Here is a 57671-nt window from a genome sequence, read left to right on the forward strand (position 1 = left end):
GCCCCGGACCATTGGTCCGGGGCTTCCGCCGTCGAGACGATGCTCAGCGCGCGAAGTTGCCGCGATAGTACTCGTAGACCCAGCCGACGAGGCTGATCACGCCGATGCCGACCGCGATGAAGGAGATCCAGAAGCCGACGGCGAGGCCGAGGAACATGAGCGCCGCAGCGCCGGCGAGCATGATCGGCCACCAGCTCCACGGGCTGAAGAAGCCCAGCTCGGCGTCACCGTCGTCGATGTTCGCGTCGAGACGGTCTTCTGGAAGCTCCGCACCCTGGGCGCTGTGCACCCGGCCGAGGTAGAACGCGATGAAGGCGGCGAGGATCGCGCTGAGCGTGATCGCGATCGAACCCGCCCATTCGGGCTGGCCGTACTCGAGCGTGGTCCACACCCAGTAGACCCCGGCCATGATCAGGAAGAAGACCGCGAGGATCCAGAACAGGATGACGTTGGCGCGCATTACTTGATCTCCTCCGTGGCCGCGTCGTACGTCGGCGCCTCAGGGGCGTCCTTCGCCGGTCCGATGCCGACCGGGATGCCGGCCTCGGGGTGGTTGAGGTCGAACGCCGGGCGCTCCGAACGGATGCGCGGGATCGACGTGAAGTTGTGGCGAGGCGGCGGGCAGCTGGTCGCCCACTCGAGCGAGCCTCCGTACCCCCACGGGTCGTTCACGGTGACCTTCGGAGCCCGACGGGCCGTGATGTACACGTTCAGGAAGAACGGCACGAGCGAGATCGCCAGGATGCCGGCGCCGATCGTCGACAGCTGGTTCATCCAGGTCACGTTGTCTTCGGGCAGGTACGAGAAGTACCGGCGGGGCATTCCGACGACGCCGATCCAGTGCTGGATGAGGAACGTCGTGTGGAAGCCGATGAACAGCAGCCAGAAGTGCCACTTGCCCAGCGTCTCGTTGAGCATCTTGCCGGTCCACTTGGGCCACCAGAAGTAGAAGCCCGCGAACATCGCGAACACGACCGTGCCGAACACCACGTAGTGGAAGTGGGCGACGACGAAGTACGTGTCGGACACGTGGAAGTCGAGCGGCGGCGACGCCAGGATGACACCGGTGAGGCCACCGAACACGAACGTGATGAGGAAGCCGAGCGACCAGATGAGCGGCGTCTCGAACGTGATCGAGCCTCGCCACATCGTGCCGATCCAGTTGAAGATCTTCACACCCGTCGGCACCGCGATCAGCATCGTCATGAGGGCGAAGAACGGCAGCAGCACGGAGCCGGTGACGTACATGTGGTGCGCCCATACCGTGACCGACAGGGCCGCGATCGCGATCGTCGCGTAGATGAGGGTCTTGTAGCCGAAGATCGGCTTGCGGCTGAACACCGGGAAGATCTCGGACACGATGCCGAAGAACGGCAGCGCGATGATGTAGACCTCGGGGTGTCCGAAGAACCAGAACAGGTGCTGCCAGAGGATGACGCCGCCGTTGGCCGGGTCATAGACGTGCGCGTCGAAGATGCGGTCGGCACCGGCCGCGAGCAGGGCGGCCGCGAGGACCGGGAACGCCATCAGGATGAGGATCGACGTGACGAGCGTGTTCCACGTGAAGATCGGCATGCGGAACATGGTCATGCCGGGTGCGCGCATCGTGATGATCGTCGTGATGAAGTTCACGGCACCGAGGATGGTGCCGAAGCCCGAGAGGCCGAGGCCCAGCATCCAGAGGTTGCCGCCGACACCCGGCGAGAACGTCGTCGAAGCGAGCGGCTGATAGGCGAACCAGCCGAACGATGCGGCGCCCTGCGGCGTGAGGAAGCCTGCGACCGCCATGAGCGAACCGAAGTTGAACAGCCAGTAGGCGAACGCATTCAGACGCGGGAACGCCACGTCGGGAGCACCGATCTGCAGCGGCATGAGCACGTTGGCGAACCCGGCGAACAGCGGCGTCGCGAACATGAGCAGCATGATCGTGCCGTGCATCGTGAACAGCTGGTTGTACTGCTCGCGGGTCTGCAGCAGCTCGAGACCGGGCTCGAAGAGCTGGGCGCGGATGATCAGCGCCATCACGCCGCCGATGCAGAAGTAGATGAAGGAGGTGATCAGGTACATGTACCCGATGACCTTGTGGTCGGTGGAGGTGATCCACTTGACGAGGACGTTGCCCTTGCGTTCGACCTTGGAGGCGCCGAACGGCAAGCTGCTCGACTGCGGCCGAGCCGGTGCGGTCGTGGTGCTCATTCGGCTTCTCGCTCTTCCTTCAGTTCGGGTGCGCCTGCGCCGGGCAGGTTCTGGTTGCGGTCGTACTCGCTCGACAGCTGGCCCTCCTGGCCCGCGTCGCGGAGTGACTGGATGTAGTCGTCGTATTCGGCCTGGGAGACGACCTTGACGTTGAAGAGCATGAGCGAGTGGTACTCGCCGCAGAGCTCGGCGCACTTGCCGGCGTAGGTGCCCTCGCGCTCGGGGACGAACGACATGTAGTTCGTCTTACCCGGGTACATGTCCTTCTTGTAGAGGAAGTCCACCACCCAGAAGGAGTGGATCACGTCGCGCGACTCGAGCTCGATCTCGACGTTCGCGCCGACGGGCAGGTAGAGGGTCGGCAGTTCCGACTGCACGAGCGAGCCCTTCGGGCCCTCTTCGTCGAGCTGTCCCTGGATGCCGGGCGAGTAGACGTCTTCCTTCACGTAGTTGAAGTCCCACGCCCACTGCTTCGCGATGACCTCGACCTGGACGTCGACGTCGTCGGCGGCGAAGCGCTGCTCGATCTGCTCCTGGTCGCGCGCGGTGAACGCGAAGAACCCGAGCACGAGGATGAGCGGGACGATCGTGTAGAAGACCTCGATCGGCATGTTGTAGCGCAGCTGGACGGGCAGACCCGTCTGCCCCTTGCGCCGGCGGTACGCGATGACCGCCCAGATCGTGAGGCCCCAAGTGATGACGCCGACGATCAGCAGCACGACCCACGACGTGACCCAGAGGCCGCGAACGGTGTCGGTGTGATTCGTGACCGGTGCCTCGCCCTCGACGAAGCCGGGGAGGAATCCGTTGAGCTGCGCCTGCGTGCAACCGGCGAGCACGAGGCTGAGAGACGCTGCGATCGGGATAGCAGCCCATCGGAGACGGCGATTGTGGCGCACCGGTGACCTTTCGGGAGACTCGAAGGCGCTTCACAGTGAAGCGCGGTGATCGATGTCTAGCCTACTCCGACTCGGCACCCGAGGTGTGCATCCACGGCCGATGTCGGGCGCGCCGCGGGGCGGAATCATCGGTGGATCGGCCCAAATGCACGAAAGGGGGCCGCAAGATGCGGCCCCCTCTCAGGAAGATGCGGTAGCGCTCAGTGGAACGAGTCGCCGCACGCGCAGCTGCCCTGCGCGTTCGGGTTGTCGATCGTGAACCCCTGCTTCTGGATGGTGTCCTCGAAGTCGATCGCCGCGCCGTCGAGGTACGGCACGCTCATCTTGTCGACCACGACCTCGACGCCGTCGAAGTCGACGACGGCGTCGCCGTCGAGCAGGCGCTCGTCGAAGTAGAGCTGGTAGATGAGGCCGGAGCAGCCGCCGGGCTGCACCGCGACCCGCAGGCGCAGGTCGTCGCGGCCCTCCTGCTCGAGGAGGCTGCGCACCTTGTCGGCGGCGGGGTCGCTCAGCTTCACGCCGTGCGTGGTCTCGGTGATCGTGTCGCTCATGTCTCTCCTCGATGCGTCAGGAACGCGGAATCCTCGTTCCATGGTAACCGTCGTGAGCACCGCGACGGCTGTGAGTCGTCATCATTCCGTCGTGCGGGCGTCCAGTCGCGCGAGGAACAGCGTCTCGGCCAGCACCGAGCGCCGGAAGACGCCGAGGTGCAGCGACTCGTTCGGACTGTGCGCGCGCGAGTCGGGGTCCTCGACTCCGGTGACGAGGATCTGGGCGGCGGGGAACTCGTCGACGAGCTCGGCGATGAACGGGATCGAGCCGCCGACGCCCATCTCGACGGGCTCGCGCCCCCAGGCCTCGGCCATCGCGGCGCGAGTCTCCGCCACGGCCCAGCCGGTCGTGTCGACGAGGAACGGCTGCCCAGTGTCGACGTCGTCGAAGGTGAGTCTCGCGCCGAACGGTGCGTTCGCCTCGAGGTGCGTGCGGATGGCCTCGTACGCCTCCCTTGCGTCCTGCCCCGGCGCGACGCGCGCGCTCACCCGGACCTTCACACCGGGCACGAGCGTGTTCGAGGCGTTCGCGATGTCGGGGGCGTCGATGCCGGTGATCGTGATCGAGGGCTTCGCCCAGATGCGCGAGAGGATCGAGTCGCGACCGACGGGTTCGACCCCGTCGAGCAGTCCCGTCTCGGCGCGCAGCTGCGCCTCGTCGTACTCGGGCGTCTCGAAGTCGGCCGACGTCAGCCCCTCGACCGCGACGGCGCCGTCCGCGTCCCACAGTGTGTCGAGCAGCCGGATGGCGGCGAACATCGCGTCGGGCACCGCCCCGCCGAACATGCCCGAGTGCGAGGCATGGCCCAGCGTGTCGATGCGCAGGTTGAACGCGACGGCTCCGCGCAGCGCGACGGTGATCGCGGGCGTCTCGAGGTCCCAGTTGCCGGAGTCGGCGACGATGATCGCATCGGCGGCGAGGAGCTCGCGGTGTTCGCGCAGGAAGTTGCCGAACGACTGCGAGAGGTACTCCTCCTCGCCCTCGATGAAGACGGCGATGCCGAGGTCGAGGTCGGGGCCGAGCGCCTCGGTGAGGGCGCGGATCGAAGCGACGTGCGCCATGATGCCGGCCTTGTCGTCGGCCGCACCGCGGCCGTACAGCCGGTCGCCGCGGAGGGTCGGCTCGAACGGCGCGGAGTCCCAGTCCTCGTCCTTGCCGGGGGGCTGGACGTCATGGTGAGCGTAGAGGAGCACCGTCGGGCGGCCGTTGCGCGCGGCACGGTGCGCGATCACGGCGGGCGCGCCGAGCTGCGGCTCGGCATCGTCCTCGGCGCCGGCGACCGGGGCGCGGCGGACATCCACGAGGTCGAAGACGCCGAGCCCGCGGACGAGTTCGGCGACGGCTTCGGCGCTCGCGTGCACGTGCGCCGGGTCGAAGGCCGGCCACGACACCGACGGGATCTTCACGAGACGGGTGAGGTCGGCGATCGTCGACGGGAAGCCCGCCTCGACGGCCGCCCGCAATTCGTCGGCCTTCGGGGTGGTCGCCGCGGATCCCGCAGCGGTGGGGAGAGAGTCGGTCATGCCGGTAATCTTAAGGGGAACCGATTCGAGGGATCCCGTGGCAAAGCACCCCAACAGCACCGATCAGCCGAGCGCCGAGTCGCTCGAAGAGACCCAGGCGCGCCTGAAGCAGGGCGGCAAGGGCGCCCCCACCCCGACGCGCGCCGAGCGCGAGGCCGCGAACAAGCGCCCGCTCGTTCCGAACGACCGCAAGGAGGCGGCGAAGCAGGCCCGCGCGAAGGCGGCCGATGCGCGCGAGAAGGCCCGCGTCGGCATGGCGATGGGCGACGAGAAGTACCTGCCCGCCCGCGACCGCGGCCCGCAGAAGAAGTACGTGCGCGACTACGTCGACGCACGCTTCAGCGTCGGCGAGGTGCTCATCCCCGTCATGTTCGCCGTGATCGTGCTGACGTTCATCCCGAGCGCCGAGATCCAGGCGGCGAGCATCATGCTGCTGTGGGCGTTCTTCCTGATCGCGCTCGTCGACGTCGTCATCCTGGGCTTCACGCTGCAGCGGAAGCTCACGGCGAAGTTCGGCGAGGGAAAGGTCGAGCGCGTGCGCTGGTACGCGGCGATGCGCGCCCTCCAGCTGCGTGCGCTCCGTCTTCCGAAGCCTCAGGTGAAGCGCCGCCAGTACCCGGCCTGAGCACGGTTCAGCGCCGATCGACTCCGTCACGGCCCGGTCGAGGGATGCCTCGTGCCGGGCCGTCGTCGTCTCACCCCCGTGCGAACGCCCCGAGCCTGATGAACGGCACGCGCATCTCCTCGTCGGTGAGCGAACCGTGCTGCCCGATCATCTTCTCGGCCTGCCGGTCGGCGAGTCGGGCGTCGTAGTAGGCGATGCCGGCCCGCGCCGCGACCAGCAGGTCGCCGATGCGCGGTGCGACCACGGGGTCGACGTGGCCGAAGAGCCGCGCCCCGATCGCCTCGGCGCGGGTCATGACCCATGCCCGGCGCGACTCTGCTTCACGCCACGCTGCGACGACCGACGCACGCTCGGGTTCGTCGAGGCCGGGTTCGAAGTAGAGCTGCAGGCAGCGCGGCTCGCCGCCGACGTGCCGTACGCCGTCGACGAGCGCCGGCCTGGCGTCCACGAACACGTGCCGGTGCGCGGGAACGTCGACCACGCCGTGGTCCGCCGTGACGACGAGGCCCGTGCCACGAGGCATCCGCTTCTCGAACGACGCCGCCTCGGCGTCGAGCTGTTCGAGGAGCCCGAGCCAGCGGTCGGACTCCCAGCCGTGCGCGTGCGCGGCCTGGTCGAGTTCGGGCACGTAGAGGTAGACGAGCGCCGGTTCGCCGGACGAGAGCACGTCGAGCGCAGCGGAGAAGCGATCGGAGATCGACGCGCCGGCCACGTAACGGGCTCCGCGCAGCACTGCGCGCGTGAATCCCGAGTCGACGTACCGGGGTGCGCCGATCGCGACGGCGTCGACCCCTCGCTCCCCTGCCGCCTCGAAGACCGTGCCCCGTCGTTGCCAGGTCTCCGGTCGCATCCGGTCGTCCCAGCCGTTCAGCTGGTTCACGAGGCGATCGTTCGCCCCGTCGAGCGTGCGGTAGCCGACGAGGCCGTGCTCGCCGGGACGCGCAGCCGTCGTGAGGCTCGCGAGCGCCGCCGCCGTCGTCGACGGGAAGACGGTGCGCGCGACATCCCGCTTGCCGAACCGCGACGCGAGGAAGCGGGCGTGACCGGCGCGGCCCCGGAGGTTCGCGGCGCCGAGCCCGTCGACGAGCAGCACCACCGCGCTGCGCGACGCCGGGAAGCCCAGCGGATTCGCCTCGCCCGAGAGGCTCGCGAGGCAACTCTCGAGCACCTCGGTGAGGTGCGGAGGCGTGTCGGCGGGCACCGGTAGCATGGCAGACATCGCGCCCAGTCTGGCATAGGCAGGGCGCGCCCCCGTTCCACCGCGTGCTCGGCACGCACGGCACAGAGAACACGGATGACCCGAGCCAAATCGCAGCCAGCCGACGACCCGATCGTCGAGCGCATCGAAGACGTCGACGTCGCCACCGAGATGCAGGGCTCGTTCCTCGAGTACGCCTACTCGGTGATCTACTCGCGCGCGCTTCCCGACGCCCGTGACGGGCTCAAGCCCGTGCAGCGTCGCATCATCTACCAGATGACCGAGATGGGCCTCCGGCCCGACAAGGGCCATGTGAAGTCGGCCCGAGTGGTCGGCGAGGTGATGGGCAAGCTCCACCCGCACGGTGATACGGCGATCTACGACGCGCTCGTGCGCATGGCGCAGCCGTTCACGCTCCGGGTGCCGCTCGTCGACGGCCACGGCAACTTCGGTTCGCTCGACGACGGCCCCGCGGCCCCGCGGTACACCGAGGCCCGGCTCGCCTCCCCCGCGCTCGCGATGGCCGAGGGACTCGACGAGGACGTCGTCGACTTCGTGCCGAACTACGACAACCAGCTCACGCAGCCCGAGGTGCTGCCGAGCGCGTACCCGAACCTGCTCGTGAACGGCGCCAGCGGCATCGCCGTCGGCATGGCGACGAACATGGCGCCGCACAACCTGATCGAGGTCGTCGGCGCGGCGCGTCATCTCATCGCGCATCCGAACGCGACGCTCGACGAGCTCATGGAGTTCGTGCCGGGCCCCGACCTGCCGACCGGCGGCACCATCGTCGGCCTCTCCGGCATCAAAGACGCGTATGCGACCGGCCGCGGCAGCTTCAAGACCCGTGCGAAGGTCTCGGTCGAGCAGCTGACGGCGCGCAAGACGGGGCTCGTCGTCACCGAGCTCCCCTATCTCGTCGGCCCCGAGAAGGTCATCGAGAAGATCAAAGACGGCGTGAACGCCAAGAAGATCAACGGCATCTCCGACGTCACCGATCTCACCGACCGGGCGAACGGCCTGCGACTCGTCATCGGCATCAAGACCGGCTTCAGCCCCGATGCGGTGCTCGAACAGCTCTACCGGCTCACGCCCCTCGAGGACTCGTTCAACATCAACAACGTCGCACTCGTCGACGGCGGGCCCCAGACGCTCGGCCTCCGCGAACTCCTGCAGGTGTACGTCGGCCACCGCATCGCGGTCGTCACCCGGCGGTCGGAGTACCGGCTCGCACGTCGCCGTGAGCGCCTGCACCTCGTCGACGGCCTGCTCATCGCGATCCTCGACATCGACGAGGTCATCCAGGTCATCCGCTCGAGTGACGACACCGCGGCTGCTCGCACCCGCCTGATGGAGGTGTTCGACCTCAGCCAGGTGCAGGCCGAGTACATCCTCGAGCTGCAGCTGCGCCGGCTCACGAAGTTCTCCCGCATCGAGCTCGAGGCCGAGCGCGACCGGCTCCGCGCCGAGATCGAGGAGCTCGAGACGCTGCTCGCGAGCCGCCACCGCATCGAGGCGCTCGTCTCCGACGAGCTCGCCGAGGTCGCCGAGCGGTTCGGCACCCCTCGCCGCACGCTCCTCACCGATGCCCGGCCGTCGATCGCGGGAGCTGCCGCCAAGCGCGCCGCGGCCGTCCTCGAGGTGGCCGACGTGCCGTGCCGCGTCTTCCTCTCGGCGACGGGGCGCATCGCCCGCGTGGACCTTCCCGAGGGTCCCGACGGCCCCCCGTCGATCTCCCCGCCTGCCCGGCGCAGCAAGCACGACGCGATCCGTTCGTCGCTCGACACGACGAGCCGTTCCGAGATCGGCGCGGTGACGAGCCTCGGCCGCCTCATCCGGTTCACGCCGGTCGACCTGCCGATGCTGCCGCCGACCTCGGTGCAGCTCGGCGCCGGCGTGAAGATCGGCGACTACCTCGCCCTGCCGAACCGCGACGAGCGCGTCCTCGCCATCGTCTCGCTCGACGCCGACCGCTCGATCGCGCTCGGCACGAAGCAGGGCGTCGTCAAGCGCGTCGCGACGGGGGCCTATCCGAGCAAGCCCGAGTTCGAGGTGATCGGGCTCAAGGCGGGCGACGAGGTCGTCGGCGCCGTGCAGGGCGACGAGACCGACGAACTCGTGTTCGTGGCTTCCGATGCGCAACTGCTGCGGTTCCCGGCTGCGTCGGTGCGCCCGCAGGGCTGCCCTGCCGGCGGCATGGCCGGCATCAACCTCGGCAGTGGTGCGCACGTCATCCACTTCACGAGCGTGCCCGCGGTCTCCGCCGAAGCGACCGTCGTCGTCACTGTCGCCGCTTCGAGCGACACCTTGCTCGGCACCGACCCCGGCAGCGCGAAGGTGAGCGACTTCGGCGAGTTCCCCGCGAAGGGCCGGGCGACGGGCGGTGTGCGCGCGCAGCGGTTCCTCAAGGGCGAGGACGCACTGCACCTCGCGTGGGTCGGCGTTTCGCCCGCCTTGGCCGTCGGCACGGACGGCTCGTCGCGCGACCTGCCCGATTCCGGTGCGAAACGGGATGCCTCGGGGCAGGCGCTCGGCGCGGTCATCGGCGCGGTCGGCCGGCGGATCGGCTGATCGCCGAGGTCAGCGGTCGGCCGTCCCGGCCGATCCGATTCGCGCCGCCGGGGTGACCCGGCGAGTCGGTCACGGCGTGTTCGGCGCTGGTCGACACCGATGCGCCGGCGATCGCACGACACCCCGCCTCCGGCGTTGACCGGAGGCGGGTCGGGACGGACGATCAGGCGTCGATGCGGTCCCGCTCGAGGGCGTCGGAGCTCTCGATGATGAATTCCTTGCGCGGCGCGACGTCGTTGCCCATGAGGAGCTCGAACACACGACCCGCGTTCTCGGCGTCGCCGATGCCCACCCGTCGCAGCGTGCGGTGCCGACGGTCCATCGTCGTGGTGGCGAGCTGATCAGCGTCCATCTCACCGAGTCCCTTGTAGCGCTGGATCGGGTCCTGGTAGCGCTTCTTCTGCTTGTCGAGCCCGGCGAGCACGCCGGCGAGCTCCGCTTCGGAGTACGTGTAGATCGTCTCGTTGGGCTTCGAGCCGGGGTTCATCACCACCACCCGGTGCAGCGGCGGCACCGCGGCGAACACACGACCCTCTTCGATCATCGGGCGCATGTAGCGGAAGAAGAGCGTGAGCAGCAGCGTGCGGATGTGCGCGCCGTCGACGTCGGCGTCGGCCATCAGGATGACCTTGCCGTAGCGGGCCTGCGAGAGATCGAAGCTGCGTCCCGAGCCGGCGCCGATCACCTGGATGATCGACGCGCACTCGGCGTTGCCGAGCATGTCGGCCACGCTCGCCTTCTGCACGTTCAGGATCTTGCCTCGGATGGGCAACAGCGCCTGGTGCTCGCTGTCGCGCGCGAGCTTCGCGGTGCCGAGCGCCGAGTCGCCCTCGACGATGAAGAGCTCCGAGTGGGCGACGTCGTTGGAGCGGCAGTCGACGAGCTTGGCCGGCAGCGACGAGCTCTCGAGCGCGTTCTTGCGCCGCTGCGTCTCCTTGTGGGCGCGTGCGGAGATGCGCGACTTCATCTCGGCGACGACCTTGTCGAGCAGCAGCGCCGACTGCGTCTTGTCGTCGCGCTTCGTCGACGCGAAGCGCTCCTTCAGCTCCTTCGTGAGCACGTTCGAGACGATGCTGCGCACGGCGGGCGTGCCGAGCACCTCTTTCGTCTGGCCCTCGAACTGCGGCTCGGGAAGGCGCACCGTGATCACGGCGGTGAGACCGGCGAGCACGTCGTCCTTCTCGAGCTTGTCGTTGCCCGCCTTGAGCCGGCGTGCGTTCTGCTCGACCTGCTGCCGCAGGAACTTCAGCAGGCCCTGATCGAATCCGGCCTGGTGCGTGCCGCCCTTCGGCGTGGCGATGATGTTCACGAACGAACGCATGACGGTCTCGTAGCCCGTGCCCCACCGCAGTGCGATGTCGACCTCGCACTCGCGGGAGAGCTCGGTCGGCACCATCGCCCCCGTCTCGCTCAGGACGGGCACGGTCTCGGTGAAGTGACCGGAGCCGGTCAGGCGCCAGATGTCGGTGATGGGCGAGTCGGGCGAGAGGTGCTCGACGAACTCTGAGATGCCGCCCTCGAACTGGAAGGACGTGGTGTGCGGCGTCTCGCCGCGCTCGTCGGTGACGTCGATCGCGAGTCCCGGCACGAGGAACGCCGTCTGCCGTGCCCGGCCGAGCAGCTCGTCGGTCTGGAACTCGGCGCCCTTCGTGAAGATCTGGCGGTCGGCCCAGTACCGGATGCGCGTGCCGGTCACGCCCTTGGCGACCTTGCCCACCACGCGCAGCTCGCTCTGCTTCTCGAAGGGGGTGAACGGCGCTTCGGGCGAGGGCGAACCCGAATCGGCGAAGACGCCCGGCTCACCGCGGTGGAAGGACATCGCGTACGTCTTGCCGTCGCGGTCGACCTCGACATCGAGTCGCTCGCTCAGGGCGTTCACGACCGAAGCGCCGACGCCGTGCAGGCCGCCCGAGGCCGCGTACGACCCCGACCCGAACTTGCCGCCGGCGTGCAGCTTGGTGAAGACGACCTCGACGCCGGTGAGCCCCGTCTTGGGTTCGACGTCGACGGGGATGCCTCGTGCCCGGTCGCGCACCTCCACGCTGCCGTCGGGGTGGAGCAGGACGCCGATCTCGGTGCCGTGACCGGCGAGCGCCTCATCGACCGAGTTGTCGATGATCTCCCAGAGGCAGTGCATGAGGCCGCGCGAATCGGTCGAGCCGATGTACATGCCGGGGCGCTTGCGCACCGCCTCGAGCCCTTCGAGGACGGAGAGATGGCGGGCGGAATAGTCGGAGCTCACGTCGAACAAGCCTAGTGAGCGCGGCCGACACCGGAGTGCAGGCGCTACGCGCTGAGCGAAATGCCCGGCGGAACGGAAGTCCCCCGCTGCTCCGCGTGTTTTCATTGATGAACGGAAGATCGAGCATGAGCGACGGAGGAGGAGCCATGACCCAGTACACCGAAACCACCGGTGCGGTCGAAGTCGAGACCCCCTACGAGCTCACGGCGCTCGACCGCTGCGACGCCTGCGGCGCCCAGGCCTACATCCGCGTCGTCGTTGCGAGCGGCGAACTGCTGTTCTGCGCCCACCACGGCCGCAAGCACCAGGAGAAGCTCTCGCAGATCGCACAGAGCTGGCACGACGAGAGCGATCGCCTCCTCGCCGACGACCGCAACTGACGACCTGACGCACGACACGAGCAACGCCCCGGCAGGACCGGGGCGTTGCTTCGTTGCGGGGCGGTGGCGGCCGCCGAACGCTCAAGCGTCGGGCGCCTCGACGCCGGCGGCGCGTGCTTGCACCGAGCGTGCCGCGGCCGCGTAGCCGTCGACCTCCTCGGAGCGCCCCCCGGGCGTGTAGTCGACCCCCGCGCGCTCGGCCATGATCGTCAGCAGGCGATCGGCGAAGGCCGGGTTCTTCGCGAGCACGGGGCCGTGCAGGTGGGTGCCGAACACCGAGCCCATGACCACGCCCTCCTGTCCGGAGTCGCGGCCGTTGCCGCCACCCGCGAGCACGCGGCCGAGGGGCGAGCCCTCGGCCCCGATGTAGTCGCGCGCATGGTTCTCGAAGCCGACGAGCATGCCGAACGCGGGTGAGCGCACGACGAGGTCGCCCGTGACGCGCTCGGCACGCGGCACGGCCCGCCCCGGGAGGATGCCGAGTCCCTCGATGCTGCGACCGTCCCCGGTCTCGATGCCCCAGCTGAGCAACTCCCAGCCGGTGCCGACGCCGAGGATCGGTACGCCCTCGGTGCCCCACCGCCGGAGTTCGTCGTGGAGTCCGAGGAGCCGTTCGCGGCTCGCCTCGAGCGAGGCGTCGCTGCCGGAGCCGAGCACGACCGCGTCGACGCGGTCGGGCAGCACGGCGGCGTCGTCGACGGCACGGACGTCGGCCTCCAGGCCCGCCCACCGCGCGCGCATCGCGAGCACCTGCGCGTTCTGCGCGTCCCCGTTGGTGTTCTGCAGCGTCGGCAGCAGCGAGACGATCGTGAAGCTCATTCGGTACCCGTCAATCCGAGGTGCGCCCTCGTGCGGCGCATCGAGTCGGCCGAGAAGACGATCGTCTTCACGCCGGCGGTCGGCGCGGGTGCAGCGAGGAAGTCGTCGAGCGCGCGCGCCAGGTCGGGCTCGATGCGATCGATGCCGACGCCGTCGTAGGCGAGCATGAGCGCGGCCTCTGCCGCCTTCGATCCGCTGACGATCGCAACCCGTCGGAGCGACGACGCGTCCGCCGGCCAGAAGTACGACGGATCACGGACGTCGGACCCGATCGCGAAGAGGATGTCGCTCGTGCCGGGTTCGATGCTGTCCACGTTGAGCTGGTAGCTCGCAGGGTTCTGCACGAGCACGAACTCGACCTCCTGTCCTCGCACGGTCACTCGCTCGCCCCGGCCGAACACGGCGGGGATCGCGTCGAGCGCTCGCGCCGCGGTCTCGCCCGAGAAGCGTTCGCCGAGCACGGCCTTCGCCGTCGAGTACGCTGCCGCGGCGTCGACCGCGTAATGCGTTCCGCGTGCCGGCAGCCCGGCGACGACCCGACGACCTTCGTCGAGGAGCGTGGTCGTGCGACCCTCGACCGAGTCGATCACGACTCCTGCGGCGGGGTCGAGACGCGTCGTCGACGTCTCGGTGTAGCCGAGCCCCCGCGGCGCCGCGTCGAGGACCGATTGCGAGACGCCGAAGCGTCGCACCGAGACATCCGGCCCGACCTTCTCGGCGAGCCGCTCGAGGTAGGCGTCGTCGGCGTTCACGACGACCGACTCCCCCGCCCGGGCGGCGATCCGGCCGAGCATGCCCGCGACCATCTCGGAGTCGTGGAACCGGTCGATCTGGTCGACCATCACGTTCGTCAGGCAGACGACGCGCGCATCGACGCCCTGCATGACGAGCGCGCCGTGGCCCTCGTCCATCTCGAGGACGGCGACCTCGCCCGGCACCCGGCCCCGCCAGTCGGCCTGCTCGAGCAGCGCCGAGGTCAGCCCCTGGCTGATGTTCGCGGTCGACGGGTTGGTGAACACGTCGACGCCGTGCTCGCGGAGGATCGCGACGAGCATCTTCGTCGTCGTCGACTTGCCCGCCGATCCGGAGACCACGACGAGCCCCTGCGGGAATCCCGACAGGGTGCGCTTCAAGTAGTTCGGTGCGATCCGGTTCACGACCAGACCGGGAACGGCAGAGCCGCCGCCCGGCTTGCGCAGCCGGGCGGCGAATCTGGTGAGTCTGCCGACGAGGATCGCCGGCCCATAACGCAGGGACCCAGCGCGCACCGGCGGCCTACTCGAGGTAGTCGCGCAGCGACTGCGACCGCGAGGGGTGGCGGAGCTTCGCCATCGTCTTCGACTCGATCTGGCGGATGCGCTCGCGGGTCACGCCGAACGTGTCGCCGATCTGGTCGAGGGTCTTCGGCATGCCGTCGCCGAGGCCGAAGCGCATCCGGATGACGCCCGCCTCGCGCTCGCTCAGGGAGTCGAGGAGCGACTCGAGCTGCTTCTGCAGCATCGTGAAGCCCACGGCGTCGGCCGGCACGACCGCCTCGGTGTCTTCGATCAGGTCGCCGAACTCGCTGTCGCCGTCCTCACCGAGCGGCGTGTGCAGCGAGATCGGCTCGCGGCCGTACTTCTGCACCTCGATGACCTTCTCGGGGGTCATGTCGAGTTCGCGGCTCAGCTCTTCGGGCGTGGGCTCGCGCCCGAGGTCCTGCAGCATCTGGCGCTGCACGCGGGCGAGCTTGTTGATGACCTCGACCATATGCACGGGAATGCGGATGGTGCGGGCCTGGTCGGCCATCGCGCGCGTGATCGCCTGGCGGATCCACCACGTGGCGTAGGTCGAGAACTTGAAGCCCTTGGTGTAGTCGAACTTCTCGACCGCGCGGATGAGACCGAGGTTGCCCTCCTGGATGAGGTCGAGGAACTGCATGCCTCGACCCGTGTAGCGCTTCGCGAGCGAGACGACCAGACGCAGGTTGGCGCCGAGCAGGTGGCTCTTGGCGCGCTGGCCGTCCTTCGCGACCCACTGCAGCTCGCGACCGAGCTGCGACCGCTTCTCGGTGTCGCTCATCTGCGACAGCTTCTCCTCGGCGAAGAGTCCCGCCTCGATGCGCATCGCGAGCTCGACCTCTTCGGCCGCGTTCAGGAGCGCGACCTTGCCGATCTGCTTGAGGTAGTCCTTGACCGGGTCGGCCGTCGCGCCCGTGATGGTGGACGAGTAGACCGGCACCTCGTCTTCGTCGTCGGAGGCGCGCAGCACGAGCGCACCCGTCGGGTGCGGTTCGATGGCGACGGGCTTCGCGTCGTCGTCCTCGTCGGTCGCCTCGTCGTGGGCCCCCTCGGCGGCGTCGGTCTCGACCACCTCGAGGTCGGCGGGGTCGACCTCGTCGTCCTCTTCGTCGTCGGCGGCCTTGCCCTTCGCCTTGGTGCGGGGCTTCGCGGCGCTCTTGGCCGTGCTCGTGCGAGGCGTCTTCGACGCCGTCGTGGTCTTCGCAGCCGCCTTCGCGGCGGGCGCCTTCGCAGGCGCCTTGCTCGCAGTCGACTTCGCGGCGGTCTGGCGCTTCGCGGCCGGCTTCTCAGCCTCGGCCTCGGCCTTCGCCTTCGTCGTTGCCATACGTTTGAACCTCTCCTACCGTCGCGCGGCGTGTGCCCTCTCGGAAGGCGCGGCTCGTGCATTCGGTCCGGTCGTTTTCGGACACTATGAGGACCCATGTCAAGTCCGCGTGGATGGCACGGTCTCGATCGTGCCCGCGAACCCGAACGGGTCCTGCCTTAATTATACAGGTCCTGAACGATCGACGCGCACGCCCGACGCCCCGCCGCACATCCACAGACAACGTCGGCGGGCCACCCGCCATTCCCCGGATCGGACGGTCCTCGCGTTCAGGCGCCTCGCGGGGGTTCGTCGTCGCGCGACCGACGGAAGGCCAGGAACTTCTCGAGCTCTGCCGCGATCTCGTCGGCGCTCGGCAGTTCGCCGTCCTCGTCGGTGAGCGGGGATCGCAGGGTCGTGCCCTCCATGTAGGCGTCATGCCGCCCCTCGAGGGTGCCCACGAGCTTCGCGAGCTCGCCGTTCTCGGCGACCTGCTCGTCGATTCGTGCGATGAAGTCGCGCCCCTGCTCGCGGAGCGCGTCGGTCGGGAAGATGCGACCCGTCGCGGCACTGATCGCCTCGAGGGCGGCGATCGCGGCCGACGGATACTCGGTGTCCGCGAGGTAGTGCGGGATGAGCAGCACGAAGCCCGTCGTCGGATGCCCGAGCTCGACGAGCCGGTACTCGACGAGGTGCAGCGCGTTGCCCGGCACCTGGGTCGTCGGACGCCAGACGGACATCGTGTCGATGAGCTCGTCCCGGTTGCCGCTCACGGTCACCCGGATCGGGCGCGTGTGCGGCACCGGCATCGGAATCGAGTTCACCCAGGTCGTCGACGCCACCTGCAGTTCGTCGATGAGCTGCAGCACGGCCGCCGTGAACCACTCCCACTTGAAATCGGGTTCGAAGCCGGTGAGCAGCAGGAAGGGCCGGCCGAGCTCGTCGCGCGCGAGCTCGAGCTCGAGCCGCGGAGGCGTGTACTCGGTGAAGTGGTCGCCCTCGAAGAGCATGATCGGTCGCCGAGCACGGTAGTCGAGGAGCTCGTCGACGTCGAAGGTCGCGATCGATGTCGTCTCGAGCGTCTCGCGCAGGTACTCGGTCGTCTGCGCGACCGCCCCGCCGGCGTCGGCGAAGCCGGTGAGCCCGGCGACGAGCGGGAGCCCCGGCGGCACCGACACGTCGACGTTCAGCTCGTACAGGGAACGTGGATCGCGCATGTTTCCAGCCTACTGACGCGGTGCCGGCGACCCGCCGCCGACGGAGCCGCGCCGTGCATGCCCAGAGCGAACACGTAACATCTGGAGCCATGACCGTTCCCGCGCTCTCCGTGATCGACTCCCCCGCCGCCTCCGCCGACGCCGACGTCGTGCTCCTCGTCGCCAGGCAGGGGGCCGACGGCGTCGAGCTCCTCACGCCCGAGGGCTTCGACTGGGTGCGCCCGCAGATCGTCGCGCTCGGCGCGACCGGCGCGGCGGAGGAGCTGACCCGGCTCCCGGGCGCCGACGGCGGGCCGCGCGTCGTCGCGGTGGCCGGGGTGGGCGACCGAGCGGATGCCTCGAGCCTGCGCCTCGCCGCGGGTGCCGCCGTGCGTCGCCTCGGCAAGGCCGAATCGGTGGCCGTCGCAGTCGCGCTGGGCGACGCCGACGCCGTCGCCGCACTGCTCGAGGGCGCCGCGCTCGGCGCCTACGCCTTCGACGAGTACCGCAGCGAGGCGAAGCCGCGGGTCACGCGCATCGACCTGCACTCCGAACTCGGCGCCGAGGCGGTGGGACTCGACCGGCTCCGCTCCGTCGTCGCCGCCGTGGCACGCACGAAGGACCTTGTGAACACGTCGCCCTCGGAGCTCTTCCCGGCGAGCTTCGCCGAGCTCGCCGTCGCCGCGGCCGCCGAGGTCGGCGTGACGGCGACGGTCTGGGACGAGCGGGCGCTCGCCGCCGACGGCTTCGGCGGGATCCTCGGCGTCGGCCAGGGCTCCAGCCGCGGGCCGCGCCTCGTGCGCCTCGAATGGGCTCCGGCCGAGGCATCCGCCCACCTCGCGCTCGTGGGCAAGGGCATCACGTTCGATTCGGGCGGCCTCTCGCTGAAGCCGATGCTCTCCATGGTGGGCATGAAGACCGACATGGCCGGCGCCGCCGCCGTGCTCTCCGCGATGATCGCGTTCGCCGAGCTCGGACTGCCCATCCGCGTGACCGGCTGGCTGTGCCTCGCCGAGAACCTGCCCTCGGGTACCGCGACCCGGCCCAACGACGTGCTCCGCATCCGCGGCGGCAAGACCGTCGAGGTGCTCAACACCGACGCCGAGGGGCGGCTCGTGCTCGCCGACGGCCTCGTGGCCGCGAGCGAGGAGCAGCCCGACGCGATCGTCGACGTCGCGACCCTCACCGGTGCGCAGATGGTCGCGCTCGGCGGGCGCATCTCCGGCCTGCTCGGCGACGACGAGCTCGTGGCACGCGTCCGGTCCGCGGCGGACCACGTCGACGAGGCCGTCTGGCCGATGCCGCTGCCCAAGGACCTCATGCCGATGCTGAAGTCCGACGTCGCTGACCTCACCAACACGAAGCTCGGCCAGACCGTGCCCGGCATGCTGCTCGCCGGCGTCTTCCTGCAGGAGTTCGTCGGCACGCGCAAGGGCACCGAGGAGCGGATTCCCTGGGCGCACCTCGACATCGCCGGCCCTTCGCACAACTCCGGCGCGGGCTGGGGCTTCACCGGGACGGGAGCGACCGGGGCGGCCGTGCGCACCCTCGTCCGTCTGGGCGAGGAGCTCTCCGCCAAGTAGTAAGGTCGTTCAGGGCGAGAACGTCGCCCGAACGCCTGCCTGGGCGACACGCCCGTGGCAGTCCGTGTCGCAGATCAGGTGCGCAAGGGAGATTGCGGTTGTCCGAGCAGAACTTTGACATTGTCGTCCTCGGCGGGGGCAGCGCGGGCTATGCCGCAGCGATCCGCGCCGTCGAACTCGGCCTCACCGCCGTGGTGATCGAGAAAGACAAGCTCGGCGGCACGTGTCTGCACCGCGGATGCATCCCCACGAAGGCGCTCCTGCACGCGGCCGAGGTCGCCGAGGTCTCGAAGGAGTCCGCGAAGTACGGCGTGAAGGCCGCGTTCGAGGGCATCGACATGGGCGGCGTCACCGCCTACCGCGAGGGCATCGTCTCGAGCAAGTGGAAGGGCCTCCAGGGTCTCCTCAAGGCGCGCGGCATCCTCGTCGTCGAGGGTCAGGGCCGCCTCGTCTCCGCGAACACCGTCCAGGTCGGCGACGACCGCTACGTCGGCAAGAACGTGCTGCTCGCGACCGGCTCGTACTCGCGCTCGCTGCCCGGTCTCGAGATCGGCGGCCGCGTCATCACGAGCGAGCAGGCGCTCGAGCTCGACTTCGTGCCGAACAAGGTCGCCGTGCTCGGCGGCGGCGTCATCGGCGTCGAGTTCGCGAGCGTCTGGCGCTCGTTCGGCGCCGAGGTGACCATCATCGAGGCGCTCCCCCACCTCGTCCCGAATGAAGAGGAGTCGGTCTCGAAGCAGCTCGAGCGTGCGTTCCGCAAGCGCGGCATCGACTTCTCGCTCGGCGTCCGATTCCAGAGCGTCACGCAGAACGACCAGGGCGTCGTCGTCACGCTCGAGAACGGCACGACCTACGAGGCCGACCTGCTGCTCGTCGCCGTCGGACGCGGCCCCGTGACGCAGAACCTCGGCTACGAAGAGGTCGGCATCACGATCGACCGCGGCTTCGTCATCACCGACGAGCGCCTCCAGACGAGCGTTCCCGGCGTGTACGCCGCGGGCGACATCGTCCCCGGCCTGCAGCTCGCGCACCGCAGCTACCAGCAGGGCATCTTCGTCGCGGAGGAGATCGCGGGCCTCAGCCCGATCATCGTCGAGGACGTCAACATCCCGAAGATCACGTACTGCGAGCCCGAGGTCGCTTCGATCGGCTACACGGAGGCGAAGGCCGCGGAGAAGTTCGGCGCCGACCAGGTCAGCTCGTTCGACTACAACCTCGCCGGCAACGGCAAGTCGAGCATCCTCGGCACCGGCGGATCGATCAAGGTCGTCCGCGTGAACGACGGCCCCATCGTCGGCGTCCACATGATCGGCGGCCGCGTCGGCGAACTCATCGCCGAGGCGCAGCTCGCCGTGAACTGGGAGGCGTACCCCGAGGACATCGCCCCCTTCATCCACGCGCACCCGACCCAGGGCGAGGCGTTCGGCGAGGCTGTGCTCAAGCTCGCCGGCAAGCCGCTGCACGCCATCTGAGTCCGCTGCCCGACCCCACGACTGCAATAAGCTAGAACGCGTTCCCACGCTGTGAAGGAGACAAGCGCATGAGCGAATCCGTCAGCCTCCCGGCACTCGGCGAGAGTGTCACTGAGGGCACGGTCACCCGCTGGCTGAAGAATGTCGGCGACCGTGTCGAGGTCGACGAGCCGCTGCTCGAGGTCTCGACCGACAAGGTCGACACCGAGATCCCGTCGCCCGTGGCGGGTGTCATCGAGGCGATCCTCGTCCAGGAGGACGAGACCGTCGAGGTCGGCACCGCGCTCGTCACGATCGGTGACGGTTCGGGCGCTGCGGCGCCCGAGGCCGCTCCCGCGCCGGCCGAGGCTCCCGCCGCGCCCGAGGCTCCCGCCGCCGCACCCGAGCCGGTCGCCGCACCGCCGGCCGCCGAGCCCGCCGCTCCTGCGGCACCCGCCGCTCCTGCGGCACCCGCCGAGGTGCCGGCTGCGGCGCCCGCCGCTCCGGCAGCGCCCGCTGCTCCGGCGGCTCCGCCAGCCGCCCCGGCAGCGGCGCCTGCCGCTGCGGCGCCTGCTGCTCCGGCTGCACCGGCCGCTGCTCCCGCTGCCGCACCTGCCGCGCCGGCTGCTGCTCCCGCTGCCGCGCCGGCTGCACCCGCTGCACCGGCCACTGCTCCCGCCTCCGGTGCGCACGCGGGTCCGTCGGGCTACGTCACGCCGATCGTCCGCAAGCTCGCGAACGAGCAGGGCGTCGACCTCGCGAACGTCACCGGCACGGGCGTCGGCGGTCGCATCCGCAAGCAGGACGTCATCTCGGCGCAGACGGCTCCGGCCGCGGCGGCCGCCGCGCCGGCACGTCAGCCGCTCGAGACCTCACCGCTCCGCGGCACGACCGTTCCGATGACGCGCCTGCGCAAGGTCGTCGCCGAGCGCGCCGTCGTCTCGATGACCTCGACCGCGCAGCTCACCACCGTCGTCGAAGTGGACGTGACCCGCATCGCGCGCCTGCGTGATCGCGTCAAGGGCGAGTTCCTCGCGAAGACCGGCAACAAGCTGTCGTTCCTGCCCTTCTTCGGCCTCGCCGCGGCGGAGGCGCTCAAGGCGTACCCGATCATCAACTCCACGGTCGACGGCGACAGCATCGTCTACCCGGCCCAGGAGAACATGAGCATCGCGGTCGACACGGAGCGCGGCCTGCTCACCCCGGTCATCCGCAACGCGGGTGAGCTCGACATCGCAGGTCTCGCCGCCCAGATCGCCGATCTCGCCGAGCGGACCCGCAACAACCAGCTGAAGCCCGACGAGCTCGCCGGCGGCACGTTCACGCTCACGAACACCGGTTCGCGTGGTGCGCTGTTCGACACGCCGGTCGTCTTCCTCCCGCAGTCGGCCATCCTCGGCACGGGTGTCGTCGTCAAGCGCCCCGTCGTGGTCAGCCAGGACGGCGCGGACGCGATCGCCGTGCGTTCGATGGTGTACCTCGCGCTGTCGTACGACCACCGCATCATCGACGGCGCCGACGCCGCCCGCTTCCTGACGGCGGTCAAGGACCGTCTCGAGGAGGGTGCGTTCGAGGCCGACCTCGGCATCTAGTCGAACAGTTCCCGCAGTCGCCAACCGGCCTCGCCCCTCATCACGAGGAGCGAGGCCGGTTCGCGTTGCGGGTCGGCGTACGGGAGCTCGAGCAGCACGGCGTCGCCCATTTCGGCGCTCACGGAGAGTTGGTCGAGCGCGAAGCCGGGAACCTCCGGCACCTCGCCCTCGCGTGCCCGGGCGAGTGCCTCCCGGTCGGAGCGATCGAGCGCCGAGCCCGGCTGGTCGACCTGGTCGAGGCAGCCCGCGTCGATCGCGGCCAGGCACTCCTGCCGGAGCGTCATCAGCGCCACCGCCGCCGCCACCGGATCGACGAGGGCGTCTCCCTCCTCGGCGGCCGGTCCGTCGGAGTCCCGCTCGGTGCCGTGCGCCTCGTCAGCGCCGCCGGTCCCGCCCGTCGGCACTGCGGCCCGGCGCGCATCGGTTCGGCCGGACGACGCACTGTCGGTCGCGGTGACCGTCTCGCGATCCACGCCGCCGGCCTCCGCCGACGGCGGCACGAGGGTGAGCAGCAGCACGAGCGCCGCTCCGCCGGCGGCGGCACCGACCACCAGTGGGCGCCGCCGGCCCGCGATGAGTTCCCGCCATCTCCGTCGGGCGGCACCGGCACGGTCGGCGCCGGCCGAGCGCGCCACCGGCTCCACCGGCGGTATCGGCAGCTGCGCGAGCTCGCCGAGCGTGGCACGCCATCCACGCGCCCGGCTTCCAGCGGGGCGTTGCCGTTCGCGCGTCGCCTGCGACGTGACCGGGCCCGCCGTCGACATCATCGGTTCAGACGTCGACGGAGCGATCCGCGTCGGCAACGACCCTCGAGCCGCCGCGCCGACGTTCGTTCGCACGGGTGCGGCAGTGGCCGCGGCGAACAGCGCACGCTCGATCTCGCCTTCGGTGCGGGCGAACGGCCGGGACTCCGCCCCGGACCGTGCGATCGCAGCCGCGCGCTCGAACACTGCCGGTTGTCGCGTCGATCGCGCCACCTCCTCGATCAGCGCGCCCAGTCGCCGGTGGCTCTCGCGCAACAGCTCCGTGCGGGCGACGGCGGCGCCGGCGGCGTCGAGCGAACGCACGGCCCCGAGGCCGACGAGACGCGGCCTCCCGGTCTCGTCGATCATGACGTCGCTCGTCGTCATCCGCGTGTGCACGAATCCCGCGTCGGCGAGACCCGCCGCAGCCGCGACGAGCGGAGCGAGGATCGTGGTCGCCTCCCCCGGATCGAGCAGCCGTTCGCCGAGGAGATGCGCGAGCGTCGGCCCGGCGATGCGGTCGACCACGAGGACGCGCCGGCGATCATCGAGCACTGCGACGTCGACGAGCGTCGGCAGCGTGCCCGAGGCATCCGCCCCCATCACCGCGATCTCGGTGCCGATCTGATCGTCGTCGACCCCATCGCGGTACACCTTCACGGCGACCGGCCTGCGAGCCGTCGCACCGTCGGCACCTGCCGGCGACCCTGCACCGTCGACGGCGTCGACCGCGAGGTGCACCTCGGATCGATCCCCGGTCGCGACGCGGCGAAGCAGCCGGTAGCCGGCGACCCGACCGTCACCTGCCGCGGCGCCGTCGCTCGGCACGGGCGCGCCCTGCGCCCTGGTGGCCGCCGTCACGGCCGCGCTTCTCGCTTCACGTCTCATCCCGGCAGTCTCCACGGAGCTCGTGGCGCACGCGATCGAGCCGACGGATCGGATGCCCCGATGCGGCACCGCCACGGTTGGGGAGGACGAGTCGCCTAGACTGGCCGAATGCTCGACATCGTCGTCACGGGGCTAAGCGCCAACTCCGTGCCGTACATCGAGGGTCTCGACCTTCAGCGCGCCGTCCATCGCGCGGTCGTCGCGGGCGAACGCCCCGACACCGTCCTCCTCCTGGAGCACCCCTCCGTCTACACTGCCGGGAAGCGAACCGCTCCCGACGAACGGCCGACCGACGGGACACCCGTCATCGACGTCGACCGCGGCGGCAAGATCACCTGGCACGGTCCCGGCCAGCTCGTGGGGTATCCGATCATCCACCTCGCCGAGCCGGTCGACGTCGTCGGCTACGTGCGCCGACTCGAGGGCGTCCTCATCGACGTCCTCCAGGAGCTCGGCGTCGACGGACGCCGAGTCGACGGACGCTCCGGCGTCTGGGTCGGGTCGCCCGGGCTCGAGAACAAGATCGCCGCGATCGGCATCCGTGTCGCCGAGGGCGTCACGATGCACGGCTTCGCCCTCAACTGCTCGAACTCGCTCGAGCCGTACGAGCGGATCGTCGCCTGCGGAATCCGCGACGCCGGCGTGACCACGATCAGTCGCGAGCTCGGCCGCACGGTGACGCCCGCCGACCTGGTCGACGCCGTGGGCGCACGTCTGCGCGACGAGTTCGAGGAGGCGCTGGCCGCATGACCACCGCACCCGAGGGGCGCAGGATGCTGCGCCTCGAAGTCCGTAACGCCCAGACGCCGATCGAACGCAAGCCCGAGTGGATCAAGACCCGGGCGAAGATGGGTCCCGAATACCGCGCGCTGCAGTCGCTCGTGAAGAGCGAGGAACTGCACACGGTCTGCCAGGAGGCCGGCTGCCCCAACATCTACGAGTGCTGGGAGGACCGCGAGGCCACCTTCCTCATCGGCGGCTCGCAATGCACGCGGCGCTGCGACTTCTGCCAGATCGACACCGGCAAGCCGGCCGACTTCGACTCCGACGAGCCGCGCCGCGTCGGAGAGTCGGTCGTGCGAATGCAGCTGCGCTACTCGACCGTCACGGGCGTCGCCCGCGACGACCTGCCCGACGGCGGAGCCTGGCTCTACGCCGAGACGATCCGCGAGATCCACCGGCAGTCCCCCGGCACCGGTGTCGAGATCCTCGTGCCCGATTTCAACGGCGAGCCCGAGCTGCTGCAGCAGGTCTTCGACGCAGAGCCCGAGGTGTTCGCGCACAACGTCGAGACGGTGCCGCGCATCTTCAAGCGCATCCGCCCGGCGTTCCGCTACGAGCGCTCGCTCGACGTGATCACGCAGGGACGCGACGCAGGGCTCATCACGAAGTCCAACCTCATCCTCGGCATGGGCGAGGAGCGGTCAGAGATCACGCAGGCGCTGCACGACCTCCACGACGCCGGCACCGACATCATCACGGTCACGCAGTATCTGCGGCCGAGCCCGCGCCATCTGCCGGTCGCGCGCTGGGTGCGTCCGGAGGAGTTCCTCGAGATCAAGGCGGAGGCGGAGGAGATCGGCTTCCTCGGCGTGCTCTCGGGTCCGCTCGTGCGCTCGTCGTACCGCGCCGGACGGCTGTGGGCGCAGTCGATGCACGCGAAGGGCCGAGCACTCCCGCCCGGCCTCGCCCACCTCGCCGACACGTCGCTCGGCTTCGCCCAGGCCGTCGGCTGATCGACCGGTCGGCCCGACGACCTCGTCTTCGTCTGGGGCCGCTCGCTCCGCGCCCATCGCGGTCCGAGCGGCCTCCGGCCGCCGGTATCCTAGACACCATGGCACGCACGAAGGACGCATCGAAGGCTCAGAAGGAGCCGGGCCGGCTCAAGCAGATGTGGCAGGTCTTCCAGATGACCCGCCGCTACGACCCGACCGCGCAGTGGCTGATGCTCCTCGCGTTCCTCGTGCCGGTGCTCGCGGGCCTCGCGCTCGCCCTCTGGCTGAGCGAGGGCAACGGCTTCACGATCGCCCTCTGGATCGTCGCCGGCGTGCTCGCCGGCCTTCTGCTCGCACTCGTCGTCCTCGGCCGGCGTGCCGAGCGTGCCGCCTATGCCCAGATCGACGGGCAGCCGGGTGCCGTCGGCGCCGTGCTGCGCAGCGGCCTGCGCGGTGCATGGGTCGGCAACGAGATGCCGGTCGCCGTCAACGGCAAGACGCAGGACGCGGTGTACCGCGCGGTCGGCCGCGGCGGGGTCGCGCTCATCAGCGAAGGGCCGGCCACGCGCACGAAGCGCATGCTCGACGACGAGCAGCGCAAGGTCGCCCGCGTGCTGCCGAACGTGCCGATCACGCTCATCTCCGTCGGCCATGACGAGGGATCGATCGAGCTCTACAAGCTTCCGTCGACGTTGCGCAAGACCAAGAAGGCGCTCACGAAGCCCGAGGTGCTCGCCGTCACGAACCGCCTGAACTCGCTGCAGACGTCGCTGCCGATTCCCAAGGGCATCGACCCGATGAAGGTACGGCCCCAGCGCGGCAAGATGCGCTGAGCGCACACGCCGACCACGCGGCATCCGCTTCACGAAGCGGGTGCCGCTTCGTCGTTCACGGGCCGGATGGCTCGGAGCCGGTCACGCCCGGATGAGCACCGTTCCCGCGACCTTGTCGTGGAAGCCGCGCTGGTCGGAGTCCCACACGAGCGCCGGCACGACGATGAGGAGCAGGGCCGTGCGGACGACGGGCCGCCAGAGGCCGATCCAGCCGCCCTCGAGCGGGACGACGTGCATGCCGAGGAGCCGGTGCCCGATGCTCCCGCCGATCGTCGGGATGAACACGATCTGCAGGACGGCGAAGACGAGCGGCGTCACCCACGTGTACGCAACGGATTCGTACGGCGTGAAGAGCAGCGAGATGAGCATCGCGCTGCCCCAGTCGATGAAGATCGCCGCGATCCGACGGCCCGCCCGGCCGACCGACCCCCTCCCCTCTGCGGGGAGCCCGAGTCGTTCGCCGGGCCAGCGGCTGGGTTCGAGATCTCCGAAGGTCTGGGGTTTCGCGTCGGGCACCCCACGAGTCTACCGATCGGGCATGGGCGTAACATGGCCGAAACATTCCGGTCACGGTCGGGAAACGGCGTGCGGATACCGTCGCCGTTGGCTGTGCAAGTCCATCCGTTCCACCCGCCCCCTGGAGATCATCACATGTTCAGTGATTCGTCCGAAGTGCTCAAGTTCATCAAAGAGACCGATGTCAAGTTCCTCGACATCCGGTTCACCGACCTGCCCGGCGTGCAGCAGCACTTCAACATCCCGGCCTCCACGGTCGACGAGGAGTTCTTCACCGTCGGGCAGCTGTTCGACGGCTCCTCGATCCGCGGGTTCGCGAACATCCACGAGTCCGACATGCAGCTCATCCCCGACGTGTCGACCGCGTACATCGACGCGTTCCGCGCCGAGCGCACGCTGGTCATGGTGTTCGACATCTACAACCCCCGCAACGGTGAGATCTACGCGAAGGACCCGCGCCAGGTCGCGAAGAAGGCCGAGAAGTACCTCGCCTCGACCGGCATCGCCGACACGGCCTTCTTCGCCCCCGAGGCGGAGTTCTACATCTTCGACGACGTGCGCTACGAGGTGAACCAGCACTCGAGCTTCTACTCGGTCGACTCCGAGGAGGGCGCCTGGAACTCGGGCCGTGCCGAAGAGGGCGGCAACCTCGGCAACAAGACCCCCTACAAGGGCGGCTACTTCCCGGTCTCCCCCGTCGACAAGCAGGCCGACCTGCGCGACGACATCTGCCTGAAGCTCATCGACGCCGGGCTGATTCTCGAGCGTTCGCACCACGAGGTCGGCACGGGCGGCCAGGCCGAGATCAACTACCGCTTCGACACGATGGTGCACGCGGCCGACGACATCCTGAAGTTCAAGTACATCGTCAAGAACACCGCCGAGCAGTGGGGCAAGACGGCGACGTTCATGCCGAAGCCCCTCTTCGGCGACAACGGCTCGGGCATGCACACCCACCAGTCGCTCTGGAACGACGGCAAGCCGCTCTTCTACGACGAGGCCGGCTACGGCGGCCTCAGCGACATCGCGCGCTGGTACATCGGTGGCCTCCTCAAGCACGCCCCCGCTGTGCTCGCCTTCACGAACCCGACGGTGAACTCGTACCACCGCCTCGTCCCGGGCTTCGAGGCCCCGGTCAACCTCGTCTACTCGGCGGGCAACCGCTCGGCGTCGATCCGCATCCCGATCACGGGCACCAACCCCAAAGCGAAGCGCATCGAGTTCCGCGCGCCGGATGCCTCGGGCAACCCGTACCTCGCGTTCGCCGCGCAGCTCATGGCCGGCCTCGACGGCATCAAGAACCGCATCGAGCCGCACGAGCCGGTCGACAAGGACCTCTACGAGCTCCCGCCCGAGGAGGCCAAGGCCATTCCCCAGGTGCCGGGATCGCTCGGCGAGGCGCTGGCCGCGCTCGAGGCCGACCACGACTTCCTCCTCGAGGGCGGGGTGTTCACGAAGGAGCTCATCGAGACCTGGATCGACTACAAGCGCGAGAAGGAGCTCAAGCCCCTCGCGCAGCGGCCGCACCCGTTCGAGTTCGAGCTTTACTACGGCGTCTGATCACCCGCAGCCCCCTGCTGCCAACGAAGGGCCGTCCCGCGCAAGCGGGGCGGCCCTTCTCGTGCATTCCGACCCCGAGGAAGCCGTTCGGATTCCACGTGGCGGGCGTGCGATCGCACGGCGCTGCTCGCGTCGTCAGACGGTCGGTTCGCGCTTCGGCTCGAGGCCGTAGAAGCCCCGTTCGAACACCGCACGAGACCGCCGGGTGAGTTGCAGGTAGTCGTGCTCGAGTTGCGTCGCCGAGCCCGCCGGGTAGCCCATGATGCGGGCGACGCCCTCGAGCTGCGAACGTTCGACGGGCAGCACGTCGGTCGTCTTGTCGAGCCAGAGGGTGAGCGCCGAGCGGGCCCGCGAGGCGAACACCCACGCCGCCCGGAGCGTCTCGGCATCGGCACGATCGATGAGTCCCGCCTCGGTCGAGGCGTCGAGCGCGCGGAGCGTCGACGTCGTGCGCAACGACGCGATCTCCGCGCCGTGCTGCAGCTGCACGAGCTGCACGAACCACTCGACGTCGGAGATCGAGCCGCGGCCGAGCTTCAGGTGGCGGGTCGGGTCGGCCCCCTGCGGAAGCCGTTCGTTCTCGACGCGCGCCTTGATGCGCTTGACCTCGCGGACCTCCTGCTCACCGATCTCGCTCGGATAGCGGACGGTGTCGGCGAGCTCGGTGAAGTCGTCGATCAGTGCGCGGTCGCCGGCGACGCCACGCGCCCGCAGGAGCGCCTGCGCCTCCCACGTGAGCGACCAGCGCGAGTAGTAGGCGCGGTAGGCGTCGAGCGATCGGGCGACGACGCCGTTGCGCCCCTCGGGCCGGAGGTCGGCATCGAGCTCGAACGGCAGCCGCGCATCCTCTGAGAGTCGCACGAGCTCGCTCACGATGCGCAGCGCGCGGGAATGCGCTGCATCGGGCTCTGCGCCCTGAGCGCGATACACGTAGATGATGTCGGCATCGGAGCCGATGCCGAGCTCCCGGCCGCCGAAGCGGCCCATGCCGATCACCGCGAACTCGATGCCGTCGGACTCGCCGCCCCGTATCGCCGCGACAAGCGCGGCGATGTGGTTCTCGGTGAGATCGGTGAGCCCGTGCCCGAGCTCTTCGACGGTCGTGACGTCGAGGATGCCGGCCAACGCGAGGCGCAGCATCTCGCGGCGCCGGATGGCGCGGAAGATCTTCGCCGCGTCGTCGGACTCGCCGTGACGTCGGAGCACGGCGCGCGTCTCGTCCTGGAGTGCGGCGAGCGAGCGGGGTCGAAGCTCCTCGAGGTCCTCGAGCCAGGCGACCGCCTCGGGTGTGCGCTCGAGGAGTTCGGCGGCATAGCGCGACCCCGACAGGACCCGGGTGAGCCGAAGCGCCGCGTCGGACGAGTCGCGCAGCAGCCGAAGGTACCAGTGCGTCGTCCCGAGCGTGTCGCTCAGGCGGCGGAAGGAGAGGAGCCCGAAATCGGGATCGGTCCCCTCAGCGAACCACGAGATGAGCACGGGCATCAGGTGTCGCTGGATCGTCGCCCGCCGCGAGAGGCCCGACGTCAGCGCGGCGATGTGCGCCAGCGCACCGCGAGGATCGCGGAACCCGATGGCGGCGAGCCTCGCCTCCGCCTGCGCACTGGTGAGCTCGAGGCCCGACGCGGGCAGCGCGGCCACCGCCGACAGCAGCGGCCGGTAGAAGAGGCGCTGGTGGAGACCGCGCACCCGCTGCCGCGTCGACTGCCAGACGCGGGTCAGCTCGGCGGCGTCGCGTCCGAGCCCAGACGCCCGAGCGAGGATGCGCAGGCTGTCGGCGTCTCGCGGCATCAGGTGCGTTCGTCGAAGGCGTTCGAGCTGCAGCCGATGCTCGAGCACGCGGAGCACCCGGTAGTCGCGGGAGAACTCCCCCGCCTCCTCGCGACCGACGTATCCTGCCTCGGCGAGGGCCGTGAGGGCGAGCAGGGTGCCGCCCTGCCGGATCGAATCATCGGTCGCGCCGTGCACGAGCTGCAGCAGCTGCACGGTGAACTCGATGTCGCGCAGGCCACCTGGACCGAGCTTCAACTGGACATCCACCTCGTCGGCCGGGATGTGCTCGGTGACCCGCTCGCGCATGCGCTGCACCGACTCGACGAAGCCCTCCCGGCTCGAGCTCGACCACACCATCGGCTCGACGCCGGCCGTGTATCGGCCGCCGAGTTCGAGGTCCCCCGCGAGCGGGCGCGCCTTCAGCAGCGCCTGGAACTCCCAGCTCTTCGCCCAGCGCTCGTAGTACTGGAGGTGCGAGTCGAGCGTGCGTACGAGCGCCCCGTCCTTGCCCTCCGGGCGCAGGTTCGGATCGACCTCCCACAGCGGCGGCTCGATGCCGGGCTCGCCGATCAATCGCATGGTCACCATCGCGAGACGCGTCGCGATCTCGACGGCGCGCGGAGTCGACACCGCCTGCTCGTCAGCGGATTCGGCGACGAAGATGACATCGACATCGCTCACGTAGTTCAGCTCGCGGGCGCCGGCCTTGCCCATGCCGATGACGGCGAGCCGCGTCGCCGCGACCTCCGCCGCGGGATACCGGCCGGGCGCGGCGGGGGCGCCCTCGTCGCGCGCGACGATCCGGCGTGCACCGGCGAGGGCGGCGTCCAGGGCGGCGCCGGCGAGGTCGGCGAGCCCCGCCGAGACGGACTCGACGACGTCGACCGCGTCGTGCCGGGTGAGGTCGTAGACGGCCACGCCGGCGAGCAGCCGGCGATATCGCACGCGGATCGCCGCAGCCAGCGCGTCGGGATCGTCGACGCGCTCGGGCGCGAGTCCGTCGACCGCTGCGAGCAGCGAGGATCGCGCCTCGGTGCTCGTGGGCGGCGGCGCCGGCACCGCCTGCAGCAGCGCGATCTCGGCGGGATGGCGGTTCAGGAAGTCGGCGAGACCCCGCGATGCGCCCACCAGTCGGGCGAGTCGCTCGGCCGCCGCGGGTTCGTCGAGCACCGCGGCGACCTCCGCAGGCGCCCGGTCGTGCAGGCGGCGGAACTCGATCAGCGCCGAGTCGGGGTCGGCCGCTGCGCCCAGCGCCGCGAGGAGCGCCTCGCCATCGACCCCGGTCGCCGCCGCGAGCTCCCCGAGGCGCGTCGACGCCCGGTCGAGGTCGTCGAAGCCGGCACGTGCGAGTCGGCCGAGCGTCGGCGCCTGTCGAGACATCCGGCGGTCAGAGGATCTCGAGATTGCGGTGCAGCTCGAAGGGCGTGACCTGCGAGCGGTAGTCGCGCCACTCGGCCCGCTTGTTCGCGAGCACGTAGTTGTAGACCTGCTCGCCGAGCGTCTCGGCGACGAGTTCGGAACCCTCCATGTACTCGATCGCGTGATCGAGGCTCGCCGGCAGCGGATGGTAGCCGAGCGCGCGGCGCTCGCTGTCGGTGAGCGCCCACACGTCGTCCTCCGCCTCGGACGGCAGCTCGTAGCCCTCCTCGATGCCCTTCATGCCGGCTGCGAGCAGCAGGGAGAAGGCGAGGTACGGGTTCGCCGCCGAGTCGATCGCGCGATACTCGACTCGCGCGCTCTGACCCTTGTTCGGCTTGTAGAGCGGAACGCGCACGAGCGCCGAGCGGTTGTTGTGGCCCCAGCAGATGAAGCTCGGTGCCTCGTCGCCGCCCCACAGCCGCTTGTAGGAGTTCACGAACTGATTCGTCACGGCCGAGATCTCGTTCGCGTGGCGCAGCAGGCCGGCGATGAACTGACGACCGATCTTCGACAGCTGGTACTGCGCGCCGGGCTCGTAGAACGCGTTCGTGTCGCCCTCGAAGAGCGACAGGTGCGTGTGCATGCCCGATCCGGGGTACTGCGAGAAGGGCTTCGGCATGAACGTCGCGTAGACGCCCTGCTCGATCGCGACCTCCTTGACGACGGTGCGGAACGTCATGATGTTGTCGGCCGTCGTGAGGGCGTCGGCATAGCGGAGGTCGATCTCGTTCTGGCCGGGGCCCGCCTCGTGGTGGCTGAACTCGACCGAGATGCCGAGGTCTTCGAGCATGCGCACCGAGCGGCGGCGGAAGTCGTGCGCCGTGCCGCCGGGGACGTTGTCGAAGTACCCGGCCGAGTCGACGGGGATCGGCCCCTCGTCGCCGAACTTCGACGAGCGCAGCAGGTAGAACTCGATCTCGGGATGCGTGTAGAAGGTGAACCCGCGATCGGCGGCGCGCTCGAGGGTGCGCTTCAGCACGTTGCGCGGGTCGGCGACCGCCGGCTCGCCGTCGGGCGTGGTGATGTCGCAGAACATGCGACCGGTCGGGTCCACATCGCCCCGCCAGGGCAGCGTCTGGAACGTCGACGGGTCGGGGTAGGCCAGCAGGTCGGACTCGTACGTGCGGCTCAGGCCCTCGATCGCCGAGCCGTCGAACCCGATGCCCTCGGTGAACGCACCCTCGACCTCGGCCGGTGCGATCGCGACCGACTTCAGGGTGCCGACGACGTCGGTGAACCAGAGCCTGACGAACTTGACCCCCCGCTCCTCGATCGTGCGAAGAACGAAGTCGCGCTGCTTATCCATCCACACCCTCTCTCGCAGATCCCAGCGTACCGGCACCGGCCGCCGCAGGGCGGCCTCGCGGCAGCCGATCGGGCTCGGCCGATGTGCGAGGATTGCGGCATGTCAGGCGAGCCCCAGACCTCAGCATCCGACACCTCCGCCCCGACCGGCGCGGCCTCCGACGCCACGGCGGAGCTGAACCCCTACGGCGGCGCCTCCGCGACCGGCGGTCCGAAGCGGGTGCGCACCCGCCACTTCCAGAACGCGAAGCGCAACGGCATCAAGATCACCGGGCTCACGAGCTACGACCAGCTCACGGCGCACATCTTCGACGAGGCGGGCATCGACTTCCTGCTCGTCGGCGACTCGGCCGGCAACAACGTGCTCGGCTACGAGACGACGCTTCCGGTCAAGGTCGACGACCTCATCCCGCTGACGCGCGCCGTCGCCGGGGCGGTCAAGCGGGCCTTCGTGATCGCCGACATGCCGTTCGGCTCGTACGAGAACGGCCCCGAGGACGCACTGCACACCGCCGTGCGATTCATGAAGGAGACCGGGGCGCACGCCGTCAAGCTCGAGGGCGGGGAGCGCAGCGCCAAGCAGATCCGGCGCATCGTGAACGCCGGCATCCCGGTGATGGCGCACATCGGCTACACCCCGCAGAGCGAGCACGGGCTCGGCGGCCACGTCATCCAGGGACGCGGCGAGGGCCTCGACCAGCTGCTCGCAGATGCCCGGGCCGTGCAGGATGCCGGCGCGTTCGCCGTCGTGCTCGAGATGGTGCCGGCCGAAGCGGCCCGCCAGGTCACCGAGCTCCTCGACATCCCGACCATCAGCGTCGGCGCCGGTCCGCACACCGACGGCCAGCTGCTCGTCTGGACCGACTGGGCCGGCCTCACCACCGGCCGGGTGCCGCGGTTCGTCAAGAAGTATGCGGATCTCGCCGGCGTGCTCAGTGCGGCGGCCAACGAGTGGCGCGCCGACGTCGAGTCGGGGGCGTATCCGACCGCGGAGCACTCGTTCGAGTGACCCGCTGATCAGTCGTCGGCCGCGTCCTCCTCGGCCCACTTCGCACTGTTCGCGCGAAGGATCTCGAGCGCCCGCTCGGCCTCTTCCCGCGTCTCGAAGGGGCCGACCCGGTCGACCGACTGCGAGACGAACCCCTGTTCGACCGCACCGGTCTTGAGGTTGTACCAGAACATGTGCTCGACGTCCTCGGTCATAGGCTGATCCTATGCCCAAAGACGCCGCCGGCCACCTGATCCCCGGACGACTCTCACCGGCGCGCGCCGTGCCCGCCGGCATCGCCCGGCCCGAGTACGTGGGCCGTCGTGCACCCGCCCCGAACCCGGGCGGCGACCGGTACGCACCCGACGAGGTCGAGCGCATCCGGGCCGCCGGCCGCATCGCGGCCGGCGCGATCGAGGAGGCCGCGGCGGCCATCCGCCCGGGCGTCACGACCGACGAGCTCGACCGCATCGTGCACGAGTACGTCACGGGCCACGGGGCGTACCCGTCGACCCTCGGCTACCGCGGCTATCCGAAGTCGAGCTGCACCTCGGTCAACGAGGTCATCTGCCACGGCATCCCCGACGACACCGTGCTCGTCGACGGCGATCTCGTGAACCTCGACGTCACCGCCTTCCTCGACGGCATGCACGGCGACCTCAACCACACGTTCCTCGTCGGCGACGCCGGCGAGGAGGCCGCGCTGCTCGTCGATCGCACGCGCGAGGCACTCGCACGAGGCATCCGCGCCGTCGCGCCCGGCCGTCAGGTGAACGTGATCGGGCGCGCGATCGAGGCGTACGCCAGGCGTTTCGGCTACGGCGTCGTGCGCGACTACACGGGGCACGGGGTGGGCCGTGCGTTCCATACCGGGCTCGTGATCCCCCACTTCGACGACCCGAGCGCGACGACGGTCATCGAGGAGGGCATGGTGTTCACCATCGAGCCGATGCTCACGCTCGGCACCGTCGAATGGGATGTCTGGGCCGACGATTGGACGGTCGTCACCCGCGACCGTTCCCTCACCGCCCAGTTCGAGCACACGCTCGTCGTCACCGACCGCGGCGCCGAGATCCTCACCCTCCCGTGACGCATCCGGCCTGAGCGTTCGCCGCACGGCACCGCGATAGTGTGAGCGCATGGCCACGGAACTCGCGATCGGCATCGACATCGGCGGCACGGGGATCAAGGGAGCAGTCGTCGACCTCGGCGAGGGCACCCTCGTCTCCGACCGCATCAAGGTCAAGACGCCCGAGGGCGGCCGTCCCGCCGACATCCTGACCGCGACCACCGAGCTGCTCGACCGGCTCTCGGCCGACTTCGACGAGTCGCTGCCGCTCGGCGTCTGCTTCCCGGCGATCGTCAAGCGCGGTCGCACCCTGTCGGCTGCGAACATCTCGCGCGAGTGGATCGGACTGCCTGCCGAGGAGCTCTTCGAGGAGACCTTCGGCCGCGAGATCCACTTCATCAACGACGCGGATGCCGCCGGCTACGCCGAGTCGCGCTACGGTGCGGCGGTCGACGCCGATGGGCTCGTCATCCTCACGACGCTCGGAACGGGCATCGGGTCCGCGTTCCTCTACGACGGCGTGCTGGTTCCGAACACCGAACTCGGGCACATCGAGCTCGACGGCACCGAGGCCGAGAAGCGCGCGGCGTACTCCGCGATGGAGCGCGAGTCGCTCGACTGGGCGTCGTGGGCCGCCCGCCTGCAGCGGTTCTACGCGCACATCGAGTTCATCTTCTCGCCCGACCTGTTCGTCGTCGGCGGCGGCGTGTCGAAGCACCACGAGCAGTTCCTGCCGCTGCTCGACCTGAAGACGCCGATCGTACCCGCCCGCCACCGCAACAACGCCGGCATCATCGGGGCCGCGTCGCTCGCGGCGAAATGACCGTGTGGTGCAACGCCGCCCGCGATCGCCGGCGCGATCACCGGAGTCGGCGCCACGCCTCGTGGTGCGAGCGGGCCGGCTGATACGCCGGGTTCTGTTCACCGCGAGCCTTGCGTCTCGCGGCTGGACGGCCATCTCTCTCGGGGCCACGTCGCCGTGACCCTCCAGCGGTCTACCCGGGAACGGGACGGGCAGCCCCATGGTTCCCTGTCTGACCTTGCTCCGGACGAGGTTTACCGAGCCGGCCGGGTCACCCCGGCCGCTGGTGGGCTCTTACCCCACCGTTTCACCCTTACCGCCCGCTCGCGCGGGAGGCGGTCTGCTTTCTGTGGCACTGTCTCGCGGGTCGCCCCGGGTGGGTGTTACCCACCGTCCTGCCCTGTGGAGCCCGGACGTTCCTCGGCGCACGGGGTGAACCGTGCGACGCGACCGTCTTGCCGACCCACTCGCCCCTGAAGTCTACCGTCAGAGCCCCGACTCGTCGGTGCGCACGAGGATGCGGTCGCACTCGGGGCACTGCACGACGTCGTCGGGCGCGGACCGACGCACCGACTCGAGGTCGGAGCCGGTGAGCGTCATCGTGCACCCGCCGCAGGTGCGCTGGCGCAGGAGGGCCGCGCCGACGCCGGCGCCGCGCGTGCGACGCTGCTCGTAGAAGGCGAGGAGTTCGGCGGGGACGCCCGACGCGACGACCTCCCGATCGCGCTCGGCCTGCTCGCGCTCGACGGTGATGCCGCCCGCTGCGGCATCGCGCTCGGCCTCGAGCTCGGCGACCTCGGATTCGATGGCGGCGCGCTGCAGGTCGATGCTCGAGACGACGACCTCGGCCTCCTCGACCCGCTCCATCACGACGAGCTCCTGGTCTTCGAGGTCGCCGCGCCGCTTGGCGAGGGAGGCGAGCTCCGCCTCGAGCGCCTGCACGTCCTTCACCGACGAGGTGTGCTGCAGCCGGTCCGAGTCGCGGGCGATACGGGCCTCGACGACGGCGACATCGGACTCGAGCCGGGCGAGCTCCGTCTTCGCGTCCTCGAGCGTGCCGATCGCCTCAGCACGGGTGCCGCGCACCGCCGTCTCGCGCTTGGCGAGCTCGGCGAGCTGCGCGGTCTGCGGCAGGACGCCGAGCCGGTGCGCGAGCTGCTGGATGCGGGTGTCGATCGACTGGAGCCGCAGCAGTTCCTGCTGGTCGGCGGGCGTGGCCTTCACGTGGTGCTCCTCGCGGGGGTCTGGGCTGGACTCGTCATCATTGCACGACCTGGAAGTCCCATGGGTCGGTGCGCAGCTCGCTCACGACGATCTCGAGCCCCGGCAGGGCCGCGCGCAGCTCGGCGGCGGCGACGTCCAGCCAGAGCCACTCGCTCGCCCAGTGCGAGACGTCGACGAGCGCGGGTCCGCCGCCGAGCGCGGCCTGCTCGCGCGCCTCGGAGGCGGGATGGTGGCGCAGGTCGGCGGTGACGTAGACGTCGGCCGCACGTACCGCAGGGTGCCCGAGCAGCGAATCGCCGGCCCCGCCGCAGACCGCGACCGTCTCGACCGGGTCGTCGAATCCGCCGGCAGCACGCACGCCGGTCGCGGTCGCCGGGAGGAGCTCGGCGATGCGTCGCGCGAGACGGCCGAGCGTGGTCGGCTCGGTCAGGCGACCGACCCGGCCGAGCCCCGTGTCACCGTCGTCGGATGCCTCGATCGGGCGCTGCTCGGCGAGGCCGAGCCGATCGGCAAGCACTGCGCTCGTGCCGGTCGCGACGACGTCCGCGTTCGTGTGCGCCGCGAGCAGGGCGCAGTCGGCGCGGATGAGCCGGGCGAGCAGCGCGCCCTTGTAGCGGTCCTCTGCGACCGTCGTGACGCCCCGCAGCAGCAGCGGATGGTGCGCGATCAGCAGGTCGGCGCCGGAGGCCACGGCTTCGTCGACCGTCGCGGCGACCGCGTCGACGGCCAGCAGCACCCGCCGCACGGGCGCGTCGAGAGCGCCGGAGACGAGCCCCGAGGCATCCCACGCCTCGGTGCCGGCCGCGGGCCAGAGGCGTTCGGTGACGGCGAGCACATCGGCGAGGACCAGCGACATGTGGGCCCTGCCGGGCTCGAACCGACGACATCCACGGTGTAAACGTGGCGCTCTACCAACTGAGCTAAAGGCCCTCGCGCCGCACGCGGCGCAGGCTCATCGTATCCGAGCGGCCGGGCGGCGCGGCATCCCGCCGGGTCAGGCGGCCCTTCGCAGCGAAGCGAGCGCCTCGCGGTACCGCTCGAGCGGACGCGCCTCGCCCTTCGGCGTGGCGAAACTGTCGACCACCACGCCGTCGTCGTCGATGAGGAAGGTCGCGCGTGCCGCGACGCCGTGCTCGGCGTCGAACGCGCCGTACGCCGCGGCGACCTCGCCGTGCGGCCAGAAGTCGGCGAGCAGGCGGAACCCGTAGCCCTGCGCCTCGCTCCACGCCCGGAGCGTGTGCTTGGAGTCGACCGACACGCCGATGAGCTCGACCGACTCGTCGGCGAACATCGCGAAGTTGTCGCGCAGCTCGCACAGCTCGCCCTGGCAGATGCCCGAGAAGGCCAGAGGGAAGAACACGAGCACGACCGGTCGCCGGCCGCGGAAGTCGGCGAGCCGCACGGTCTGCCCGTGCTGGTCGACGAGGTCGAAGTCGGGCGCGACGGCACCAGGGGCGAGGATCATGGACGGGGACCTCCGATCGGAACGGCCCATCATCGTACCGCCCCCGATTCCCGACGAGACTCATTAGGATGGCGGGGTGCCATGCGACCGCGAGGCGGTCAGCCTCGGCGTGCGCACGTCCACACCACGCAGGTGATCCCTGCAGAGAAGAGAGGTCGAGTGTGACTGTCAACGACCAGGATCCTTACTCGGTCGAGGCGATGGACTCGGATCCCGAGGAGACGAACGAATGGGCGGAGTCGCTCGACTCGCTCGTCGCCGAGAAGGGCCACCAGCGGGCGCGTGAGATCATGCTCAGCCTGCTGAAGCGCTCGAAGGAGCTGCACCTCGGCGTGCCGATGGTGCCCACCACCGACTACCTGAACACGATCGCGCCCGAGAACGAGCCGGAGTTCCCGGGCGACGAGGAGACCGAGCGCCGCTATCGCGCGTGGATCCGCTGGAACGCCGCCATGCTCGTGCACCGCGCGCAGCGTCCCGGCATCGGCGTCGGCGGGCACATCTCGACCTACGCGTCGAGCGCCGCCCTGTACGAGGTCGGCTTCAACCACTTCTTCCGCGGGCAGGACCACCCCGGCGGCGGCGACCAGGTCTTCTACCAGGGTCACGCCTCCCCCGGCATGTACGCACGCGCGTTCCTCGAGGGCCGTCTCTCGAGCGACCAGCTCGACGGCTTCCGCCAGGAGAAGTCGCACGCCCCGAACGGCCTCTCGAGCTACCCGCACCCGCGGCTCATGCCCGAGTTCTGGCAGTTCCCGACCGTGTCGATGGGTCTCGGCCCGATCAACGCGATCTACCAGGCGCAGCTCAACAAGTACCTCACCAACCGCGGCATCAAGGACGCCTCCGACCAGCACGTCTGGGCGTTCCTGGGCGACGGCGAGATGGACGAGGTCGAGAGCCGCGGCCAGCTCCAGGTCGCCGCGAACGAGGGCCTCGACAACCTCACGTTCGTCATCAACTGCAACCTCCAGCGGCTCGACGGCCCGGTGCGCGGCAACGGCAAGATCATCCAGGAGCTCGAGAGCTTCTTCCGCGGTGCGGGCTGGAACGTGATCAAGGTCATCTGGGGTCGCGAGTGGGACTCGCTGCTCGCGAACGACCACGAGGGCGCGCTCCGCAACCTCATGAACGTCACCCCCGACGGCGACTACCAGACGTACAAGGCCGAGTCGGGCGCCTACGTGCGGGAGAACTTCTTCGGCCGCGACCCCCGCGCCCTCGAGCTCGTGAAAGACCTGAGCGACGACGAGATCTGGGGCCTCAAGCGCGGCGGCCACGACTACCGCAAGGTGTACGCGGCGTTCAAGGCCGCGGTCGAGCACAAGGGCCAGCCCACCGTCATCCTCGCGAAGACCATCAAGGGCTACGGACTCGGTCCCGCCTTCGAGGGTCGCAACGCGACCCACCAGATGAAGAAGATGACGCTGGACAACCTGAAGACGTTCCGCGACTCGATGCGCATCCCGATCACGGACTCGCAGCTCGAGGAGAACCCCTACCTGCCGCCGTACTACAACCCGGGTGAGACCGACCCGGCGATCCAGTACCTGCACGAGCGGCGTCGCGCACTCGGCGGCTACACGCCCGAGCGCCGCGCGAAGTACACGCAGATCACGTTGCCCGACGAGTCGGCCTACGCGATCGCGAAGAAGGGCTCGGGCACGCAGGAGATCGCGACGACCATGGCGTTCGTGCGACTCCTGAAGGACCTGATCCGCTCGAAGGACTTCGGCCACCGCATCGTGCCGATCATCCCCGACGAGGCGCGCACCTTCGGCATCGACGCGTTCTTCCCGACCGCGAAGATCTACAACCCGAACGGCCAGCACTACACGTCGGTCGACCGCGAGCTGCTGCTGGCGTACAAGGAGAGCCCGCAGGGGCAGATCGTGCACGTCGGCATCAACGAGGCCGGCGCACTCGCCGCGTTCACCAACGTGGGCACGTCGTACTCGACGCAGGGCGAGCCGCTGATCCCGATCTACGTGTTCTACTCGATGTTCGGGTTCCAGCGCACGGGCGACGCGATGTGGGCCGCCGGCGACCAGATGGCGCGCGGCTTCATCATCGGCGCGACCGCCGGGCGCACGACGCTCACGGGTGAGGGCCTCCAGCACGCCGACGGTCACTCGCCGCTCCTCGCAGCGACGAACCCCGCGGTCGTCTCGTACGACCCCGCGTACGGCTACGAGATCGGGCACATCATGCGTTCGGGCCTCGAGCGCATGTACGGCGGCCAGCACGCCGACCCGAACGTCATGTACTACCTCACGGTGTACAACGAGCCGATCGTGCAGCCGGCCGAGCCCGAGGGCGTCGACGTCGACGGCATCGTCCGCGGCATCCACCGCCTCTCGGAGTCCGGTGCCGCCGGCCCGAAGGCCCAGCTGCTCGCCTCGGGTGTCGCCGTGCCGTGGATCCTCGAGGCGCAGCAGCTCCTCGCGGACGACTGGGGCGTGTCGGCGGACATCTGGAGCGTGACCAGCTGGTCCGAGCTCCGCCGTGACGGCGTCGCCGCCGACGAGCACAACTTCCTCAACCCCGACGCCGAGCGGCAGGTCCCGTACCTGACGCAGAAGCTCGGCGGGGCCCAGGGTCCGTTCGTGGCCGTCTCCGACTACGCGCACGCGGTGCCCGACCAGATCCGCGCCTACGTGCCCGGTCAGTACGCGACGCTCGGCGCAGACGACTTCGGCTTCTCCGACACGCGCGCGGCGGCCCGTCGCTTCTTCAAGATCGACGGCCCGTCGGTCGTCGTGCGCACACTCGAGCTGCTCGCCGACCGAGGCGAGGTCGACCGCTCGTTGCCGGCCCAGGCGATCGAGAAGTACCGGTTGCACGACGTGAACGCCGGTACGACCGGATCGGCCGGCGGCGAGAGCTAGCGGGCGCGAGGTGGCGACGAGGCCGAAGACGAAGGCGGAGACGCTCGCATGGTTGCGCACCATCGCGGGTGAGCTCGCGACTGCGACGCTCAAGCGACTCGAGGACACGTTGCCGTGGTACGGCGACATGCCCCCGAGCCGCCGTTCCGCTGTCGGCCTCGTCGCCCAAGCCGGCATCTCGTCGTTCATCGCGTGGTTCGACGACCCCCGGTCGACGCCCTGGATCGCCGCCGACGTGTTCGGCGCCGCGCCGCGGGAGCTCCTGCGGTCGGTGAGCCTGCAGCAGACGCTGCAACTCATCCGGGTGACGGTCGAGGTCGTCGAGGAACGGGTGAAGGACGGCGGCGAGCCGCTCCGCGAGGCGATCCTGCTGTACTCGCGTGAGATCGCGTTCGCGGCAGCCGACGTCTACGCCCGCGCCGCCGAGGCGCGCGGCCTGTGGGACGCCCGGCTCGAGGCCCTCGTCGTCGACTCCATCCTCTCCGGCGAGTCCGACGACGAGCTTCCGAGCCGCATCGCCGCCCTCGGCTGGCACGGTCACGGCGAGGTGGCCGTGCTCGTCGGCACGGCGCCGAAGCAGCTCGACGTCGACCACGTGCGCCGCGCCGCCCGGCACATGCACGCCGACGTGCTCATCGGCGTGCAGGGCAATCGCCTCGTACTCGTGATCGGCCGGGCCGACCCCCTCTCCCCCGACGGCGAGGAGTCGATCGGCACCTCGCCCGCCCTCACGTTCATGGAGATCGCGGCGCAGCTCGAGCCGCACTTCGGTCCCGGCCATCTCGTGCTCGGGCACGCCGTGCCGAACCTCGTCGACGCGTCGAAGAGCGCGAAGGCGGCGCTCGCCGGGTTCGCGGTGGCCCGGTCGTGGCGGCACGCGCCGCGACCCGTGCACGCCGACGACCTGCTACCCGAGCGCGCGCTCGCGGGCGACCCGCTCGCGCGTGCGACGCTCGTCCACCGCATCTACCGCCCCCTGCAGGCGCACTCGACCGAGCTGCTGACGACGCTCTGGAGCTACCTCGACAACGGCCGGTCGCTCGAGGCGACCGCCCGGGAGCTCTTCGTGCACCCCAACACGGTGAGGTACCGGCTGAAGCGCGTCTCCGACGTCATCGGCTGGGATGCCACGGGCGCACGCGAGGCGCTCATCCTCCAGTCGGCGCTCATCATCGGATCGATGAGCGACCACGAGCACGCCCCGCGACGACCATCCTGAACCGGCCCAAGCATGGCCGTGGCATCGCGACGCTGTGCAGTCGATACAACGGTTGTGCGAAGAGCTTGTGGCGTGTGCACACCACAGTTCGTCCTGTGATTGGCAGACTGGGGTGGTGATCGTCGTCGTCTGCCCTGGACAGGGCTCTCAGACCCCCGGATTCCTCACCCCCTGGCTCGCAGAACCCGGCTTCGCCGAGCGCCTCGACGCGCTCTCGGCCGCCGCGGGCATCGACCTGGCCGCGCACGGCACGGTGAGCGACGCCGACACCATCCGCGACACCGCGGTCGCGCAGCCGCTCATCGTTGCGGCCGGCCTGCTCACGCTCGACGCGTTGCTCGACGACGGGCGTGCAGAGCGAATCGGCGGGATCGCCGGACACTCGGTCGGCGAGATCACGGCGGCCGCCGGGGCCGGCGTGCTGACCGGCACCGAGGCGATCGGCTTCGTCGCCGAGCGCGGCCGCGCGATGGCCGAGGCCGCTGCGCTCGAGCCGACCGGGATGAGCGCCGTGCTCGGCGGCGACGAGGCCGATCTGCTCGCGCGCCTCGCCGAGCTCGGCCTCGAACCCGCGAACTTCAACGGCGGCGGGCAGATCGTCGTCGCCGGCGCGGTCGACGCCCTCGAGCAGCTGAAGGCCGAGCCGCCGGCCGGCGCACGGGTCATTCCGCTGCAGGTCGCCGGCGCGTTCCACACCCGGTACATGCGACCCGCCGTCGAGCGCCTCGCCGAGGTCGCCGAGCGGCTCTCCCCCGCCGACCCCGCCCTGCCGATCTGGACGAACCGCGACGGCAGCACGGTCGCCTCCGGCACCGAGTTCCTCGAACTCCTCGTCGGGCAGGTCTCGTCGCCCGTGCGCTGGGACCGCTGCATGGAGTCGTTCGCCGAAGCGGGCGTCTCCGGCATCATCGAGCTCGCACCCGCCGGCGCGCTCGTCGGTCTCGCCAAGCGCGGCCTCAAGGGCGTGCCGACGGTCGCCGTGAAGACTCCCGACGACCTCGCCGCCGCCATCGAGCTCATCGACCAGGCCGCCTGAGCCGCCGCCCCCGCGAACGGAGAAAGCCGAGCATGACGAGACCAACCCTCCAGCAGTCGCACGGACCCGCCTACACGCGCATCTACGCACTCGGTGCTGCGCGCGGCGCGAACGCGGTGCCGAACGACGACCTCGTCGGCCCGATCGACTCGTCCGACGAGTGGATCCAGCAGCGCACCGGCATCGTGACCCGCACCCGCGCCGACGCCGACGTGTCGGCGCTCGACCTCGCGACGGCCGCGGCGACCGAGGCCATCGAACGCTCGGGCGTCGCCCCCGAGCTCGTCGACCTCGTCATCATCGCGACGATCTCGAACGTGCAGCAGACCCCGTCGATGGCTGCGGTCGTCGCCGATCGGGTCGGGGCGAACCCCGCCGCCGCCTACGACACGAACGCCGCATGCGCCGGCTACGCCTACGCGGTGGCCCAGGCCGACGCCCTCATCCGCGCCGGCGCGGCGCACTACGCGCTCGTGATCGGCGCAGAGAAGCTCTCCGACGTCGTCGACCCGACCGACCGCTCCATCTCGTTCCTCCTCGGCGACGGCGCCGGCGCCGCCGTCATCGGCCCGAGCGACACGCCCGGCATCGCACGCACCATCTGGGGTTCGGACGGCTCGAAGGCGGGCGCGGTCGGCATGAACAGCACCCTCATCGAGTTCCGTGACGGCGCGGCCGAGTGGCCGACGCTCCGTCAGGAGGGCCAGACGGTCTTCCGCTGGGCGGTGTGGGACATGGCGAAGGTCGCGAAGCAGGCCCTCGACGCCGCCGGCGTCACGAGCGCCGACCTCGCCGCCTTCATCCCGCACCAGGCGAACATGCGCATCATCGACGAGTTCGCGAAGCAGCTCAAGCTGCCCGAGTCCGTGGTGATCGCCCGCGACATCGCGACGACCGGCAACACCTCGGCCGCTTCGATCCCGCTCGCAACGCACCGCCTGCTCGAAGAGCACCCCGAGCTTTCCGGAGGCCTCGCCCTCCAGATCGGCTTCGGCGCCGGACTCGTGTTCGGCGCCCAAGTGGTGGTTCTCCCCTGAACCGCCGACCCCTGTCCATCTAGACTGTCACTCGGTCAAACGAGACACCCCTCAAGGAGAAGAACCATGGCATTGTCCACCGAAGAAGTGCTTGCCGGCCTGGCCGAGCTCATCAACGACGAGACCGGCATCGCGACCGACACGGTTGAGCTGGACAAGTCGTTCACCGACGACCTCGACATCGACTCGATCTCGATGATGACGATCGTCGTCAACGCCGAGGAGAAGTTCGACGTGAAGATCCCCGACGAGGAGGTCAAGAACCTCAAGACCGTCGGCGACGCCGTCGACTTCATCGTCAAGGCCCAGGCCTAGTCGCTGCGACGAGCGGGCCGCGGCAACGTCCCGGCCCGCTCGATCCGTCCCCTTCGTCTTCCTCCCCGGAGTGTTTTCGTCATGACCAAGAACATCGTCGTCACCGGCATCGGTGCGTCGTCGCCGATCGGCGGCACCGCCCCCGACAGCTGGGCCGCGCTGCTCGCCGGCGCATCGGGCGCACGCACCCTCGAACACGACTGGGTGGCCGAGTACTCGCTGCCCGTCACCTTCGCCGCCGAAGCCCTCGTGCGGCCCGACACCGTGCTCGAGCGCCCGGTCGCGAAGCGACTCGACCCGTCGTCGCAGCTCGCACTCGTCGCCGCGCTCGAAGCGTGGGCCGACGCAGGCAGCCCCGAGGTCGACCCCGAGCGTCTCGGCGTCGACTTCGCCACCGGCATCGGCGGCGTCTGGACGCTGCTCGACGCGTGGGACACGCTGCGCGAGAAGGGCCCGCGACGGGTCCTCCCGATGACGGTGCCCATGCTCATGCCGAACTCGGCCTCCGGCAACCTCTCGCTGCACTTCGGCGCCCGCGCCTTCGCGACCACGGTCGCGAGCGCCTGCGCATCGAGCACCGAGTCGATCTTCAACGCCATCGAGCACCTCCAGGACGGCCTCGCCGACGTCGTCATCGCCGGTGGCACCGAATCGGCGATCCACCCGATCACCATCGCCTCGTTCGCCTCGATGCAGGCGCTGTCGAAGCGCAACGACGACCCGGCGACGGCATCGCGCCCGACGAGCATCGACCGCGACGGCTTCGTCATGGGCGAGGGCGCCGGCGTCCTCATCCTCGAGACCGAGGAGCACGCCAAGGCGCGCGGCGCGAAGATCTACGCGTACGTCGCCGGCGGCGGCGTCACGGCCGACTCGTACCACATCACGGCGAACGACCCCGAGGGCCGCGGTGCCGCCCGCGCGGTGAGGCTCGCACTCGAGCAGGCGGGCGCATCGCCCGACGAGGTGACCCACATCAACGCCCACGCGACGTCGACGCCCGTCGGCGACCCGAACGAGTACCAGGCGCTCAAGGCCGTGTTCGGCGCCCGGGTCGACGACATCCCCGTGTCGGCGACGAAGGCCTCGACCGGGCACCTGCTCGGCGGCACCGGAGCGCTCGAGGCGATCTTCACCGTGCTCGCACTGCGCGACCGCGTGGCCCCGCCGACGATCAACATCACCGAACAGGACCCGGAGGTCCCGTTCCGCGTCTCGGGCGCGACGCAGGAGCTCGGCAGCGGCGACCAGCTCGCGATCTCGAACTCGTTCGGGTTCGGCGGGCACAACGCCGTCGTCGCGTTCCGCTCGGCCTGATCGGCGACTCGCATCGAAGGACCCCGGCGCTGACGCGCCGGGGTCCTTCTCGTCATGGGGCCGTCTGCTTCGCTCGTACGTCTGCCGGGGTTCCCCGTCCGACCTCCGCGTCGCGCCGCAGCCGGCCCTCGGTCGTATCACCCCACCTGGTGCAGCCACACGACGGGGGCGAAGTCGCTCGCGTGGCGGAAGGGCTCGAGCTCGTCGTCCCAGGCCTGCCCGAGCGCGAGCCTGAGCTCGCGATGGAGTTCCCGTGCGTCGTGCCCGCCCATCTCCATGGCGTAGCGGATGCGGTCCTCGGGCACGACGGTGTTGCCGGCCGAGTCGGTCTGCGCGAAGAAGACGCCGAGCTCTGGTGTGTGCATCCAACGAGCACCGTCGCTGCCGGGCGTCGCGTCCTCGCTCACCTCGAACCGCAGCTGCTCCCAGCCGCGCAGCGCCGAGGCCATGCGAGCGCCCGATCCGGCGTCACCCTCCCAGTAGAACTCTGCGCGCAGCGCACCGCGAAGCACGGGCTGCTCCTGCCAGTCGAAGTTCACGGGGACTCCGAGGGCGCGCCCTGCTGCCCACTCGACGTGCGGACAGAGCGCCCGCGGCGAGGAATGCACGAACAGCACACCCCGCGCGGCGCGTGCGGTCCGCGCGACCGTCTCTGCCATCTCCATCTCCGTTCTCGTGAGGTGCGTCTTCCCCTACGACCTCGGAACGGCGGGTGGCCGGTGTTCGATTGTGGGCGGCATCGGCCGCACCGCCGATTATGCCCCGGATCAGGCGGGTTGACAAGGGTTCCCCTCGGTTCGCCGTGCCTCGGCATCATGCCCCGTCGACAACACTATGCTCGGTGAGGTATTCGCTCGCGTGGAAGGGAAGCCGCCGATGGCCGTCAGAGAAGCGCTCCTCGCACTGCTGCTCACCGGACCCGCCTACGGCTTCCAGCTGCATTCGGCGCTCGCGACGCGAACCGGCGGACGCCGACGCGTCAACGTCGGGCAGAGCTACGCGACGCTCGAGCGGGCCTCGAAGGCCGGCCTGACCGAATCGGCCGGGACGACGGCGGACGGACTCCCGCTGCACCGGCTCACCGCGGCAGGAACCGCGGTCGCGCGCGGCTGGCTCGAGGGCACGGATGCCTCGGGCGCCGACCCGTGGGACGAGACGATCGATCGCGTGCTGATCGGCGCGTCACTGCCTGACGTCGATGATCGCGCGATCATCACGAACGAGCGCGCGCGATGGGCCGACCGACTCGCATCGGCCGAAGCCGACGGTGACGTCGACGAGGCCACCGGCACGACGGCGGCGGCCACCGAACTGGTGCGCCTGGCCGGGGCCGCGGATGCCGCCCGAGCACGCGCGGCGATCGACTGGCTCGATACGACGGCACGCGTATCGGCATCCGGCCGGACGCTCGCGTTCGCGCCGACGGCCGAGCGCCCGCGGCGCGGCCGTCGCCCTGCGGTGACCTCGGACGCCGCCGGGGAGGCTCAACCGTCGGCCATCGCGTAGCTGTCGACGATCGCGAGGTCGAGCGGAAAGTCGACCGGGAAGTCGCCGAAGAGCAGTCGGCCCGCGTCGACGGCGCACGCCCGGACCGCGGTCGCGACCGCTTCGGCATGCTCGCTCGGCGTATGCACGATGATCTCGTCGTGCAGGTAGTAGACGAGGTGGGGCACCGCGCCGAACACCGGCCCCGACCGCTCGGCGCGCTTGATCGAGGGCGGGAGGGCGGCGAGGCGGGTGCGAAGCGCCGCCATCCAGCAGAGCGCCCACTCTGCGGCACTCCCCTGCACCACGAAGTTGCGGGTGAACCGGCCCCAGTCGCGCGCGACGCTGCGCGCGCGGCGCTCGTCGGCCGGAGTCGCGTCGGGCTCACTCGCCCTGGCCTGGACGGCATGCCAGGACGACGCCGGGGCGGGCGACGACCGCCCGAGGTTCGTGGTGACCTGTCCGCCGCGTTCACCCGTCGCCGCCGCCCGGTCGACGAGCGCCATCGCTCGCGGGTAGGCACGCGCCAGGCGGGGCACGAGCCGTCCGCTGTCGCCCGTCGTCGCTCCGTACATCGCCCCGAGGATCGCGACCTTCGCCTGGTCGCGCGTCTCGACGACGCCGTCGTCGACGATGCCCTGATAGATGTCGCGCCCTCGCGCGGCCGCGGCCATCGAATCGTCGTGGGCCAGGCCCGCGAGCACCCGGGGCTCGAGCTGGGCCGCGTCGGCGACGACGAGCGACCAGCCCGGGTCGGCGACCACGGCGCCGCGAATGTTCTTCGGCAGTTGCAGCGCTCCACCCCCTGAGGTCGCCCAACGTCCCGTCGCCGTGCCGCCCGGTACGTAGTCGGGGCGGAATCGCCCGTCGGCGATCCATTCGTCGAGCCACGCCCAGCCGTTCGCGCTCAGGAGCCTCGCCGATCGCTTGTACGCGAGCAACGGGGCGATCGCCGGGTGGTCGTGGTCGCGAAGCTCCCATTTGGCCGTGGAGTCGACCTGGATGCCCGCGTTCCGCAGCGCACGCAACAGCTCGACCTGCGAATCGAGGTTGGCCGAGGGCTGTTCGAGCGCGGCGCGGACCTCGGCCGCCAGGATCGCCATGCGCTCGGGCTTCCAGCCGGGTTTCGGACGCGGGCCGAGCTCGGCCTCGAGAATCGCCTCGTGGACCTCCCTCCGCCACGGAAGACCGGCGGCATGCAGCTCAGCGCCGATCAGGGCACCGGCCGACTCGGCCGCGAGGAGCAGCCGCATCGCTCCGGGACGTGCACTCGCGCGCGTCAGCCGCTCCTGCCGCCGGAACTCCGCGACGACCGCGTCGAGGACGACGGTCGCCGGATTCGTGTTCGGGGATGCACCGTCGTCGAGCGCTTCCCCCAGTTCGAACAGGGCGGTCGCTCCCGCGCCCGAGTGCGAGGAGGGCGCGACCGCGCCGACCCCACCACCCGAGAGGTTCGGTGCGGCGTCGAGCCATCGCGGCCTGCCCGTCTCGGCTTCGCGAGCGGCACGCGCATCGGTCGACCCCTCGAGGATCGCACCGCAGAGCAGGAGGTCGTGGCACCGCTCGATGCGGACACCGGCGTCGAGCAGCATCGGATACCAGTGCCGAGTGTCGCTCCACACCCACCTCGGCCCGTGCTGCTCGAGCGCGGCCGCCCGTGCCGGCAGGTCGGCGACCTCGATCACTTCGGCGCTCGCCGCGGGGTCGTCGAGATCGACGAGGGCGACCCGGTCGCGCCCGTCGGCCCCGGCCGCGATCCGCACGTATCCATTCTCGTGGCCGCCGCCGACATCGGATGTCGGCGGCGCAAACGAGACTCATGGTCATGACGAACGAGGAGCGGTCTCCGTGGTCGCAGTGAGGTTCCGCTGCGGGCACGGTGCACCGGCCGACGATGCGCACGTCATCGGCCGTCCCTGCCCGCTGTGCATGCTCATCGCCGAGACCCAGCGCTCGCGTGCCGAACTCCTCAGGCGCGTGTCGCCGGCGCAACGAGCCCGCCTCGCCACCGAGACGCGTCTCGGCGCCGAGTACGAGTGGCGCTGCGATCGGGGTCACGATCGCTATCGGGCCTCGGTCGCCGACCAGCTCACGGGCACCGGCTGCACCAAGTGCCGAACGAACGCGCACGCACCGGCAGCCCTCCGGGAGGCGGGTGTGGCGTTCATGAACCCGGGGCTCCGCACTCGCACGTCGATGACCGAGCAGCGGCTGCGAGCGCTCCTCGGCGAACGCATCAGGCTGCATCACCGGGTCAACGCCGTGCGGGTCGCCCGCACGTTCTTCGGCCGCACCGAGGTCTGGCCCGACATCATCGTGCCGCAACTGCGCATCGCGGTCGAGTACGACGACCCGGGCCGCTCGCGCCGAGCGCACCTCGGGCTGAAGGAGGCCTCCGACCTCGAGAAGGACGAAGCGCTGGGCGAGGTCGGCTGGCGGGTCATCCGAGTTCGCGGCGGCGGGCTCGGCCCGCTCGGGCCCACGAGCATCGTCTGTGCACGCCTCACGGCCGAGGTCGCCGACGACGTGGTCGCGATGATGCGACGCATCCGCGGCGACGCCGCCGTCGACGCGATCCTGGTCGGCGTTCAGCGCTCGGGCTTTGATTCGGCCTGACTCCGTCTGCTAGGAATGGAGCGCCCCCCTACCGGCCGACGATTGGACCCGACGATGAGTTCCCCCAGCCTCCAGACCGAGCCCGAAGCCCTGAGCGACTACGCAGCGGTGGGAGGCGCCCCCGCGATCAGCGCGGTCGTCGACCGCTTCTACGAACTGGTGCTCGGCGACGAGAACCTCGTGCGCTACTTCGACGGCGTCGAGATGGTCCGCCTCAAGCGGCACCAGGTCGCGCTCGTCTCGACCGTCATGGGCGGTCCGGTCGTCTACGAGGGCCGCGATCTCCGCAAGGCCCACGCGAACATGGGCATCTCGGCGGGCGACTTCGCCGCTGTCGCGGGTCACCTGGTGACCGCCTTGACCGACGCCGGCGTTCCGTCGGAGATCATCGATCGCACGGTGAGCGCGGTCGCCGCGACCCAGCCCGACATCGTCGAGGTCACCTCGACGCACGAGTGACGCGTTGGACACCGCCGCTCTGAAGCACACCTGGTCGCTGGCGGAGTCGCTCGGCGACGAGGTGCCGCTCTTCTTCTACTCGCACCTGTTCTACACGCACCCCGAGCTGCGGGCCATGTTCCCGGTGTCGATGGCGACCCAGCGCGACCGACTCGTCGGCGCGCTGGGCCGCATCGTCTCGAACGTCGACCAGCTCGACGAGGTGACCGCGTTCATCCAGCAGCTCGGCCGGGATCATCGACGCTTCGAGGTGATCGCCGAGCACTACGACGCCGTCGGTCTCTCACTGCTGACGACGCTCAAGCACTTCCTCGGCGACCAGTGGACCGCTGAGCTCGCCGCGGACTGGGCCGCGGCCTACGGCCTGATCGCCACCGTCATGGTGCAGGCGGCCGAGGATTCCGAACACGACAGTCCGGCGTCCTGGCAGGGTCATGTCATCGCCGTCGAGCGAAAGAGCATGGAGCTCGCGGTCGTGCAGGTGCGCCCCGAACCCGAGCTGACCTTCGAACCCGGGCAGTCGGTCGCGGTCGAAACGGCGCATGCGCCACGACTGTGGCGCTACCTCAGCATCGCGAACGCGCCGCGGGCCGATGGAACGCTCGAGTTCCACGTGCAGCTCGTACCGGGTGGCCAGGTCTCGAGCGCGATCGTTCGCAAGCTCAAGGCCGGCGACGTGCTGCGGCTCGGGGCGCCGGTCGGGCGGGAGCTCACGCTCGAGCCCGAGGAGCACCACCGTGAACTGCTGATGGTCGCGGGAGGCACCGGGTTCGCGCCGCTCCGCGCGCACCTCGAGCGCATCGACCTCAACTGGCAGAAGACCGGCCAGGCTCCTCGCGTCCACCTGTTCCACGGAGCACGCGTGCCGTGGAACCTGTACGAGCACCGTCTGCTGCAGAGCCTCGCCGGACGCCCGTGGTTCACCTACACGCCCGTCGTCTCCGATGATCCGAGCTACCCCGGGCAGAAGGGGCTGGTCGGCGATGCCGCGGTCGCAGAGGGCGTCCGCCCCGATGCCCTCGCGATGGTCTGCGGCTCCCCCGCCATGGTCAAGCACACGCTCGCACGGCTCCGCGGCGCCGGCGTCGCGTCGGGCGATCTCCGGTTCGAGCAGTTCGCGACGCTCGAGGAGGAGCGCCCGGAAGAACGTCACGACATCCGAGATGGGCAGCCGTCCGGGTTGCCCGCCGAACGAATGGGAAGTGCCCGATGACTCCCGATCTTGAAAATGAGCCGCAATCCGATTTCGTACCGATGCCGACGGCGATCCCGTCGACGCCTGCAGCACCTGAGTCGAGTCCTGCGCAGGAGATCGATCTCGCGCGCGCCGTCGCCCGCCTGCCCAAGACGGACTCTGCCAGGTTCGCGGTCCGGCACATCGGCGCCGGTTACGATCGCGCCGAGATCGACGCGTTCCTCGTCGAACTGAACGAGGCGATCGACGTCGTCCGAGAGGCGGCGGAACGGGATCGCCGAGAGCTCGAGGAACTTCGCGCAGAGAACGCGAGACTCAGCGCTACGGCTGAGGCGAAGCTCGACGAAGAAGTCACCCTCGGAGCCGTCGACCTGCTCTCGCAGGCGCAGACGATCGCCGACCGGGCCGTTGCCGACGCCGAGCAGTACGCGCGCGAACTCGTGCTCGCGGCCCGCGAGGAGTACCGCGACGTGCTGGAGCGTGCCGCACGTGCAGAGGACGCCCATGCGGCCGCCGGAGCCACCGGGCCGGCGCCGGCGCCCTCGCCGCAGGCGGCGATGCCCGAGATCGAGTACGTGCGCACATACGCTCAGGTCGCGCAAGTTCAACTGCGTTCGGTGCTCGAGGCGCTGGCCGAACAGGTCGACCGGCTCGGCGCCCTGCCGCAACCCGCAGGCGAACCGGCTGCACCGGCGGCCGGCGACGATGTCGCCGACGCGGACGAGGTCACCGACGAAGAACCCGATTGGCTCCCTGCTGTGCCGCCGGAACCCGCTCTGCAGCGACAGACGTACATCAAGCCCTGATCCGGCGGCCTCGCGACGACCTCGCCCCGGAGATCTGCGAACGTCGGGGTGCGCCGCTCCCCCGACGCGCGTAGATCGAATGGCATTCGTCGTCGTCGAGGCCGATGCGTTTCGCGTGCGCACGGTCTCCGAGCGCCACCGGCGCGTCAGCGAAGCGACGGCGCGCGCCGAGGACGGATGGGTGGCAGCGTCTCATCGCTCGAATCCATCGACGGGTGGATGCTGCGGACTCGGCGTCGGCCACCGCGAATCCCTCCGTCGCGTGCTTGCAGCGAGACGGTGCTTGCGCCAAACTGAGCATGTCTCGCATACGAGACGGCCAGTGGGGGGCGGGCATTCGGAGCGCAGGGCGTCACGAGCAGGCGCGAGGTGGGATCGATGGATGACCGTCGCACAAGCACGAGCACGAGCACGAGCACGAGCACGAGCACGAGCCTGCGGCTGAGCCGCCGCGCGTTCATCACGGCCGCCGGCGCCGTCGGAGCGGGCTTCATGCTGTACGCCGTGATGCCGGGTGGCATCCGAGTCGCGGTGGCACACGTCCCCGGCGGCGCCCTCGCACCCGCCGACGTGCCGAAGTTCCGAACACCGTTGCTCATCCCGCCGGTCATGCCTCGGGCCGGCACCGTCGCCATGCGTGGCGGCAAGAACGCGGACTCCTACGAGATCTCGGTGCGGCAGTTCACTCAGCAGGTCCTCCCCGCCGGCATGCCGGCCACCACCGTATGGGGGTACGGCGCTGTCGCCTCGACGAGCAAGAAGGGACTGCTGGTGCACCACGCTCCCTCGCTCACGATCGAGGCGAAGTGGAATCGGCCGGTTCGGGTGAAGTGGATCAACGAGCTCGTCGATGACGACAGGCGGTTCCTGCCGCACCTGCTGCCGGTCGATCCCACGTTGCACTGGGCGAACCCGCCGGGCGGTGCGACCGGACGGGACTCGCGGCCGAGGTTCGAGACGACGCCGAACGCCTACGACGGACCGGTGCCGATCGTCACGCACCTGCACGGCGCAGTCGGCGTCGGTGACGAGAGCGACGGATACCCCGAGGCGTGGTATCTGCCCGCCGCAGACGACATCCCCGCAGGCTTCGCGACGGACGGCACGTGGTACGAGTTCTTCGCCGGCAAGGCGGGCAGCGAACACGCGGTGGCCTGGGGCACCGGCTATGCCGTCGTCGACTACCCGAACGACCAGCGCGAATCGACCCTCTGGTTTCACGACCACACACTCGGAATGACCCGGCTCAACGTCTATGCAGGTCCGGCGGGGTTCTTCCTCGTACGCGGCGGGCCCGAGGGCGCAGACGCGATCCTCGACGGCCGCTTCGGGACCACCGCCGTGCTACCTGGGCCGGCACCGAAGGACGGCGACAAATTCCCGGCGAACAAGACGTACCACGAGATCCCGATCGCCGTGCAGGACCGTTCGTTCGACGAGGACGGATCCTTGTTCTACCCGGACACGCGGGCCCTCTTCGACGGCATCGTCGGCGACTACCTGCCCGCGGGCGAGTTCTCCCCGATCTGGAACCCGGAGTTCTTCGGGAACATGATCATCGCCAACGGCAACACGTGGCCGTTCCAGGTCGTCGAGCAATGTCGCTACCGGTTGCGGTTCCTCAACGGATGCCAATCGCGGTTCCTGATCCTGGACTTCTCGGCGATCCCCGGTCTCGAGGTGTGGCAGATCGGCAATGAGGGTGGATACCTCGATGGGCCGGTGAACCTATCGGCCGATCACGCGGGCCGGCTGCTCATGGGGCCTTCCGAGCGCGCGGACCTCATCGTCGACTTCACCGGCGTTCCGCTCGGGTCGTACGTCCTCGGCAACGTCGGTCCGGACGAGCCGTTCGGAGGCGGAACCCCTGGCGTGGACTTCGATCCCTCCGACGCCGCCTCGACGGGGCAGGTCATGCAGTTCCGGGTCGTCCCGGCGGTCGCGCCCGATCCGACGACCCCGCCCCGATACCTGGTACTCCCAGCGCGAACGCCTCTGCCGGCCGAGACGTCTACCCGGTCGCTCGCGCTCATCGAGAAGTCCGCGATCGGATTCGATGCTGGCGGTCGTCCGGTCGACGGCCCGACGGAGGCGGTCCTCGGCGTCGTCGACGCCGGCGTGCCGGTCCCGCTCGATTGGGACGACGACGTCACCGAGAATCCGCAGGTCGGCGCCACCGAGGTGTGGGAGTTCGTGAACACGACCGGCGATGCGCATCCGATGCACGTGCACGAGGTCGCCTTCGAAGTGGTCGGCCGCGAGAGGCTCGTCCTGGACGAGGAGGGTGAGGTCGCCGTGCCCGTGACGCCGGCCGGCTCGATGCGTCCCCCGGAGCCGTGGGAGACCGGCGTGAAGGACTCGGTGATCTCCTATCCCGGCGAGGTCACCCGCGTGCGGCTCCGGTTCGCACGTCCTGGACAGTTCGTCTGGCACTGCCACATCGTCGAACACGAGGACAACGAGATGATGCGCCCGTATCGCGTCGGCCCCGAACAGCACGGGCAGCCGGGCGTGCAGGTCATGCAGGGCGGCGGAGTCCGACATCGCGCGGCGCCCGACGGTTCACGTCCGGTCGCCTGACGAGCCGTCCCTCAACTCACCCGCAGTTCCTCCGGCGAGACGACCAGGTCGACGAGCGCGCCGTTCCGCAGCACGGTCATCTCCATGCGCCGGCCGATCGCCGCTTCGACCATGAGCCGCTGCACGCCGGTCGGATCGAAGACGGGCGTGCGGTCGATCGAGATCACGATGTCGCCAGCCTTCGCGCCGCGAGGGCGGCCGGACTGCCCGCGATGGTCGACATGACCTGCATGCCGGTCGGCGATCCGATGCGGTCGCTCGCGTCGGGGCTCAACCTGACCCTCGTGCCGGCGATCCCGAGCCACGCGCGGCGCACGCGACCGGTCGTCGTGAGGGTCTCGATGATCGCGAGCGTGCTGGCGTTCATCGGCACCGCGAGTCCGAGGCCGATACCCGCGACCGCCGTGTTGACGCCGACGAGCCGACCTGAACTGTCGGCGAGCGCACCCCCGCTGCTCCCGGGATTCAGGGCGGCATCCGTCTGGATGACCTCGTCGATCACCCGCCCGGAGCGAGTCGGAAGCGAGCGCCCGAGGGCTGAGACGATGCCCGCCGTGACGCTGCCCGCAAGCCCCCTCGGATTACCCAGCGCAACCACCAGCTGCCCGACCCGCAGTTGCGACGCGTCGCCGAGCGGCACCGGAGCCGGCGTCGGCCCGAGCGCGCGCAGCACGGCCAGATCGGAGAGCACGTCGGCACCCACGACGCCCGCGTCAGAGGTTCGCCCGTCGGCGAACGCGAGTTCGACGGTGGATGCCTCGGCCACGACATGCGCACTGGTGAGCAGGTGCCCGTCGGCGCTGATCACCGTAGCGCTGCCGGCTCCCGAACCCGCCGACGTGCGCACGCTCACCGCGGCGACCGCGGGCAGCACCTGCTCGGCCACGCGCACGACCGCGGCGGAATAGGCGTCGAGCGCCTCGCTGTCGTCCATGCGGCAAGTCTCGCCCCGCGTCGGCGCCGTTCCGCCGCTGTTCGCCGACGGCGGAGCGGACGCCGAACTCGACACGCGATCGAACGACCCGAAAGCGCTCGGCCCGACCTCGTTCCTCGCGAGCCGTTCGCTCGGTCAGACGTCGATCCACTCGGTTCCATCACCGGGGCGGATCCGCGCCAGCGGCCGTCGCCCCGCACGCGACGAACTCCGCGCCCGGCTCTCCGCTCCGCGAAACGAACGTCGGCAGAACACCGACGAAGCTGATCCATTCGCTCGAGTCCTTGCCCGATCCTGCTCGAATCAGCAGAATCGGGTGCGCACCGGGCCGGCATCCTGCTTCAATTCCGGCATGCGACTCGACGACGTACGCGACCTCATCTCCAAACACGCCGGCGAGGCGACACCGATCGTCGACGGGGCGGTCATCTCCAAGATCGAGCACAGCGGACCGCCGGAACTCAGCACGACCGGCACCGTGCTCGTGCTGCTCGCGCAAGGCGCCAAGCGACTCGCCGTCGGCGACCAGGTGCACGACTACGCGGCCGGCCAGTGCCTCGTGGCATCGGTGGACCTGCCCGTGAGCGGGCACTTCGTCGACACGACGCCCGAGTCTCCAGCGCTTGGTTTCGCGCTGACGCTCCGCCCTGCGTTGATCGCCGAGTTGCTGCTCCAGGCAAACACGATGCCGCGCCCTCCCGTCGAACGCGATCGCGGCAGCACCGGGATCTCCGTCGGAGACGCTTCACCGGACCTGATCGACGCGGTCGGGCGGATGGTCCGCCTCGTCGAACGACCGGCGGACCGATCCGTGCTCGCACCGCTCATCGAACGGGAGTTGCACTGGCTCGTCCTGAGCAGCCCACACGGCGTCTCGGCCCGCGACCTGGGCCTCGCGGACAGCGGTGTGAGTCGCGTCGGCCACGCGGTGCGATGGATCCGCGAGCACTACACGGAACCGTTCCGGGTCGTGGAGCTCGCCGATCTCGCCCGAATGAGCCAGTCGGCCTTCCATCGCGCGTTCCGCGCCGTCACCGCCCTCAGCCCGATCGAATATCAGAAGCAGGTGCGATTGCAGGAGGCGCGGATCCGGCTGGTCGCCACGCCCGGCGACGTCGCCGGCGCGGCTCGCGCGGTCGGCTACACGAGTCCGTCGCAGTTCAGCCGCGACTACCGTCGCCGCTTCGGTGCCGCTCCGTCGCAGGATGCCGCGCGACTGAACGAAGCGGGAGGCGCACGATGATCCGCGGCACCTCGACCTTGACCGCCGTGCGAAGCATGGAGGGCGACCGGGTCACGACCCTCGAGCTCTTCTTCGACCTCGCCTTCGTCTTCGCGTTCACCCAGCTCAGTCGCCTCATGGCGCAGGAGCACGACCTCATCGGGGTCGTGCAGGCGATGACGATCCTTGCGCTGCTGTGGTGGTCGTGGAACTCATACGGGTGGCTCGCCAACCTCGCACATGCCGACCAGGGCTGGGTGCGCGCCGTGATGCTCGTCGCAATGGGCTCGATGGTGATCGTGGGCGTCACGGTTCTGGAGGCCTACCACGATCTGCGCGGCGGTCTGTTCGCGCCGCTCGTCTTCGTCGGCGCATACCTCCTCGCGCGCATCACGCACATCTTCGCGTTCGCGGTGGTCTCGGCGCGGCCGCTGCGACGCCGGGCGTTCCTCACCTCGCTGCTCGCCGTTGTACCGTCAGGCGTCCTGCTCATCGCCGGCGCGATGATCGGCGGCGGGTGGCAGCTCGGCCTGTGGCTCGCCGCCGTCGTGATCGAACCCGTCGTCACCCACCGCATGAGCAGCGGCGTGGACTGGCGGGTCGGTTCGACGGTGCACTTCACCGAAACGACACGGGCTGATCGTGATCCTGGCGATCGGCGAGTCGATCATCGCGATCGGAGCCGGCGTCGCCCAGGAGCCGATCGACCTTCCCATCCTGCTCGGCATCGTGTGCGCGCTCGTCGTGGCGGCCGGATTCTGGTGGGCGTACTTCTCCCGACTCGCCCACGATGCCGAGGGAGCACTCGCCCGTCGCGACGAGGGCGACCGGGCCAGGACTGCACGAGATGCCTAC

The 57671-nt window shown here is 70.1% G+C and carries 48 protein-coding genes, 1 tRNA gene, 1 other RNA gene and 2 pseudogenes (1 of these 52 running past the window's edge); 28 read left to right on the top strand and 24 right to left on the bottom strand.

Annotated features, from left to right (window positions below; all coding sequences use genetic code 11):
• Window positions 1–43: 43 nt before the first annotated feature.
• The 5 genes from ACWGPE_RS07995 to ACWGPE_RS08015 form a co-directional block, all read right to left on the bottom strand.
• Window positions 44–460, bottom strand: coding sequence for a cytochrome c oxidase subunit 4 (locus ACWGPE_RS07995; RefSeq protein WP_231431067.1), 417 nt, complete (start codon window positions 458–460; stop codon window positions 44–46).
• Complete coding sequence (ctaD, locus tag ACWGPE_RS08000) at window positions 460–2196, bottom strand: aa3-type cytochrome oxidase subunit I (protein ID WP_231431068.1); 1737 nt, start codon at window positions 2194–2196, stop codon at window positions 460–462. The genes ACWGPE_RS07995 and ctaD overlap by 1 nt, the downstream gene beginning before the upstream one ends.
• Entirely contained in the window at window positions 2193–3095 is a 903-nt protein-coding gene (gene ctaC / locus ACWGPE_RS08005; protein ID WP_231431069.1) for an aa3-type cytochrome oxidase subunit II, read from the bottom strand. Before ctaC ends, ctaD begins: the two co-directional genes overlap by 4 nt.
• A 200-nt stretch (window positions 3096–3295) precedes the next feature.
• Window positions 3296–3646, bottom strand: a complete 351-nt coding sequence (erpA, locus tag ACWGPE_RS08010; protein WP_231431070.1) for an iron-sulfur cluster insertion protein ErpA — start codon at window positions 3644–3646, stop codon at window positions 3296–3298.
• 81 nt (window positions 3647–3727) lie between these two features.
• On the bottom strand, window positions 3728–5170 hold the full coding sequence (locus ACWGPE_RS08015) for a dipeptidase (protein WP_231431071.1): 1443 nt from the start codon (window positions 5168–5170) through the stop codon (window positions 3728–3730).
• Between the two features lie 37 nt (window positions 5171–5207).
• On the opposite strand from ACWGPE_RS08015, the gene ACWGPE_RS08020 reads away from it, so the two are divergent.
• Window positions 5208–5795 carry a DUF3043 domain-containing protein gene (locus ACWGPE_RS08020; RefSeq protein ID WP_231431072.1) on the top strand — a complete coding sequence of 196 codons (588 nt, stop codon included), beginning with the start codon at window positions 5208–5210 and terminating at the stop codon, window positions 5793–5795.
• A 70-nt stretch (window positions 5796–5865) separates the two neighbouring features.
• Here ACWGPE_RS08020 and ACWGPE_RS08025 read toward each other — a convergent pair whose 3' ends face one another.
• Window positions 5866–7014 (bottom strand): alkaline phosphatase family protein, encoded by a 1149-nt coding sequence (locus ACWGPE_RS08025; protein ID WP_275505829.1) that lies wholly within the window; start codon window positions 7012–7014, stop codon window positions 5866–5868.
• Window positions 7015–7089: 75 nt separating this feature from the next.
• Here ACWGPE_RS08025 and ACWGPE_RS08030 point away from each other — a divergent pair, with 75 nt between their 5' ends.
• A complete protein-coding gene (locus tag ACWGPE_RS08030; protein ID WP_231431074.1) occupies window positions 7090–9564 on the top strand; it encodes a DNA gyrase/topoisomerase IV subunit A in 2475 nt (824 codons plus the stop codon).
• 163 nt (window positions 9565–9727) lie between these two features.
• Here ACWGPE_RS08030 and ACWGPE_RS08035 read toward each other — a convergent pair whose 3' ends face one another.
• Window positions 9728–11806 (bottom strand): DNA gyrase/topoisomerase IV subunit B, encoded by a 2079-nt coding sequence (locus ACWGPE_RS08035; protein ID WP_231431075.1) that lies wholly within the window; start codon window positions 11804–11806, stop codon window positions 9728–9730.
• Between the two features lie 146 nt (window positions 11807–11952).
• Here ACWGPE_RS08035 and ACWGPE_RS08040 point away from each other — a divergent pair, with 146 nt between their 5' ends.
• The gene (locus tag ACWGPE_RS08040) at window positions 11953–12186 is read left to right on the top strand and encodes a DUF7455 domain-containing protein (protein WP_231431076.1); all 234 of its coding nucleotides are present in this window, start codon (window positions 11953–11955) and stop codon (window positions 12184–12186) included.
• An 81-nt stretch (window positions 12187–12267) separates the two neighbouring features.
• Here the strand turns inward: ACWGPE_RS08040 and ACWGPE_RS08045 are convergent, their stop codons facing one another.
• From ACWGPE_RS08045 to ACWGPE_RS08060, 4 genes are all read right to left on the bottom strand, one after another.
• Entirely contained in the window at window positions 12268–13005 is a 738-nt protein-coding gene (locus tag ACWGPE_RS08045; RefSeq protein WP_231431077.1) for a type 1 glutamine amidotransferase, read from the bottom strand.
• Window positions 13002–14162: a Mur ligase family protein gene (locus ACWGPE_RS08050; RefSeq protein WP_231431078.1), complete on the bottom strand. Its 1161-nt coding sequence runs from the start codon at window positions 14160–14162 to the stop codon at window positions 13002–13004. Before ACWGPE_RS08050 ends, ACWGPE_RS08045 begins: the two co-directional genes overlap by 4 nt.
• 118 nt (window positions 14163–14280) lie before the next feature.
• A complete protein-coding gene (locus tag ACWGPE_RS08055; protein WP_231431079.1) occupies window positions 14281–15609 on the bottom strand; it encodes an RNA polymerase sigma factor in 1329 nt (442 codons plus the stop codon).
• Between the two features lie 269 nt (window positions 15610–15878).
• Complete coding sequence (locus ACWGPE_RS08060; RefSeq protein ID WP_275505830.1) at window positions 15879–16805, bottom strand: proteasome assembly chaperone family protein; 927 nt, start codon at window positions 16803–16805, stop codon at window positions 15879–15881.
• 89 nt (window positions 16806–16894) lie between these two features.
• Between ACWGPE_RS08060 and ACWGPE_RS08065 the strand changes: the two genes are divergently transcribed.
• The 3 genes from ACWGPE_RS08065 (at window position 16895) to sucB (ending at window position 21410) form a co-directional block, all read left to right on the top strand.
• Window positions 16895–18367 (top strand): leucyl aminopeptidase, encoded by a 1473-nt coding sequence (locus ACWGPE_RS08065; RefSeq protein WP_452048480.1) that lies wholly within the window; start codon window positions 16895–16897, stop codon window positions 18365–18367.
• Between the two features lie 98 nt (window positions 18368–18465).
• Window positions 18466–19839 carry a dihydrolipoyl dehydrogenase gene (lpdA, locus tag ACWGPE_RS08070; RefSeq protein ID WP_452048481.1) on the top strand — a complete coding sequence of 458 codons (1374 nt, stop codon included), beginning with the start codon at window positions 18466–18468 and terminating at the stop codon, window positions 19837–19839.
• Between the two features lie 68 nt (window positions 19840–19907).
• A complete protein-coding gene (sucB, locus tag ACWGPE_RS08075; RefSeq protein ID WP_452048482.1) occupies window positions 19908–21410 on the top strand; it encodes a 2-oxoglutarate dehydrogenase, E2 component, dihydrolipoamide succinyltransferase in 1503 nt (500 codons plus the stop codon).
• Here sucB and ACWGPE_RS08080 read toward each other — a convergent pair.
• Entirely contained in the window at window positions 21407–23014 is a 1608-nt protein-coding gene (locus ACWGPE_RS08080) for a hypothetical protein (protein ID WP_452048483.1), read from the bottom strand. The genes sucB and ACWGPE_RS08080 overlap by 4 nt on opposite strands.
• A 135-nt stretch (window positions 23015–23149) precedes the next feature.
• Here ACWGPE_RS08080 and lipB point away from each other — a divergent pair, with 135 nt between their 5' ends.
• From lipB to ACWGPE_RS08095, 3 genes are all read left to right on the top strand, one after another.
• A complete protein-coding gene (lipB, locus tag ACWGPE_RS08085; RefSeq protein ID WP_231431085.1) occupies window positions 23150–23791 on the top strand; it encodes a lipoyl(octanoyl) transferase LipB in 642 nt (213 codons plus the stop codon).
• Entirely contained in the window at window positions 23788–24777 is a 990-nt protein-coding gene (lipA, locus tag ACWGPE_RS08090) for a lipoyl synthase (protein ID WP_231431086.1), read from the top strand. The genes lipB and lipA overlap by 4 nt, the downstream gene beginning before the upstream one ends.
• A gap of 98 nt (window positions 24778–24875) precedes the next feature.
• On the top strand, window positions 24876–25589 hold the full coding sequence (locus tag ACWGPE_RS08095) for a DUF4191 domain-containing protein (protein WP_231431087.1): 714 nt from the start codon (window positions 24876–24878) through the stop codon (window positions 25587–25589).
• A gap of 81 nt (window positions 25590–25670) precedes the next feature.
• On the opposite strand, the gene ACWGPE_RS08100 is transcribed toward ACWGPE_RS08095, so the two are convergent.
• The gene (locus ACWGPE_RS08100; protein WP_231431088.1) at window positions 25671–26105 is read right to left on the bottom strand and encodes an RDD family protein; all 435 of its coding nucleotides are present in this window, start codon (window positions 26103–26105) and stop codon (window positions 25671–25673) included.
• A gap of 135 nt (window positions 26106–26240) precedes the next feature.
• On the opposite strand from ACWGPE_RS08100, the gene glnA (ACWGPE_RS08105) reads away from it, so the two are divergent.
• A complete protein-coding gene (gene glnA, locus ACWGPE_RS08105) occupies window positions 26241–27665 on the top strand; it encodes a type I glutamate--ammonia ligase (RefSeq protein ID WP_231431089.1) in 1425 nt (474 codons plus the stop codon).
• Window positions 27666–27800: 135 nt separating this feature from the next.
• Here the strand turns inward: glnA (ACWGPE_RS08105) and ACWGPE_RS08110 are convergent, their stop codons facing one another.
• Both ACWGPE_RS08110 and glnA (ACWGPE_RS08115) read right to left on the bottom strand, forming a co-directional pair.
• Window positions 27801–30815 (bottom strand): bifunctional [glutamine synthetase] adenylyltransferase/[glutamine synthetase]-adenylyl-L-tyrosine phosphorylase, encoded by a 3015-nt coding sequence (locus ACWGPE_RS08110; RefSeq protein ID WP_275505834.1) that lies wholly within the window; start codon window positions 30813–30815, stop codon window positions 27801–27803.
• 7 nt (window positions 30816–30822) lie between these two features.
• Entirely contained in the window at window positions 30823–32160 is a 1338-nt protein-coding gene (glnA, locus tag ACWGPE_RS08115) for a type I glutamate--ammonia ligase (protein WP_231431091.1), read from the bottom strand.
• A gap of 99 nt (window positions 32161–32259) precedes the next feature.
• Between glnA (ACWGPE_RS08115) and panB the strand changes: the two genes are divergently transcribed.
• Window positions 32260–33168, top strand: a complete 909-nt coding sequence (gene panB, locus ACWGPE_RS08120) for a 3-methyl-2-oxobutanoate hydroxymethyltransferase (RefSeq protein WP_231431092.1) — start codon at window positions 32260–32262, stop codon at window positions 33166–33168.
• Window positions 33169–33176: 8 nt separating this feature from the next.
• Here panB and ACWGPE_RS08125 read toward each other — a convergent pair whose 3' ends face one another.
• Window positions 33177–33362, bottom strand: coding sequence for an SPOR domain-containing protein (locus tag ACWGPE_RS08125; RefSeq protein ID WP_231431093.1), 186 nt, complete (start codon window positions 33360–33362; stop codon window positions 33177–33179).
• 11 nt (window positions 33363–33373) lie between these two features.
• Here ACWGPE_RS08125 and map point away from each other — a divergent pair, with 11 nt between their 5' ends.
• Together map and ppgK are read left to right on the top strand one after the other, a co-directional pair.
• Window positions 33374–34237 (top strand): type I methionyl aminopeptidase, encoded by an 864-nt coding sequence (map, locus tag ACWGPE_RS08130; protein ID WP_231431094.1) that lies wholly within the window; start codon window positions 33374–33376, stop codon window positions 34235–34237.
• Between the two features lie 49 nt (window positions 34238–34286).
• The gene (gene ppgK / locus ACWGPE_RS08135) at window positions 34287–35039 is read left to right on the top strand and encodes a polyphosphate--glucose phosphotransferase (RefSeq protein WP_231431095.1); all 753 of its coding nucleotides are present in this window, start codon (window positions 34287–34289) and stop codon (window positions 35037–35039) included.
• A gap of 67 nt (window positions 35040–35106) precedes the next feature.
• Here the strand turns inward: ppgK and rnpB are convergent.
• The 5 genes from rnpB to ACWGPE_RS08160 all read right to left on the bottom strand — a co-directional run bounded on the left by rnpB (window position 35107) and on the right by ACWGPE_RS08160 (window position 37707).
• Window positions 35107–35484, bottom strand: an RNA gene (gene rnpB / locus ACWGPE_RS08140) — RNase P RNA component class A.
• A 20-nt stretch (window positions 35485–35504) separates the two neighbouring features.
• Entirely contained in the window at window positions 35505–36242 is a 738-nt protein-coding gene (locus ACWGPE_RS08145) for a zinc ribbon domain-containing protein (RefSeq protein WP_231431096.1), read from the bottom strand.
• 37 nt (window positions 36243–36279) lie between these two features.
• Window positions 36280–37098, bottom strand: coding sequence for a Nif3-like dinuclear metal center hexameric protein (locus tag ACWGPE_RS08150; RefSeq protein ID WP_231431097.1), 819 nt, complete (start codon window positions 37096–37098; stop codon window positions 36280–36282).
• Between the two features lies 1 nt (window position 37099).
• Window positions 37100–37172 (bottom strand) — tRNA-Val (locus ACWGPE_RS08155).
• Between the two features lie 64 nt (window positions 37173–37236).
• On the bottom strand, window positions 37237–37707 hold the full coding sequence (locus ACWGPE_RS08160) for a peroxiredoxin (protein ID WP_231431098.1): 471 nt from the start codon (window positions 37705–37707) through the stop codon (window positions 37237–37239).
• A gap of 161 nt (window positions 37708–37868) precedes the next feature.
• Here ACWGPE_RS08160 and aceE point away from each other — a divergent pair, with 161 nt between their 5' ends.
• From aceE to ACWGPE_RS08190, 6 genes are all read left to right on the top strand, one after another.
• The gene (gene aceE, locus ACWGPE_RS08165; RefSeq protein WP_452048484.1) at window positions 37869–40595 is read left to right on the top strand and encodes a pyruvate dehydrogenase (acetyl-transferring), homodimeric type; all 2727 of its coding nucleotides are present in this window, start codon (window positions 37869–37871) and stop codon (window positions 40593–40595) included.
• Window positions 40596–40605: 10 nt separating this feature from the next.
• Window positions 40606–41814, top strand: a complete 1209-nt coding sequence (locus tag ACWGPE_RS08170) for a PucR family transcriptional regulator (RefSeq protein WP_231431100.1) — start codon at window positions 40606–40608, stop codon at window positions 41812–41814.
• Between the two features lie 115 nt (window positions 41815–41929).
• A complete protein-coding gene (locus tag ACWGPE_RS08175) occupies window positions 41930–42850 on the top strand; it encodes an ACP S-malonyltransferase (protein WP_231431101.1) in 921 nt (306 codons plus the stop codon).
• A 32-nt stretch (window positions 42851–42882) separates the two neighbouring features.
• Window positions 42883–43887 carry a beta-ketoacyl-ACP synthase III gene (locus tag ACWGPE_RS08180; RefSeq protein ID WP_231431102.1) on the top strand — a complete coding sequence of 335 codons (1005 nt, stop codon included), beginning with the start codon at window positions 42883–42885 and terminating at the stop codon, window positions 43885–43887.
• A gap of 66 nt (window positions 43888–43953) precedes the next feature.
• Window positions 43954–44202, top strand: a complete 249-nt coding sequence (locus tag ACWGPE_RS08185) for an acyl carrier protein (protein WP_056731598.1) — start codon at window positions 43954–43956, stop codon at window positions 44200–44202.
• Window positions 44203–44283: 81 nt separating this feature from the next.
• The gene (locus ACWGPE_RS08190) at window positions 44284–45519 is read left to right on the top strand and encodes a beta-ketoacyl-[acyl-carrier-protein] synthase family protein (RefSeq protein WP_275505837.1); all 1236 of its coding nucleotides are present in this window, start codon (window positions 44284–44286) and stop codon (window positions 45517–45519) included.
• 137 nt (window positions 45520–45656) lie between these two features.
• On the opposite strand, the gene ACWGPE_RS08195 is transcribed toward ACWGPE_RS08190, so the two are convergent.
• Window positions 45657–46178 carry a DUF3145 domain-containing protein gene (locus ACWGPE_RS08195; protein ID WP_231431104.1) on the bottom strand — a complete coding sequence of 174 codons (522 nt, stop codon included), beginning with the start codon at window positions 46176–46178 and terminating at the stop codon, window positions 45657–45659.
• A 217-nt stretch (window positions 46179–46395) separates the two neighbouring features.
• Here ACWGPE_RS08195 and ACWGPE_RS08200 point away from each other — a divergent pair, with 217 nt between their 5' ends.
• The gene (locus ACWGPE_RS08200) at window positions 46396–47025 is read left to right on the top strand and encodes a PadR family transcriptional regulator (RefSeq protein ID WP_275505838.1); all 630 of its coding nucleotides are present in this window, start codon (window positions 46396–46398) and stop codon (window positions 47023–47025) included.
• Here the strand turns inward: ACWGPE_RS08200 and ACWGPE_RS08205 are convergent.
• On the bottom strand, window positions 47004–48767 hold the full coding sequence (locus tag ACWGPE_RS08205; RefSeq protein WP_275505839.1) for a bifunctional 3'-5' exonuclease/DNA polymerase: 1764 nt from the start codon (window positions 48765–48767) through the stop codon (window positions 47004–47006). The two genes, ACWGPE_RS08200 and ACWGPE_RS08205, sit on opposite strands and share 22 nt — an antisense overlap.
• A gap of 85 nt (window positions 48768–48852) precedes the next feature.
• Between ACWGPE_RS08205 and ACWGPE_RS08210 the strand changes: the two genes are divergently transcribed.
• The 5 genes from ACWGPE_RS08210 (at window position 48853) to ACWGPE_RS08230 (ending at window position 54660) form a co-directional block, all read left to right on the top strand.
• Window positions 48853–49620, top strand: a complete 768-nt coding sequence (locus ACWGPE_RS08210) for a zinc-ribbon domain-containing protein (RefSeq protein WP_231431107.1) — start codon at window positions 48853–48855, stop codon at window positions 49618–49620.
• 54 nt (window positions 49621–49674) lie between these two features.
• Complete coding sequence (locus ACWGPE_RS08215) at window positions 49675–50079, top strand: group I truncated hemoglobin (RefSeq protein ID WP_231431108.1); 405 nt, start codon at window positions 49675–49677, stop codon at window positions 50077–50079.
• A gap of 4 nt (window positions 50080–50083) precedes the next feature.
• Window positions 50084–51292, top strand: coding sequence for a globin domain-containing protein (locus ACWGPE_RS08220; RefSeq protein WP_452048485.1), 1209 nt, complete (start codon window positions 50084–50086; stop codon window positions 51290–51292).
• Window positions 51293–51333: 41 nt separating this feature from the next.
• A complete protein-coding gene (locus tag ACWGPE_RS08225; protein WP_275505841.1) occupies window positions 51334–52080 on the top strand; it encodes a hypothetical protein in 747 nt (248 codons plus the stop codon).
• 378 nt (window positions 52081–52458) lie between these two features.
• On the top strand, window positions 52459–54660 hold the full coding sequence (locus ACWGPE_RS08230) for a multicopper oxidase family protein (RefSeq protein WP_452048486.1): 2202 nt from the start codon (window positions 52459–52461) through the stop codon (window positions 54658–54660).
• 11 nt (window positions 54661–54671) lie between these two features.
• Here the strand turns inward: ACWGPE_RS08230 and ACWGPE_RS08235 are convergent.
• Window positions 54672–55594: pseudogene (locus ACWGPE_RS08235) on the bottom strand (S1C family serine protease).
• 352 nt (window positions 55595–55946) lie between these two features.
• Between ACWGPE_RS08235 and ACWGPE_RS08240 the strand changes: the two are divergent.
• The 3 genes and pseudogenes from ACWGPE_RS08240 to ACWGPE_RS08250 all read left to right on the top strand — a co-directional run.
• Window positions 55947–56837 carry an AraC family transcriptional regulator gene (locus ACWGPE_RS08240; protein WP_255679938.1) on the top strand — a complete coding sequence of 297 codons (891 nt, stop codon included), beginning with the start codon at window positions 55947–55949 and terminating at the stop codon, window positions 56835–56837.
• 35 nt (window positions 56838–56872) lie between these two features.
• Window positions 56873–57325 (top strand): annotated as a pseudogene (locus tag ACWGPE_RS08245) (low temperature requirement protein A); the annotation flags it as partial.
• Between the two features lie 133 nt (window positions 57326–57458).
• On the top strand, window positions 57459–57671 hold the start of the coding sequence (locus tag ACWGPE_RS08250) for a low temperature requirement protein A (protein WP_452048487.1). Its footprint extends 366 nt past the window's final position; only the first 213 of its 579 coding nucleotides appear in the window; the start codon lies at window positions 57459–57461; its stop codon lies off the right edge, out of view.

This window comes from Agromyces sp. NPDC055658, from assembly GCF_053618155.1.

Coding starts and splice junctions, on each gene's coding strand:
- ACWGPE_RS08065 (WP_452048480.1), top strand. CDS start 16,895: ATGACCGTTCCCGCGCTCTCCGTGATCGACTCCCCCGCCGCCTCCGCC.
- ACWGPE_RS08225 (WP_275505841.1), top strand. CDS start 51,334: ATGCCGACGGCGATCCCGTCGACGCCTGCAGCACCTGAGTCGAGTCCT.
- ACWGPE_RS08055 (WP_231431079.1), bottom strand. CDS start 15,609: ATGGCAACGACGAAGGCGAAGGCCGAGGCCGAGGCTGAGAAGCCGGCC.
- lipA (WP_231431086.1), top strand. CDS start 23,788: ATGACCACCGCACCCGAGGGGCGCAGGATGCTGCGCCTCGAAGTCCGT.
- ACWGPE_RS08045 (WP_231431077.1), bottom strand. CDS start 13,005: ATGAGCTTCACGATCGTCTCGCTGCTGCCGACGCTGCAGAACACCAAC.
- glnA (WP_231431091.1), bottom strand. CDS start 32,160: ATGGATAAGCAGCGCGACTTCGTTCTTCGCACGATCGAGGAGCGGGGG.
- ACWGPE_RS08040 (WP_231431076.1), top strand. CDS start 11,953: ATGACCCAGTACACCGAAACCACCGGTGCGGTCGAAGTCGAGACCCCC.
- ACWGPE_RS07995 (WP_231431067.1), bottom strand. CDS start 460: ATGCGCGCCAACGTCATCCTGTTCTGGATCCTCGCGGTCTTCTTCCTG.
- ACWGPE_RS08185 (WP_056731598.1), top strand. CDS start 43,954: ATGGCATTGTCCACCGAAGAAGTGCTTGCCGGCCTGGCCGAGCTCATC.
- ACWGPE_RS08180 (WP_231431102.1), top strand. CDS start 42,883: ATGACGAGACCAACCCTCCAGCAGTCGCACGGACCCGCCTACACGCGC.
- ACWGPE_RS08125 (WP_231431093.1), bottom strand. CDS start 33,362: ATGACCGAGGACGTCGAGCACATGTTCTGGTACAACCTCAAGACCGGT.
- ACWGPE_RS08230 (WP_452048486.1), top strand. CDS start 52,459: ATGGATGACCGTCGCACAAGCACGAGCACGAGCACGAGCACGAGCACG.
- ACWGPE_RS08095 (WP_231431087.1), top strand. CDS start 24,876: ATGGCACGCACGAAGGACGCATCGAAGGCTCAGAAGGAGCCGGGCCGG.
- ACWGPE_RS08030 (WP_231431074.1), top strand. CDS start 7,090: ATGACCCGAGCCAAATCGCAGCCAGCCGACGACCCGATCGTCGAGCGC.
- ACWGPE_RS08200 (WP_275505838.1), top strand. CDS start 46,396: ATGGCCGTCAGAGAAGCGCTCCTCGCACTGCTGCTCACCGGACCCGCC.
- glnA (WP_231431089.1), top strand. CDS start 26,241: ATGTTCAGTGATTCGTCCGAAGTGCTCAAGTTCATCAAAGAGACCGAT.
- ctaD (WP_231431068.1), bottom strand. CDS start 2,196: ATGAGCACCACGACCGCACCGGCTCGGCCGCAGTCGAGCAGCTTGCCG.
- ppgK (WP_231431095.1), top strand. CDS start 34,287: ATGGCCACGGAACTCGCGATCGGCATCGACATCGGCGGCACGGGGATC.
- ACWGPE_RS08190 (WP_275505837.1), top strand. CDS start 44,284: ATGACCAAGAACATCGTCGTCACCGGCATCGGTGCGTCGTCGCCGATC.
- ACWGPE_RS08110 (WP_275505834.1), bottom strand. CDS start 30,815: ATGTCTCGACAGGCGCCGACGCTCGGCCGACTCGCACGTGCCGGCTTC.
- sucB (WP_452048482.1), top strand. CDS start 19,908: ATGAGCGAATCCGTCAGCCTCCCGGCACTCGGCGAGAGTGTCACTGAG.
- ACWGPE_RS08025 (WP_275505829.1), bottom strand. CDS start 7,014: ATGTCTGCCATGCTACCGGTGCCCGCCGACACGCCTCCGCACCTCACC.
- lipB (WP_231431085.1), top strand. CDS start 23,150: ATGCTCGACATCGTCGTCACGGGGCTAAGCGCCAACTCCGTGCCGTAC.
- ACWGPE_RS08150 (WP_231431097.1), bottom strand. CDS start 37,098: ATGTCGCTGGTCCTCGCCGATGTGCTCGCCGTCACCGAACGCCTCTGG.
- map (WP_231431094.1), top strand. CDS start 33,374: ATGCCCAAAGACGCCGCCGGCCACCTGATCCCCGGACGACTCTCACCG.
- ACWGPE_RS08160 (WP_231431098.1), bottom strand. CDS start 37,707: ATGATCCTCGCCCCTGGTGCCGTCGCGCCCGACTTCGACCTCGTCGAC.
- erpA (WP_231431070.1), bottom strand. CDS start 3,646: ATGAGCGACACGATCACCGAGACCACGCACGGCGTGAAGCTGAGCGAC.
- panB (WP_231431092.1), top strand. CDS start 32,260: ATGTCAGGCGAGCCCCAGACCTCAGCATCCGACACCTCCGCCCCGACC.
- ACWGPE_RS08060 (WP_275505830.1), bottom strand. CDS start 16,805: ATGCGCGATCCACGTTCCCTGTACGAGCTGAACGTCGACGTGTCGGTG.
- ACWGPE_RS08195 (WP_231431104.1), bottom strand. CDS start 46,178: ATGGCAGAGACGGTCGCGCGGACCGCACGCGCCGCGCGGGGTGTGCTG.
- ACWGPE_RS08015 (WP_231431071.1), bottom strand. CDS start 5,170: ATGACCGACTCTCTCCCCACCGCTGCGGGATCCGCGGCGACCACCCCG.
- ACWGPE_RS08240 (WP_255679938.1), top strand. CDS start 55,947: ATGCGACTCGACGACGTACGCGACCTCATCTCCAAACACGCCGGCGAG.
- ACWGPE_RS08215 (WP_231431108.1), top strand. CDS start 49,675: ATGAGTTCCCCCAGCCTCCAGACCGAGCCCGAAGCCCTGAGCGACTAC.